The organism is Alkalilimnicola sp. S0819, assembly GCF_009295635.1.
GTDB lineage: Bacteria > Pseudomonadota > Gammaproteobacteria > Nitrococcales > WHIW01 > S0819.
This window is the reverse complement of the sequence record NZ_WHIW01000010.1, coordinates 55,515-111,289: the sequence shown is the minus strand read 5'-3', so window position 1 is coordinate 111,289 and position 55,775 is coordinate 55,515. Positions and strand designations below refer to the sequence as shown.

General features: G+C 68.4%; 52 protein-coding genes, 3 tRNA genes and 2 riboswitches (2 of these 57 cut by a window edge). Of the genes, 28 read left to right on the top strand and 27 right to left on the bottom strand.

The window, feature by feature from the left end; genetic code table 11:
- Positions 1-58: the end of a diguanylate cyclase gene (locus GBG68_RS09995; RefSeq protein WP_152146847.1), read on the top strand. It extends 1,454 nt beyond the left edge of the window; only the last 58 of its 1,512 coding nucleotides appear in the window; the start codon falls outside the window, past its left edge; it ends in the stop codon at positions 56-58.
- Positions 59-84: 26 nt separating this feature from the next.
- Here GBG68_RS09995 and dsbG read toward each other — a convergent pair whose 3' ends face one another.
- Genes dsbG through dsbD form a run of 3 tightly spaced genes read right to left on the bottom strand, consistent with a single transcriptional unit; the run spans position 85 to position 3,497 of the window.
- On the bottom strand, positions 85-840 hold the full coding sequence (gene dsbG / locus GBG68_RS09990) for a thiol:disulfide interchange protein DsbG (RefSeq protein WP_152146845.1): 756 nt from the start codon (positions 838-840) through the stop codon (positions 85-87).
- A 3-nt stretch (positions 841-843) separates the two neighbouring features.
- A complete protein-coding gene (locus tag GBG68_RS09985; protein WP_152146843.1) occupies positions 844-1,647 on the bottom strand; it encodes a TlpA disulfide reductase family protein in 804 nt (267 codons plus the stop codon).
- Positions 1,647-3,497 carry a protein-disulfide reductase DsbD gene (gene dsbD, locus GBG68_RS09980; RefSeq protein WP_152146841.1) on the bottom strand — a complete coding sequence of 617 codons (1,851 nt, stop codon included), beginning with the start codon at positions 3,495-3,497 and terminating at the stop codon, positions 1,647-1,649. The genes GBG68_RS09985 and dsbD overlap by 1 nt, the downstream gene beginning before the upstream one ends.
- A 77-nt stretch (positions 3,498-3,574) precedes the next feature.
- Here dsbD and GBG68_RS09975 point away from each other — a divergent pair, with 77 nt between their 5' ends.
- From GBG68_RS09975 to GBG68_RS09965, 3 genes are all read left to right on the top strand, one after another.
- Positions 3,575-4,240, top strand: coding sequence for a response regulator (locus tag GBG68_RS09975; RefSeq protein ID WP_152146839.1), 666 nt, complete (start codon positions 3,575-3,577; stop codon positions 4,238-4,240).
- A complete protein-coding gene (locus tag GBG68_RS09970; RefSeq protein WP_152146837.1) occupies positions 4,237-5,664 on the top strand; it encodes an ATP-binding protein in 1,428 nt (475 codons plus the stop codon). Before GBG68_RS09975 ends, GBG68_RS09970 begins: the two co-directional genes overlap by 4 nt.
- Before the next feature lie 193 nt (positions 5,665-5,857).
- Positions 5,858-8,311 carry a diguanylate cyclase gene (locus GBG68_RS09965; protein WP_152146835.1) on the top strand — a complete coding sequence of 818 codons (2,454 nt, stop codon included), beginning with the start codon at positions 5,858-5,860 and terminating at the stop codon, positions 8,309-8,311.
- 1 nt (position 8,312) lies between these two features.
- On the opposite strand, the gene GBG68_RS09960 is transcribed toward GBG68_RS09965, so the two are convergent.
- The 5 genes from GBG68_RS09960 to GBG68_RS09945 all read right to left on the bottom strand — a co-directional run bounded on the left by GBG68_RS09960 (position 8,313) and on the right by GBG68_RS09945 (position 13,978).
- On the bottom strand, positions 8,313-9,803 hold the full coding sequence (locus tag GBG68_RS09960; protein ID WP_193222296.1) for a PepSY domain-containing protein: 1,491 nt from the start codon (positions 9,801-9,803) through the stop codon (positions 8,313-8,315).
- A 29-nt stretch (positions 9,804-9,832) separates the two neighbouring features.
- Complete coding sequence (locus GBG68_RS14180) at positions 9,833-10,318, bottom strand: hypothetical protein (protein WP_193222295.1); 486 nt, start codon at positions 10,316-10,318, stop codon at positions 9,833-9,835.
- Between the two features lie 14 nt (positions 10,319-10,332).
- Positions 10,333-12,348 carry a TonB-dependent receptor plug domain-containing protein gene (locus GBG68_RS09955; protein ID WP_193222294.1) on the bottom strand — a complete coding sequence of 672 codons (2,016 nt, stop codon included), beginning with the start codon at positions 12,346-12,348 and terminating at the stop codon, positions 10,333-10,335.
- Positions 12,349-12,503: 155 nt separating this feature from the next.
- Positions 12,504-12,648: riboswitch (cobalamin riboswitch) on the bottom strand.
- Between the two features lie 225 nt (positions 12,649-12,873).
- Positions 12,874-13,665 (bottom strand): hypothetical protein, encoded by a 792-nt coding sequence (locus GBG68_RS09950; protein WP_152146830.1) that lies wholly within the window; start codon positions 13,663-13,665, stop codon positions 12,874-12,876.
- Positions 13,666-13,855: 190 nt separating this feature from the next.
- Positions 13,856-13,978, bottom strand: a tRNA-OTHER gene (locus tag GBG68_RS09945).
- Positions 13,979-14,367: 389 nt separating this feature from the next.
- On the opposite strand from GBG68_RS09945, the gene GBG68_RS09940 reads away from it, so the two are divergent.
- From GBG68_RS09940 to GBG68_RS09925, 4 genes are all read left to right on the top strand, one after another.
- Positions 14,368-14,664 (top strand): hypothetical protein, encoded by a 297-nt coding sequence (locus tag GBG68_RS09940; RefSeq protein WP_152146828.1) that lies wholly within the window; start codon positions 14,368-14,370, stop codon positions 14,662-14,664.
- A gap of 319 nt (positions 14,665-14,983) precedes the next feature.
- Complete coding sequence (locus tag GBG68_RS09935; RefSeq protein WP_152146826.1) at positions 14,984-15,442, top strand: hypothetical protein; 459 nt, start codon at positions 14,984-14,986, stop codon at positions 15,440-15,442.
- A gap of 142 nt (positions 15,443-15,584) precedes the next feature.
- The gene (locus GBG68_RS09930) at positions 15,585-17,129 is read left to right on the top strand and encodes a primase-helicase family protein (protein WP_152146824.1); all 1,545 of its coding nucleotides are present in this window, start codon (positions 15,585-15,587) and stop codon (positions 17,127-17,129) included.
- A 403-nt stretch (positions 17,130-17,532) separates the two neighbouring features.
- Positions 17,533-17,862 (top strand): hypothetical protein, encoded by a 330-nt coding sequence (locus tag GBG68_RS09925; RefSeq protein WP_152146822.1) that lies wholly within the window; start codon positions 17,533-17,535, stop codon positions 17,860-17,862.
- Between the two features lie 80 nt (positions 17,863-17,942).
- Here the strand turns inward: GBG68_RS09925 and GBG68_RS09920 are convergent, their stop codons facing one another.
- The 7 genes from GBG68_RS09920 to GBG68_RS09890 all read right to left on the bottom strand — a co-directional run bounded on the left by GBG68_RS09920 (position 17,943) and on the right by GBG68_RS09890 (position 22,593).
- A complete protein-coding gene (locus GBG68_RS09920) occupies positions 17,943-19,142 on the bottom strand; it encodes a tyrosine-type recombinase/integrase (protein WP_152146820.1) in 1,200 nt (399 codons plus the stop codon).
- A 375-nt stretch (positions 19,143-19,517) separates the two neighbouring features.
- Complete coding sequence (locus GBG68_RS09915) at positions 19,518-19,712, bottom strand: hypothetical protein (RefSeq protein WP_152146818.1); 195 nt, start codon at positions 19,710-19,712, stop codon at positions 19,518-19,520.
- Positions 19,713-19,715: 3 nt separating this feature from the next.
- Positions 19,716-19,994, bottom strand: a complete 279-nt coding sequence (locus GBG68_RS09910) for a hypothetical protein (RefSeq protein ID WP_152146816.1) — start codon at positions 19,992-19,994, stop codon at positions 19,716-19,718.
- A gap of 90 nt (positions 19,995-20,084) precedes the next feature.
- Complete coding sequence (locus tag GBG68_RS09905; protein ID WP_152146814.1) at positions 20,085-20,480, bottom strand: hypothetical protein; 396 nt, start codon at positions 20,478-20,480, stop codon at positions 20,085-20,087.
- Positions 20,464-21,069, bottom strand: coding sequence for a hypothetical protein (locus GBG68_RS09900; protein ID WP_152146811.1), 606 nt, complete (start codon positions 21,067-21,069; stop codon positions 20,464-20,466). The genes GBG68_RS09905 and GBG68_RS09900 overlap by 17 nt, the downstream gene beginning before the upstream one ends.
- A 400-nt stretch (positions 21,070-21,469) precedes the next feature.
- Positions 21,470-21,811 carry a DUF3703 domain-containing protein gene (locus GBG68_RS09895; protein ID WP_152146809.1) on the bottom strand — a complete coding sequence of 114 codons (342 nt, stop codon included), beginning with the start codon at positions 21,809-21,811 and terminating at the stop codon, positions 21,470-21,472.
- Positions 21,796-22,593 (bottom strand): cation transporter, encoded by a 798-nt coding sequence (locus GBG68_RS09890; protein WP_152146807.1) that lies wholly within the window; start codon positions 22,591-22,593, stop codon positions 21,796-21,798. The genes GBG68_RS09895 and GBG68_RS09890 overlap by 16 nt, the downstream gene beginning before the upstream one ends.
- A 78-nt stretch (positions 22,594-22,671) precedes the next feature.
- Between GBG68_RS09890 and GBG68_RS09885 the strand changes: the two genes are divergently transcribed.
- Positions 22,672-23,094 (top strand): MerR family transcriptional regulator, encoded by a 423-nt coding sequence (locus GBG68_RS09885; RefSeq protein WP_226801763.1) that lies wholly within the window; start codon positions 22,672-22,674, stop codon positions 23,092-23,094.
- A 24-nt stretch (positions 23,095-23,118) separates the two neighbouring features.
- Here GBG68_RS09885 and GBG68_RS09880 read toward each other — a convergent pair whose 3' ends face one another.
- The 6 genes from GBG68_RS09880 to GBG68_RS09855 form a co-directional block, all read right to left on the bottom strand.
- Positions 23,119-23,460 carry a P-II family nitrogen regulator gene (locus GBG68_RS09880; protein ID WP_152146803.1) on the bottom strand — a complete coding sequence of 114 codons (342 nt, stop codon included), beginning with the start codon at positions 23,458-23,460 and terminating at the stop codon, positions 23,119-23,121.
- Between the two features lie 127 nt (positions 23,461-23,587).
- The gene (locus GBG68_RS09875) at positions 23,588-26,728 is read right to left on the bottom strand and encodes an efflux RND transporter permease subunit (RefSeq protein ID WP_152765673.1); all 3,141 of its coding nucleotides are present in this window, start codon (positions 26,726-26,728) and stop codon (positions 23,588-23,590) included.
- Positions 26,729-26,816: 88 nt separating this feature from the next.
- Positions 26,817-28,049 (bottom strand): efflux RND transporter periplasmic adaptor subunit, encoded by a 1,233-nt coding sequence (locus GBG68_RS09870; protein WP_319593360.1) that lies wholly within the window; start codon positions 28,047-28,049, stop codon positions 26,817-26,819.
- A gap of 191 nt (positions 28,050-28,240) precedes the next feature.
- Positions 28,241-29,527: a TolC family protein gene (locus GBG68_RS09865; protein ID WP_152146799.1), complete on the bottom strand. Its 1,287-nt coding sequence runs from the start codon at positions 29,525-29,527 to the stop codon at positions 28,241-28,243.
- Between the two features lie 86 nt (positions 29,528-29,613).
- Positions 29,614-29,988, bottom strand: a complete 375-nt coding sequence (locus tag GBG68_RS09860) for a hypothetical protein (RefSeq protein ID WP_152146797.1) — start codon at positions 29,986-29,988, stop codon at positions 29,614-29,616.
- 261 nt (positions 29,989-30,249) lie between these two features.
- Positions 30,250-30,972 carry a ZIP family metal transporter gene (locus tag GBG68_RS09855; protein ID WP_226801764.1) on the bottom strand — a complete coding sequence of 241 codons (723 nt, stop codon included), beginning with the start codon at positions 30,970-30,972 and terminating at the stop codon, positions 30,250-30,252.
- A 398-nt stretch (positions 30,973-31,370) separates the two neighbouring features.
- On the opposite strand from GBG68_RS09855, the gene GBG68_RS09850 reads away from it, so the two are divergent.
- Positions 31,371-31,637, top strand: a complete 267-nt coding sequence (locus GBG68_RS09850) for a response regulator (RefSeq protein ID WP_193222293.1) — start codon at positions 31,371-31,373, stop codon at positions 31,635-31,637.
- A gap of 112 nt (positions 31,638-31,749) precedes the next feature.
- On the opposite strand, the gene GBG68_RS09845 is transcribed toward GBG68_RS09850, so the two are convergent.
- The 4 genes from GBG68_RS09845 to GBG68_RS09830 all read right to left on the bottom strand — a co-directional run bounded on the left by GBG68_RS09845 (position 31,750) and on the right by GBG68_RS09830 (position 35,389).
- Positions 31,750-31,825 (bottom strand) — tRNA-Phe (locus tag GBG68_RS09845).
- Between the two features lie 54 nt (positions 31,826-31,879).
- Entirely contained in the window at positions 31,880-32,146 is a 267-nt protein-coding gene (locus GBG68_RS09840; RefSeq protein ID WP_152146792.1) for an oxidative damage protection protein, read from the bottom strand.
- A gap of 4 nt (positions 32,147-32,150) precedes the next feature.
- Positions 32,151-33,236: an A/G-specific adenine glycosylase gene (gene mutY, locus GBG68_RS09835; RefSeq protein WP_193222292.1), complete on the bottom strand. Its 1,086-nt coding sequence runs from the start codon at positions 33,234-33,236 to the stop codon at positions 32,151-32,153.
- Between the two features lie 2 nt (positions 33,237-33,238).
- Positions 33,239-35,389 (bottom strand): AsmA family protein, encoded by a 2,151-nt coding sequence (locus GBG68_RS09830; protein ID WP_152146790.1) that lies wholly within the window; start codon positions 35,387-35,389, stop codon positions 33,239-33,241.
- Positions 35,390-35,536: 147 nt separating this feature from the next.
- On the opposite strand from GBG68_RS09830, the gene GBG68_RS09825 reads away from it, so the two are divergent.
- A complete protein-coding gene (locus tag GBG68_RS09825) occupies positions 35,537-36,076 on the top strand; it encodes a host attachment protein (protein WP_152146788.1) in 540 nt (179 codons plus the stop codon).
- 40 nt (positions 36,077-36,116) lie between these two features.
- Here GBG68_RS09825 and GBG68_RS09820 read toward each other — a convergent pair.
- Positions 36,117-36,190: transfer RNA gene (locus GBG68_RS09820), tRNA-Gly, on the bottom strand.
- 114 nt (positions 36,191-36,304) lie between these two features.
- On the opposite strand from GBG68_RS09820, the gene thiS reads away from it, so the two are divergent.
- The 17 genes from thiS (at position 36,305) to GBG68_RS09735 (ending at position 54,810) form a co-directional block, all read left to right on the top strand.
- Complete coding sequence (thiS, locus tag GBG68_RS09815; protein ID WP_152146786.1) at positions 36,305-36,505, top strand: sulfur carrier protein ThiS; 201 nt, start codon at positions 36,305-36,307, stop codon at positions 36,503-36,505.
- Positions 36,506-36,551: 46 nt separating this feature from the next.
- Complete coding sequence (locus GBG68_RS09810) at positions 36,552-37,328, top strand: thiazole synthase (RefSeq protein ID WP_152146783.1); 777 nt, start codon at positions 36,552-36,554, stop codon at positions 37,326-37,328.
- An 11-nt stretch (positions 37,329-37,339) separates the two neighbouring features.
- Positions 37,340-38,032, top strand: coding sequence for a tRNA (guanosine(46)-N7)-methyltransferase TrmB (trmB, locus tag GBG68_RS09805; RefSeq protein ID WP_152146781.1), 693 nt, complete (start codon positions 37,340-37,342; stop codon positions 38,030-38,032).
- Between the two features lie 10 nt (positions 38,033-38,042).
- Entirely contained in the window at positions 38,043-39,071 is a 1,029-nt protein-coding gene (locus GBG68_RS09800) for an iron ABC transporter permease (protein ID WP_193222291.1), read from the top strand.
- Positions 39,068-39,841 (top strand): ABC transporter ATP-binding protein, encoded by a 774-nt coding sequence (locus GBG68_RS09795; protein WP_152146779.1) that lies wholly within the window; start codon positions 39,068-39,070, stop codon positions 39,839-39,841. Before GBG68_RS09800 ends, GBG68_RS09795 begins: the two co-directional genes overlap by 4 nt.
- Before the next feature lie 80 nt (positions 39,842-39,921).
- The gene (locus GBG68_RS09790; RefSeq protein ID WP_152146777.1) at positions 39,922-40,728 is read left to right on the top strand and encodes a 2-keto-4-pentenoate hydratase; all 807 of its coding nucleotides are present in this window, start codon (positions 39,922-39,924) and stop codon (positions 40,726-40,728) included.
- 71 nt (positions 40,729-40,799) lie between these two features.
- A riboswitch (cobalamin riboswitch) is annotated at positions 40,800-41,003 on the top strand.
- A gap of 132 nt (positions 41,004-41,135) precedes the next feature.
- The gene (locus GBG68_RS09785) at positions 41,136-42,938 is read left to right on the top strand and encodes a TonB-dependent receptor domain-containing protein (RefSeq protein ID WP_152146774.1); all 1,803 of its coding nucleotides are present in this window, start codon (positions 41,136-41,138) and stop codon (positions 42,936-42,938) included.
- A gap of 3 nt (positions 42,939-42,941) precedes the next feature.
- Positions 42,942-44,267, top strand: a complete 1,326-nt coding sequence (locus GBG68_RS09780; protein ID WP_152146771.1) for a cobyrinate a,c-diamide synthase — start codon at positions 42,942-42,944, stop codon at positions 44,265-44,267.
- Positions 44,268-44,276: 9 nt separating this feature from the next.
- Complete coding sequence (locus tag GBG68_RS09775; protein ID WP_152146769.1) at positions 44,277-48,578, top strand: cobaltochelatase subunit CobN; 4,302 nt, start codon at positions 44,277-44,279, stop codon at positions 48,576-48,578.
- On the top strand, positions 48,568-49,026 hold the full coding sequence (locus GBG68_RS09770) for a MotA/TolQ/ExbB proton channel family protein (RefSeq protein WP_152146767.1): 459 nt from the start codon (positions 48,568-48,570) through the stop codon (positions 49,024-49,026). The genes GBG68_RS09775 and GBG68_RS09770 overlap by 11 nt, the downstream gene beginning before the upstream one ends.
- Positions 49,023-49,340: a DUF2149 domain-containing protein gene (locus GBG68_RS09765; RefSeq protein WP_152146766.1), complete on the top strand. Its 318-nt coding sequence runs from the start codon at positions 49,023-49,025 to the stop codon at positions 49,338-49,340. The genes GBG68_RS09770 and GBG68_RS09765 overlap by 4 nt, the downstream gene beginning before the upstream one ends.
- A complete protein-coding gene (gene cobO / locus GBG68_RS09760) occupies positions 49,327-49,929 on the top strand; it encodes a cob(I)yrinic acid a,c-diamide adenosyltransferase (protein ID WP_152146765.1) in 603 nt (200 codons plus the stop codon). The genes GBG68_RS09765 and cobO overlap by 14 nt, the downstream gene beginning before the upstream one ends.
- Positions 49,926-50,588, top strand: a complete 663-nt coding sequence (gene bluB / locus GBG68_RS09755) for a 5,6-dimethylbenzimidazole synthase (protein ID WP_226801762.1) — start codon at positions 49,926-49,928, stop codon at positions 50,586-50,588. The genes cobO and bluB overlap by 4 nt, the downstream gene beginning before the upstream one ends.
- A complete protein-coding gene (gene cbiB, locus GBG68_RS09750) occupies positions 50,585-51,511 on the top strand; it encodes an adenosylcobinamide-phosphate synthase CbiB (RefSeq protein WP_152146762.1) in 927 nt (308 codons plus the stop codon). The genes bluB and cbiB overlap by 4 nt, the downstream gene beginning before the upstream one ends.
- Complete coding sequence (gene cobD / locus GBG68_RS09745; RefSeq protein WP_152146760.1) at positions 51,504-52,481, top strand: threonine-phosphate decarboxylase CobD; 978 nt, start codon at positions 51,504-51,506, stop codon at positions 52,479-52,481. Before cbiB ends, cobD begins: the two co-directional genes overlap by 8 nt.
- Positions 52,481-53,359 carry a cobalamin-binding protein gene (locus GBG68_RS09740; RefSeq protein WP_152146861.1) on the top strand — a complete coding sequence of 293 codons (879 nt, stop codon included), beginning with the start codon at positions 52,481-52,483 and terminating at the stop codon, positions 53,357-53,359. Before cobD ends, GBG68_RS09740 begins: the two co-directional genes overlap by 1 nt.
- Entirely contained in the window at positions 53,356-54,810 is a 1,455-nt protein-coding gene (locus GBG68_RS09735; protein ID WP_152146759.1) for a cobyric acid synthase, read from the top strand. Before GBG68_RS09740 ends, GBG68_RS09735 begins: the two co-directional genes overlap by 4 nt.
- Before the next feature lie 363 nt (positions 54,811-55,173).
- On the opposite strand, the gene GBG68_RS09730 is transcribed toward GBG68_RS09735, so the two are convergent.
- Positions 55,174-55,775: the 3' portion of an NAD(P)H-dependent flavin oxidoreductase gene (locus GBG68_RS09730; protein WP_152146757.1), read on the bottom strand. 379 nt of this gene lie beyond the right edge of the window; only the last 602 of its 981 coding nucleotides appear in the window; the start codon falls outside the window, past its right edge — the gene reads right to left on this strand; it ends in the stop codon at positions 55,174-55,176.

The following is a 55,775-nucleotide window of genomic DNA, read 5'->3' as shown; positions in this document are numbered from 1 at the left end:
GGGCATCGTCGCGGATCCGCCTCCCATGGCGCCCGCCCCCGTGCCGAATCACGCCTGAGCGCGGCCGCCGGCTGGCGCCGACCCCTAGCGAGCCGGCGCGGTCTGGAACACCTGCGTCTCCATCACGGCATCGTCGGGCAGGCCGAGAATCTGCCGCACATGGCCTTCCGTGTCCTTGTAGAAGATGGCCGGCGTGGCGTGGGCACCCAGCTCGCGCATGAGCTGGTTATTGGCCTCGACCTGACGGCGGATGTCCGCCGGCACCCGCGCCAGCGGTTCCGAGCCGCTCTCCTGGTGGTCGATGAAGGCCTGGGTCGGGTCATCGGCGGCGAGAATTCGCGCGGCCTTGCCCATGCTGCTGGGGTGCAGGATGGCGATGGGCAGGCTGCGCACCTGCACATCCGGGCCGATGTAGGCCTGGGAGGCCTCCCAGAAGGCCTTGCAGTACGGGCAGTTGGGGTCGCTGAAGACATAGACGACCCGCTCCGCGTCCGCCGCCCCCTCGCGCAGCCAGGCGGCGTCCTCCAACCGCGGCCAGGCGTCGTTGTATTCCGGCTCCGGCAGGTGGGCCTCCAGGTGCTCCGGGGTGAGGTTGGCGCCCTGGGCATCGAGCATGCTGCCCACCACCACGTGCTCGCCATCCGCCGTCACGTAGAAGGCCAGCGGCCGGCCCTGCACCCGGGCGGCATAACCGGTCATGCCGGAAGGCGCATCGAAGCGCGCCTCTATGCGCACACCCTGCTCCACCAGCGCCTCGATGGCCGCCGGGTAGTCCTCGGCGAGGGCCGGCGTGGCGGGAAGGGCAAGCAGCATCAGACTGATCAAGGTTCGGTTGCGCATGGTCTACTCCGTGGCGATCTTTTGCAGGTAGTCGTTGAGCAGGGGGCGGCTGATCTCACCCAGATGGGTGGCCACCAAAAGGCCCTCGGCGTTAAAGAACAGGGTGGTGGGCAGGCCCGGCGCATGGAAGTCCCGGGGCATCTGCCCGGAAATATCCAGCAGCACATTGCGCAGCTGCAGCTGCTCGGCGGCCAGATACCGGCGTATGGTATCCGGCGATTCCGCCTGGTTGAGGAACACGAACGCCGTACCCGGCTCCGCCTGCTGCGCCGCCTGCAGCACCGGCATCTCCCGGCGGCAGGGCGGGCACCAGGTGGCCCAGAGGTTGACCACCAAGGGTTTGCCCGCGAAATCCGCCAGGTTTTGCGGGCGGCCGGCGAGATCTTGCAGCTGCATGTCCGGCAGGGGCTTTTCCGTGGCGCTGTTCAGGGCACCGGCGACATGGCTGAGCCCACCCCAGACCAACAGCGCCACCAGCACCGGCGGAAACAGACGCTGGGGCGGATGGCGGCGCGCCATCACGAACAGCGCCGCGGTCACCAGCGCCGCCATGGCGCCGGGCAGAGGCTCGTAGCCCGCCTGCCAGAAGTACAGCGCCTCCCAGGGGCGCAGGCTGTATTCCGCGAGATGCTGCACCACGAAGCCCAGCCGGGCGATGATCACCCCCACCAGCAGGCTGCACCACAGGGGCTTTTCCAGGTTGGCGCCGGTGCGCCTTTGCAGTACCCAGGCGGTCAGCCAGGCCGCCAGCAGCCCGAGCAGCAAAAACAGGCGCGGCAGGGAAAGCGCGAAGGGGCCGAGAGCCATCAGCTGTTACCTTTTGCGGCGTCGAGTTTCTGAAGGAAGGTGTCGGCGCCGATCTCGCCGACCACCCGCAGCGCCCGGCGCTCCTCGCCATCGGCGCCGAAGAACATCAGCGTGGGCGGCCCGGGCACCTGGTAGTGTGCCTGCAACGCCCGGTCATCGGCATTATTGGCCGTGACATCGGGCCGCAGCCGCAACACGCCTTCCATGGCCCGGGCGACCCGGGGGTCACCGAACACGGTCTTTTCCATGATCTTGCAGGACACGCACCAGTCGGCGTAGAAATCCACCACCACGGGCTGGCCGACGGCGCGCGCCCGGGCAAGCTGCGAGCTCACCGCCGCCAGGCCTTCCAGCGGGACGTGATCCACCGCCACCGCCTCGCTGGCCGCGCCGCCGCGCTCCGCCAGGAAGGCCAGCGGGCGCAGCGGGTCCTGGGCGCCGGCCGCGGCGCCCACCAGCAGGGTCGCGCTCCAGATCCCGGCCGCCAGACCCAGCACCTTGCCAAAGCGCCGGGTGGGGCCGGCCGCCTCGGGTAGCGGTTCCAGCGCGCCCAGCACCACGGCCAGGGCCACCAGCAACAGCCCCCAGAGCGCCACAGTCACCGCCGGCGGAATCACCCGCTCCAGCATCCATATGGCCACGCCCAGCAGCACGAAGCCGAAGAAGGCCTGCAGGCCGCGCATCCAGGGGCCGGCCTTGGGCAGCACTCGGCCACCCACGGTGCCCATGACGATCAACGGCAGCCCCATGCCCAGCCCCAGGCTGAACAACGCCAGGCCGCCCACCATGGCATGGCCACTCTGGCCGATGTAAAGCAGCGCGCCGGCCAGCGGCGCGGTCATGCACGGCCCGACGATCAGCGCCGAGAGCAGCCCCATGGCCGCCACGCCCAGCAATTGCCCGCCGGGCAGCCGGTTGCTGGCCTCGCTCAGACGGCTCTGCAGGCCCGCCGGCAGGCGCAGTTCGTAGAAACCGAACATGGCCATGGCGAGCAGTACGAACAATCCCGCGAAGGGCACCAGCAGCCAGGGAGATTGCAACGAGGCCTGCAGGTTCGCCCCCGCCAGCCCCGCCAGGGTGCCAAGGCCCGCGTAGGCCAGCGCCATGGGCAGCACATAGGCCAGCGAGAGCATCAGGCCGCGATGGCGGCTGCCGCCCGCCTTGCCGCCGGTGCCGACGATGATGCCGGAGAGTATCGGCAGCATGGGCAGCATGCACGGCGAGAAGGACAGCAGCAGACCGGCGCCGAAGAACGCCAGCAGCACCCAGTACAGGTGCTCGCCGGCCAGCATGGCGGCCAGCCGATCCTGCTCGGGCATCTCCGCCGTGCTTACCGCATTGCTCGCGGAGCCTTCGCCGCTGGAACCCCCACTGGCGCCGCCGGGGCCACCATTGACGACGCCGCCGGCCAGGCCCGCGGCGGCCAGGTCCACGCTCAGGGTGGTGGTCTGTGGCGGGTAGCAGATGCCGTCCTCGGCGCAGCCCTGATGCCTCACCGCCAGATCCAGTCGCTCGGGCAGGCCGTCCGGGGCGCTCAGGGGCACCGTGGCGGTCAGGCTGTCATAGTAGAGCTCGGTGCGGCCGAAATAGGGGTCTTCCTTGACCACCCCGCCGGGCAGTTTCGGTGCACCCAGCTGCACGGCGGAGCTTCCGGGCGCCGCCACAGCGATCTGCTCGCGGTACAGGTAGTAGCCCGGCGCCACCTCCCAGTGCAGGGTCACCGACTCCGCGCTCACTGCGTCCACCTCCAGGCGGAAAGCCTGATCGGGGGGCAGAAAATCCTGGGCCGTAGCGATGGCGGGCACGGCCAGCAACACCAGCAGGCACAGTTTTGTCAGAATGTGCTTCATGTCCTCTCCTGTGCCGATCCACGGCGGCAGCGGCACACGGTAGAGAGCGCTCATTAGCTCAACATTAAGGCCAGGCCATGCACGTATTGCTGATCGAGGACGACCCGCTGGTGGGCGAAGGCATACAGGTGGGGCTGCGCCTGCAGGGCGTGACCGTGGACTGGCTGGATGACGGCCGGCAGGCCGCCGCCATACTGCCCCGCAGCGAGCATGACGTGGTCATCCTGGATCTGGCCCTGCCGGGCCGCTCGGGCCTGCAGCTGCTGCAGGATCTGCGCGATGCCGGGCGCACCACCCCGGTGCTGATCCTCACCGCCTTCGACGCCGTGGAGGAGCGGGTGGCCGGGCTGGACGCCGGCGCCGACGACTACCTGGCCAAACCCTTCGACCTGAAGGAGCTCGCCGCCCGCCTGCGCGCCCTCTCCCGTCGCCGGCAGGGCCGCGCCAGCGCCCGCCTGCAGCACGGCCGGCTGAGCTTCGACCCGGCCACGCTGGAGGCGCGACTGGACGACGAGGCCGTGCCCCTGCCCCGGCGCGAGGCGGTGCTGTTGCAACTGCTGCTGGAGAATCGGGGCCAGATCGTCAGCCTGGAGCGCATCCACGACCAGCTCTATGGCTGGAACGAGGGCGTGGAGAGCAACGCCCCCGCCGTGCACATTCACAACCTGCGCCGCAAGCTGGGCAAGGACCTCATCGAGACCGTGCGCGGCGTGGGCTACCGCATTCCCCGGAGCGCCTCATGAAATCACTGCGCTGGCGCCTGATCGGCGGCATCGTGCTGGTGATCAGCACCCTGTGGGCGGCCACCGCCGCCTGGTTCTTCGTGGATGTGCGCGCCGAGCTCTCCGCCGTGCTGGATGCCCGCATGATCGCCTCGGCGCAGATGGTCCAGGGCCTGCTGGACCGTCAGGAGCTCCGCCTGCCCAACGCCTCGCGCCTCCCCCTGAACCCGCCCCCCCGCCCGGCGGGCCGGCCCACGGGACTGGTCTGCCAGCTCTGGACCCTGGACGGGCGGCTGGTGAGCACCGCCGACGGCGGCCCGCCCCTGCCCGCCACCGCCATTCCCGACGGCATCAGCAACCAGCGGGTGAACGGCCGTGACTGGCGGGTATTCGCGCTTACCGACCCGGAGCACGGCTTACGCATCCTCACCGCCGAACCCCGGCAACTGCGCCGCAACCTGATGCTGGACATGGCGCTCAAGCTCTCCGCCCCCCTGGCCCTCGCCCTGCCCGCCATGTTGCTGCTGGTGTGGCTGGCGGTGCGCCGCGCGCTGGTGCCGCTGGAACGGCTGCGCCGCAGCCTCCAGGCCCGTGGGCCGGATGCCCTGGAGCCACTGGCGGTGGAAGGCCTGCCGGCGGAACTGAGCCCCATGGTCAATGCCCTCAACGGCCTGCTGCGACGGCTCTCCGAGGCCTTCGCGCGGGAGCGCCGCTTCACCGGCGACGCGGCTCATGAACTGCGCACACCGCTGGCGGGCATCAAGACCCAGTTGCAGATCGCCCAGGGCGCCGGGGGCGACGTGCGGGCCCGGGCTCTCGCCCAGGCAGAAGCGGGCCTGGACCGCATGAGCCGGCTGGTGACCCAGATGCTGATGCTGGCCCGGGTCGAGGCGCGCCAAGCGATCAGCGACGGGCAGGAGCGCGCGCCCGTGCAGGCCACGCTCACCGCCGTGCTGGAAGAACTGCGGCCGCTGGCCGAGCAACAGGGGGTTAACCTGCAATTGCGGGGCGAGACGAGCGATGCCGTGGCGCCCCTTCCCCCGCTCATGTTGCACACGGCACTGCGCAACCTGCTGGAGAACGCCCTGCGCCACGGCGGCGAAGGCGGTCGAGTCGATGTGCGGGTGAACGCGGGCGCCACGCAGACCGTGCTGCAGGTACTGGATACCGGCCCGGGCATCGCCGATGAGGAACTCAACCGGGTACAGGCCCGCTTTTACCGCACCGCTGCCGGCAAGGCCACCGGCACCGGGCTGGGGCTGAGCATCGTTGCCGCCATCGCCCGGCGCTACGATCTGGGCTTTCGACTGAGGAATCGGGACGACGGCCCGGGGCTGTGCGCCAGCCTGACCCTGACGCGCCAGCGCGGCGTGACCGGCAGCGACCACCCCCGGCCTGTCCCGCTAGAGTGTGGGGAAAATAGCGGACCCGGCCCCCGTCCATGAGGCCGTTGCGCGCCAGGCCTGCCGCGCCTGTCCGGGGAACGGACGAAACCGTCTGGCGGCTGGGGGATGCCCGCACCCTTCGGCAAGGGTATGACCGGGAAGGTCGGACCCGGGTGGTCACTTGTTGCACAGTGCGCGATTGTGCTATCGCTACGCGGGTACACTCGACGCCGCTGGACCCATGAATCCGCCGATGCACACCTCTCCCAACCGCTTTCAGCAGCTCGCCCTGTCGGCCGCCGTGGTCCTGGCGCTGGTGACGGCGCTGGGCGGCCTCCTCGCCCTGCTCAGCTGGTGGCTACCGTCCCCGGCCCTGCGCCTGCCCGCGCCGGGGGCGATGGCAACGGGCGTCAGCGGCGGGCTGGGCCTGGCGCTGACCGGCATCGCCGTGGCGCTCGGCTGGCGGCGCGGCGCCTGGCAGAGGCTGTCGCGGATCGGTGCCGCCCTGGTTCTGCTGCTGGCCCTGTGGAGCTTGTGCACGGCCTACGCCGACTGGCCCTCGATCGACTGGCTGCGCCCCTTGCCGCTGCCCACCGCCTTCGCGTTCCTGTTCCTGGCGGTGAGTGCCCTGAGCCTGGCGACCCACAGCCGCCTGCGCATGGCGGTGACCGGTGTCGCCGCCATGGTGGCGCTGCTCATCAGCGCCTACAAGCTCGCCGCCTACGGCTCCTGGCTGTACCAGCCCGAGGTGCGGATGCTGCTGCTGGCGCTGCCGCCACAAACGGCGGCGCTCCAGGGGCTGCTGGCGCTGTCGCTGCTGGGCCACTTCGTTCACGCCTACCGCCGCCCCCCGGGGCGTACACCGACCCTGGTGATGGCCTCCTACGCCCTGATGGCCGCCCTCTGCGCTCTGGCCTGGGCGCATTTCATCCAGGTGGAAAGCCGTGTGGCCCGCGCGGAGCCCGAGCAGCTGGCGGCCAACGTCTCCCGGGTGCTCGAAGAGCACGTCTATCGCAGCCTGGACCCCATCGAACTGATCTTCGGCGAAGTGGCCCGCCAGGTGGCCAGCGACGGCCTGGACACGCTCACCCGCTCGGCGCGGCAATGGCGCGCGCTCTCGGCGATGACCGACGCCCTCCCCCAGGTCAGCGCCCTGCTGATGCTGGACGAGCAGGGGGATATGCGCTGGTTCAGCCGGCAATTTCCGGCCCCCGGCGGCAACTACCGCCACCGGGCCTATTTCCGCGCCCACCAGGCCGGCCAGCGCCGCCACCTGGGGGAGCTGATCATCGCGGGCACCAACAAGAAGCGCATCTTCACCTACAGCCTCCGGCTGACCGACGAGGCCGGGCGCTTCGCCGGCGTGGTGCTGGCCTCGCTGGAGATCGGCTATTTCCAGTCCTTCTACCGCTCGCTGGACCTGGGCCCCGGGGCGGCGCTGGGACTTTGGCGCCGGGACGGCCGGCTGCTGATGCGCGAGCCCTTGCTGGACGACCTGGACGCCCAGCAGCTGGACCAGCACCCGATCTACACCAGCCTCATCCACCAGCGGGCGGCGGGCAGTTACGTCGGCCACGCGCCCACCGACGGCAAGCAGAAGCTGGCCTATTACCTGGCCTCCGACGAGCTGCCCTTCGTGGTCAACACCGTCATGCCGCTGGAGAACGTCATCGCGCCCTTCCAGCGACGCTTCCTGCAGGCCACCGCCATCCTCGCCCTGATCCTCGCCATGCTGGCGGTGATGATGCTGCTGCAGCTGCGCACCGTGGCCCGCACCGTCCGCCGCCATGAACAGACCCGCCAGCAGCAGCGCTTCACCCAGGCGGTACTGGATTCAGTGTCCTCGGCCATCGCCATCGTCTCCCCCGAGGGCCGCATCGTCGGCGTCAACGCCGCCTGGGAGCGGTTCAAGGCCGAGTCCGGCGACCACGGCCCGTTCATCGACCGGGATTATCTCGGCAGCTGCGAGAGCGGCCGGGACGAGCGCCCGGAAGTCGCCGTCCGTGTGGCCGAGGGCCTGGGCGCGGTGCTCGCGGGCGAAGCGGCCGAGTTCGAGCACATCTACCCCCGCACCGGAGCGGCGGGCGACGAGCAGTGGTACCGGATGAAAGTGCTGCCCATGCGTGACAGCAGCGGCCGTGCGGTGGTGAGCCACGAACCTGTCACTGCCTTGCAGGCGGCGGCCAATACCGACCCGCTCACCGGCCTGAGCAACCGCCGGGCGTTGGTGGAGCTGGCCGCGGCGCAGCTGGCCAATGCCCACCGTCACCAGCACCCCTTGTCGCTGATGATGATCGATTACGATCACTTCAAGCGGGTCAACGACAGCCACGGCCACGCCGCCGGCGACGCCGTGCTGCGGGAGTTGGCGCAGTTGATGCGCGCCACCTGCCGCAGCGGCGACTTGCCGGGGCGGCTCGGCGGCGAGGAGTTCGTCGCCGTGCTGCCCCACGCCAGCGCCGAGGGCGCGCTGGTACTGGCCGAGCGGCTGCGGGAGGCGGTGGAACGGAAGACGGTGGTGCACAACGGCGCCGAGATCCGGGCCACCGTCAGCATCGGCGTGGCCACCCTGCAGCCGGGCATGGACTTCGAGGATCTGCTGGCGCTGGCGGACGAGGCGCTGTACCGGGCCAAGGCCGGCGGCCGCAATCGGGTGGTCCACGGCGCGGCGGCCCCGGAGCCGCCGGCCGCCCGAGACGGGGGGTGACTCAGCTCGAGCCGCCCCGCAAGCTTGGGCGCCGGGGCGGCCGGGTCCGCCGCCGCAGCCAGCGCCAGCCGATCACCACCCCGGTGAGCGAGAGCAGCAGCCCGCCCAGGCTGAGGCCGATCATCCACAGATCCCACAGCGGCCGATGGCCCACCAGCGCCGGGAAATCCCAGGAATGCAGGCCGTTGAACAGCCAGCGATAAAGCCGGGAGCCCTGGTTGCGCTTGGCGGCGATGCGCCCGTCGGCGGGGTCCAGGTAATACCAGGTCTGTGGCGGGTCGGCTAGCCGCAGCCGCAGCACCGGCAGGCGGCGCTCGCCTCGGCGGGCGTAATAATGGTTGTCGTAGTCTTCCAGCCAAAGGGCATCAACCCGAGGGACTTCGGGCCGCAGCCCCGCCGCCAGGGCTTCCAGTTCCACCCGCCTCAAGCCCGGGCGGGTTCGACCCGTGTCGCCATGCACCAGCCGCGAGGAACCGTCGGCGGCCAACAACTGATAATAGGGCTCGCCGCCGATCCGCCGCCAGCGCACCTCCCGCAGCTCCGCCGGGCCTGCCGCCAGGGCGGCCCGGGCCGCCAGCCCAAAGCGCTCCGGACGCAGTTCGCCACCGGTCATGGCGGCCCGCTCCGCCGGGCCGATGGCGGGGTGGCCGATCAACCCCCAGGGGTTCATCGACAGCAGGCCGCTGAAGACCCAGCCCAGCGTGGCGATGCCGAACAGCAGGCCGGTCCAGTGGTGCCAGCCCATCATCCCCCGGTAGGGCGTGATCCGCCCGCCCCGGTAACGCCGTCGCGGGCGCAGCCGCATGATGCCGACGATCAGGCCGCTGAGCGCGGCAAGGCAGGCGAGCAGCGCCAGCCCGATGAGCAGCTGCCGCCAGAGGCCTCTGTGCTCCCGCAGGGGCTTGAAGTACAGCCAGTGCACCACCGCACCGACCCAGTTCAAGCCCCGCTCCAGCCGATCGGTATCCAGCAGCACCTCGGCGCTGGCCGCGGACAGATAGAGCACCTGGCCGTCAGGGCCCGGCGAGGCTATCCGGTGCAGCGGTCGATGGCGATCGAAGCGCCCGCTGACGGTCCACTGATCCGACTGCCGCGGGCCCAGATACCTTAGCTCCTCGACCGGCTCCGCCAGATGCGCCGCGGCCACCGACAACAGCCGCGCCGTGTCGGCGGCCGCGACAGGGCTCAGGTCATCGGCATAGCGGCTGACGCGCCGCTCACCGGCGGTGACGTGATACACCGGGCGATCCCCCGCCATGTTCAGCCGCAGGGCATCGATGGGCTCCCCGGTCACCGCCCGCAAGGCCTCCACCGGTGCGCAGCAATCCGCCGGGGAAAGGTCGGCCAGCCCCGCCAGACGTTCGTGCTCGTCGAGATGCGGAAAGGGCACGTACATCATCACCACGCCCGACACGAACCAGGCGGCGAACAGCAGACAGCCGAAGATGCCCAGCCAGCGGTGGGCCAGGAACAGCAGGCGCTTGGGGTTCATGACCGGTCGTCGCTCGCGGCTTGCGGGGCTCAGTCGCCCTGGGGCGGGACATCGCCGCCCTGGAAGCCACTGATCCGCAGGCTGATCGTCAGGGGTTGATCGCTGTCGTTGCGGAAATACCAGCCGTGTTGACCGGCAAAGGGTGCGACCAGCATACCGTGAGCCTGGTCCACGGTATCGTGGCGGTAGCTGATCACCTGCTGGTAGCCAATCGCCGCGCCCTCCTCGGGCTTGGCCGTATGGCCGTGGAAATCCATGTACACCGGCCCGGCGGAGCTTTGCCAGGTGTAGAGCAGCGGCGCGCCGGCGGCCAGCGTCACCGCATGCTCGGTCTGGTGACCCGGCTCGCCCTTGGCCGCCAGTTCGATCTCCACCACCTCGCTGGTATAAGGCTGGGCGTAATGCCGGGCGACGTCCGTGGCGGCGGTCTGCCCGGCCGTGGCGATGGCGGCGGGCAACAGGGTGGCGGCCAGCAGGGCCAGGGGCGCGGGGGAACGGGGGAACAAGCGAATCATTGGTGCACTCCTCATCAGAAATCGTAGGTGTAACGCAGCTGCAGATTGCGGGGCGTGCCCAGGTTGTCGTAGCGGTAGGGGGTGTTGCCGACGTCCCGCCGGCCGCGGGAAACGCTGGAGGCGTATTGCACATCGCCGGCATTCTCCAGCCGCAGCGACAAGCGATGCCGGCGCTGCGCGCCGAAGCGGTACCAGGCGCTCAGATCCACCAGGGTGTAGTCGCCATAGCGCTCCCGGCCCACCCCGCCCAACTGCTGATAGACCGGGCCGACGTGGAGCAGCGCCAACTGCGCGCCGTAGCGCTCCCCCGGGGCGTCGTAGCCGAAGGCGGCCTTGGCCTGGTATTCCGGGACCCGGTCGATCTGCCGGTCATCGCCCCGGGCCCGGGCGCGGGACCAGGTGGCGCTGAGGCGGCCGTACCAGCCGGGCACCGGCCGCACGGTGAACACCGCCTCGGCGCCGACCATGCGCACCGCCTCGTCGCTGTTGACGTAGGTGGAGCTGCCGCCGCTGCTGACCCGGGCGATGAGCTCGTCGATCTCCCGGGCGAAGGCGGTCAGTTCCCAGTCGAAGGCCGCCTGGCCCAGGCGGGCGGCACCGCCCCAGCCCAGATCGATGTTGAGGCTTTCCTCGCCGTCCAGGTCCTCGTTGCCGCGGGGGTGATCCGGGTCCCGCGCATACAGATGGTAGGCCGAGGGCAGCTTGAAGGCGGTGCCCAGACTGGCGCGCAGGTATTGATGGTCGGCGATCGGGTGACGGGCACTGAGGTTCCAGGTGAGGTTCTCGCCGCCGAGCTCCGCCTTGTTGGCGCGCACCCCCAGCGCCAGCATGGTGTCCGGGGAAAAGCTCAACCACGGGCGGTACTGGGCGAACAGGGCGCCCACGTGCTCGGTGCGGGTGTCGATCAGCAACACCGCATCGTTGCCCGAGTACGCCTGCCAGTCGAGCCCGAACACCAGCTCGCTGTGATCGGGCAGGAACCAGCGGCCCATGGCGTTGATGCCGTAGTCCTCGTAGCCCCAGGGGTCGGCGTCGTTGATCACCGCCAGGCCGCCGCCGGGCTGGTTGTGCAGCTCCGTGTAGTCGGTGCTCCAGTCGTGGTAATAGGCCTTGAGGTAATAGCCGAAACTGTCCGAGACCAGGTGATCCCACTTGGCGATGAGGATGTCCTCGTCGCGCTCGTTATAGGCGGTGTGACGATCGGTGGGGGCGGGGTGATCGACCCGGGCGTCGTTGTGGATGTACTGCAGCGTCAGCATCTGGCCCGGTGCGAACTCCCGTCGGTACTTGCCCCCCAGGGAGCCGACCCGATAGCCGCGCTTGGTGCCGCCGCCCCGCGCACTGGGCTCGATGTGCTCATCGCGATAGGGCGTATAGCCATCGGCCGAGGCATGGGAGCCGAACAGCACGTAACGATGACGGCCCCCGCCGCCGCGGACATAGCCGTTGACCTGTCGCTCGCCCAGGCTGCCCGCGCCCTGGCCGAACTGCCCTTCGGTCTGTTCGGCGAAGCCCCGGGTGATGATGTTGACCACCCCGCCCAACGCCTGGGTGCCGTAGAACAGGCTCTGCCCGCCCTTGAGCACCTCGATGCGCTCGATCATGTTGGCGGGCAGCGAATCCAATGGCGAAGTGCCGCCGAACAGGCGGTTGTTGATGCGCACCCCGTCCACCAGCCAGAGGATGTCCTCGGTACGCGAACCCTGCAGCGAGGCGTGAACGTAGTCGAAACGGCCGTGCTTGGGGGCGATGTAGAGCCCGGGGACCAGCATCTGCAGGGCCTGGGCGGTATCGGTGACGCCCAGCCGCTCGATCTGCGCGCGGCTGATCACCTCGACCCGGTTGCCGTAATGGCCGAGCTCGCCGGAGAGGCTCTCCTCGATGGGTTCGTCGGCGACCCGGATGGGCTCCAAGCGGTGGCCGTTCGCGCCCGCCGGTGACGCGGTCAGCACCAGCAGCGCGGCCAGTGCCGCCGCGGGCGCTCGGGCGCGGACCGCGCCGCTATCGGTTTCACGAAATGAATATTGCACGATGCACCCCTGCGTGTGGCCTGGCAGGCCGGAGGCACCGACGCACGGCACCGGGCAGGAGTGGGGCGTGCGGCTGACCGAGGAACGGAACAGGCAGCGCTGCCGTGCATCCCGCGCCGGGACCCCTGACGCGAAGGTGTCCAGCGCTGGATCGACATGGGTCGATCGGTCCCGGGAGGTTTTCGGGCTTGGTGCATGAACACCTTACCGTTGCGCGACAGCTCCGGATTTTCACCGGATTCCCCTCCCCACGCCGCGTACAGTCGCGGCGCATACAGGACTGGGGTAGAGGCTATCGGTATACCGAATACAAAGCAAGCCGCCCGGAGGCCGCCTCCGGCCCGGGCACGAGAATGCTTATACGTTTCGGCGGCAGGCCCTGTTGCCGGCAGGTCCGCCGGGGCCGTGCGCAACACCGGGACCCTCCATGGCGACAGACAAGCACCGTGGCGCGCCGCGTCTTGTGCCGCGCGCCCTGAGCAGCGCCGGCCGGGCCCCGGGACTGGGCAAGGGGGCGCTGCGCCGTTAGCGACGCGGTCGGGCGGAATCGGCGCCAGCCTTCCCTGGTTCAGGGCTCCCGACCTTCCCCGGCAGGGACAGATCCCCCGAGGCCACCTTGAACACATCGACCACACACAGCAACGGCGCGTGCACGCTCGCGTTAACCCGCAACGCCGCCGCGACGCCATCGAAGCTGCCGTCAGCGACCTCGCCGATGTCGTCGAAGGGCACCCGCACCTCCACCGTGGCGCCATCCATCACGGGACTCCAGCCAGGGCTGTCGATAAGAATAGGCAGGCCCGGCCAGGTTTTGGGCAGCCGCGGCTTGGCGCCTTCCGGAATATCCACCACCTTGAGCGCGTCCTTGCCACAGGCATCGTCCGGCGCAAGCACCACCCAGTGCGAGTGCCAGATGTTGCCGTCGTTGTTCAAGTCGCCGTCGCCGTTCTCATCGAACCAGGGCGTGTCGTCGAAGTCCGGATGGGCGGTCACGGCAAAGGCGAGGATGCCCGCCTCGGGCTCGAAGCCAACGACAGCCGGGTCGATGGAAGTGGGCCAGACGTAGGAGAAAACGTCGCTGCCGGCCAGTTTGCCGGACGGCGCCGGCCGGCTCTCCCCTGCCTGGCCCGAAACCTCCATGTGAAAGACCGCGACGTTACCCTCGGTCGTCATCCTCGAGCGCACGATGTCGAACGACGCGTGCACCGCCTTGTCCGGCGTTGTCTCGATGACGTGGGCCTGATCCTCGTCCGCAAACGAAGGGACGGCGCCGCACAGCAGCATCAGCGCAAGAGCGCATCGGGACGGGTATCGCATTGGCCTTTGCTCCTTGGCTTGAGAGATGTCACCTCACACTAAGGAGAAGAGGTATGGGCGCCGGCCGGTTAATGCATTCCCGCCAAGGGATGCGCGAGCGGGCCGGCCCGCGAGCCATGCGACACAGAGATTTTTGCCCCAGAAACGACGAAGGCCCAGCACATGGCTGGGCCTTCTGTCTGAAGCAATATGGTGGCCGGGGACGGAATCGAACCGCCGACACGGGGATTTTCAAGACGTCGACCGAGAGAATCGGCTGTGATGACAGTGACTTGCCGCCGTTAATCGCAGGCAGTCGTGGTGTTCCCCGGCCCCTGCCTGCATTCCAAGGATTTCCATGCCTATCCGAGCCGAGCCGGCAGAGGGCACGTTCTCCATACCTTGAGCGGCGAACACTGACACGGCTGCTCCGCGCCACCTACGCCAGATCCCGCGCAATAACCCGGCTGCGGACCGGAAGACTCCCGGACAGCCGCAGCCGAAACCGACTGGCACTGAGGCGGTCTCGGCCCGCGCATCCTGTGAGCACCCGCCGGCAGACGATCAGTTGTGCCGGCTGAGGCACGGATTTGCTCTGGGGGGTGGCGTAGCAGCACCCGGATGCTGCGCCAATCCTACCCACACCGGGCGCTGTTATGATCGCGCCGGAGACACCATCGTAGGCTGGTGATGACAGCCAGTACCATCTGCCGGAGGAGTAGCATGATCCTGAACCTGACTGAAAACCCCAGTCTCGACGATGTCCGAGAATTCATCCGCTCGGGCGATGACACGACTGACACGCAGGTGCGCGTCACGCGAGCTGGCAAGGCGGAGCTGGTTGATGCCACGGGTGCGCCTGAGAGCCATGGCGACATCCTCTTCCGCTTCCATACCTGGGATGCGGGAAACGGCTATGTCGGCGAGGCGGCAGCCCGAGACGATGTGTGGGTCCAGAAGGTCCAGCGCGCGCTCACGGAAAACTGGCCCAACCCAAAGCAATCCTCCCTGGAGGTCTGAGCGCGCCGCGGCCCCCGCACCAGGGCTTGACTTTTCCACCAAGACAGGAAAGACTTTCCGGCTGCGACACCAGCACATCGGTGGAGAAAGGCTCCGTGCTCGTGTCGTCTGGGTTGGCTCACCCAAACGATTTTGCTGGTACCCGCTGAGCGCTCATTGTGGCCTCAGAGGACCGATCAAATCCTCAGCAGAGCCCCCAGGCGACCGACCCGTATCAACTTTGCTCCTCGGCATATGCGCCGCCCCGTTGTGCGCGTGATCGCATCCCGACCAGCAATGCCGCTGGCCGGGCAGGGTTTATATGCTGAGGATTTCTATTATGTGCGAGTCACAGCCCTCTTTTGTCCCGTCCGTCCGCTCGCTGATGAAGCTGGAGGACCTCTCCGACACCTCCTCGCGCGAAGCAGCTCTGCTGCTCAAACACATCGTGCTGGCCACCTCCTGCGCCATCGTCGACGAAGACGAGGCCCACGCCACCGAGCTGCTCAGGCACCCCTACCCGATTCCCGACCTTGGGGAAGCGCGGGAGGAATCGTTCGACACCGCGAACGCGTTCCTCGCCGCCGCGGTCGCCAACCACGTGCTGCCGCGCTGGCTGGACAAGCCGGCCGATCCCGAGGACTTCGCTGAGGCGCTCTATGCCGCCGCCACTTCGCCGGAGGCCATGCGGGCGCTCGCTCATCTCGGCCTCCTGACGATCGAACCGCACCGTGCCACCGACGAGACCACCGTCGATCTCACGGCGCGCGCCGCCAATTCGCCCGACTGGGGAATCTGATCCCCCACGAGAGAAACCGGCTGACGGGTCTCCGCCTTCAGGGGCGGGACCGTCCGCCGGTGGCGACGCCGCGCAAACCCGGCGAACGATCAGTCACAGAGCAGGAGGAAGGCCAGCGGCCTTCCTCTCACGGAGAATAACGATGGCCATCACCCGACACTCCCCCTCCTCCACCCGTCTCACTTTGGACATGCTCCGAGAGAGGGCGGTCCAGCCCGACGCCGCGGCGGCGCCCGTCGACGTCGAGCTTCCGTCGGCGAACGAGGACGCCCACGACACGACGAGCGCGGCAGCTCCCCTGGCTGAGGCGACTGCGGTACCCGCCGACGAATCAACCCCGCATGAGCCCGCTCATGCTCGACAGGCCGGCCAGCCTGAGCCTCAGCGCCACGAAGCCGCCCGAGGGGAAATCCCTCGCCGGAGCAATCCGCCGCCGGAGGCGGACCCGCGGAACCCGGACCCGCTCGCGGACATCCTGAGCATGTTCGTCTACGTTGCGGCCGTCGATGGCATGGTGAACACCGAGACCGGCGAGATCATGCCGTTCCGCGCCTTCTGCCGCCTCTTCCAGGAGCATCTGGACGAGAACCTCGGCCTCTGCGAGAGAATCCTGTTCCGCGATCCGGGGCTGGCCCAAAAGTACGTCGGCTTCGTGCTCGACCCGGGAGCGCCGCACAAAGTGATGCGGCACGGGAAGCCGTACCTGAACACCTACCGACCGCCCGCCTTCGCCGCGGCCGAGGGCGACATCGCGCCGTTCCTCGACTTGGTGGCCCGCCTGTTCGACGGCGAGGAGGAGGCCACGCGCTTCTTTCTCGACTGGACCGCGTATCAACTCCAGCACCCCGGCCAGAAGCTCCCGTACGCGATCACGCTCGTCGGCGGCCCCGACATTGGCAAGAGCCTGCTCGGGCGCATGGTGGCCGAGCTCGTCGGCGCGCGGAACACGATTCATCTGCGCGCGAGCGATCTTGTCGCCAAGCACAACGACTGCTTTCTCGCCGCTCGGCTCGGCATCCTCGACGACATGGACCGGATGAGCGGGACCGTCGCTCGCGCCTTCAAGCGTCTGGTCACCAGCACTCAGATCTGGATCGAGCCCAAGCACGCGAAGGGCTTCTCGATCCCGAACGTCATAAGCTTCCTCGCCTTCGCCCGCAGGCGCGAGGACGTGACCGTGGAGGAAGCGGACAAGCACAACTGGGTCTTCGTGAGCGATGCCGCTCCCCTCGACTACCAAGACGCCGGAGAACTGCTCGCTTGGTTTTTCGGCGAGGGCCGGTGCTACGTGCTTCACGCCCTCCGGAGTCGGGATCTCACCGAGTTCAGCCCCTACGCACCGCCGCCCGCGCAGCCGGGGCACGCGGAGCTCGCGGCGATGAGTCGCTCCCCGACCGAGGACTACCTGCGCGAAGCGCTGGAGGGCGGCATGGCGCCGCTGGAGAAGGATATCGTCATCCTCAGCGAGGTGACCGATTTCCTGCGCACGGAGCGCAACATGATCACGACCATCACCGAGGTCCGCAAGGCGCTGGTCGCTATCGGTGGCTTACGCCTCGGCCAGAAGCGCCTGTTTGGCCCCGATGGTCCCAAGCCGAATGTTTGGGCGATCCGCCGGCACGCTCACTGGCAGAACGCCAGCGAGGATGCGATTGCCGCGCATCACCATGAGAGGCCGGACGAGTAGCCACCCGTCTCTGGGGCCGCCCGTCCGGGCGGCCTCACTCCGCCTCGCCTCGCCTCACACCCCCACTGGCTGCTCCCCAAGCAGAACTTAATAATTTTCAGTCACTTCGGCTTCTGCCGCCTCATTGCCTCAGCGCCTCAGCACAAATCGCACTTTTCCTTCTCCTGCCCCCCACCCGGAGAAGAGGAAAAGACAATGAATTGGGCGAGGCAGTGAGGCGAGCGCAATTTCCCCTTGGCCCGCAAGCGTTGTCGCCGCCTCACCGCGCCGGATTGCCCGAGGCGAGCTGAGGCCGGGCGAGGCTTATGGCCTCCGCTTTCGCCACGCGGCGAACAGACCAATGGGGATGGCTCCGGCTCCGCCGGAGGCCGTCCGCCTCACCCTCACATCTGGGAGTCCCGCCATGCTCATCGCCACCTCGCCTCGCGGCCGCCGGATTCTGCGCTCGCCGACTGTCACCCTGCCGCTGGCCTGGCTCATGACAGCCGCCGCGCTACCCGGGAAGAGCCTCGCTCTCGGCCTGGCGCTCCTGTGGCTCGTGCGCGTACGCCAAGCCCCGACCGTCACGCTCAGGCGCATAGCGCTCGCCCGCTTCAGCGTCTCCCGCGATGCCAGCTACGACGCGCTGCGCCGCCTGGAGCGCGAGAGCCTCGTCCACGTGCGCCGCCGGCCCGGCCGCCCTCCAGAGGTCACCCTCCTGGCCCCGGACGGCGAGCCGCTCAGCATCACGTAGGCCGCCACCCGACCCCAAAAGCAAAAAAGAGACCCGAACGGCCGAAGCCGTTCGGGTCACACTACATAGTCAGGATGCGTCTAGGCCGACTCGGCCGCCCGGATCGCACTACCTACCGACTGCGCTACCTGCCGCTGCTCGGCATCGCCCAGGTGCGCATACCTCGTCGTAATCGAAACGCTGGAATGACCGAGAAGGCGGGATACGGCGTAGAGGCTGGCCCCCGCGTTGATGGCGATCGTTGCTGCATTGTGCCTGGCATCGTGCAACCGCACTCGCCCCTCAATACCCGCCGCGTCGAGGATGCGCTTGAACGCCTTCGTCGGGTTCACCAGCGGCTTTTCAGGATCGCGGCCCGGAAACACCCACGGCGACTGCCCCAGGCTCGGCTGCTCGGAGAGCAAGGCCCTCGCCTCGTCGTTCAAGAGCGCGTGGCGCCCCTTGCCGTTCTTGGTGTTGGGCAGGAACAGCGTACCGGCCTCCAGGTCCACGTGCTCCCAGCGCGCCTCCAGCGCCTCCTGCCGCCTGACGCCGGTGAACAGCAGGAACTTGATCACGGTGGCGGCCACCCGCGTGGCGGCGCGCGCCGTCGTTCGGTTCAGCTCGGCCTCGATTGCCACCATCAGCCGCCCCAGCTCGTCCTTGGTCAGGATGCGCTGGACCTGGTTGTTCTCCTTGAACAGCCTCACCCGACGACAGGGGTTCTCGGCGATCAGGCCGTAGTCGACCGCCAAGCTGAACATCTTCGACAGGAGGGCACGGTGGCGGTTGGCGGTCGCCGCGCAATGACTCACCTTCACCTCGCCGTGGTAGATGTCGATGTCCTGGACGCCAATACCATCAATCCGGCGGTGGCCAAAGCGAGGCACCAAGTGCAGGCGCAGCTTCGACTCGTCGGCGCGGTAGCTGCGCTTGCGCTGCGCCCAAGGGAGGTAGGTCTGGCTGGCGAATTCGGCGAAGGTCGGCATCGCCCGGATGCGGTTGCGCTCGTCCTGCGGGTCCTTGTCCCGGTCGAGAAGCGCCAGCGCCTCCAGCGCCCGCGAGCGCGCCGCGGCAACATCGGTCGCCGGATAGACGCCGAGCTTATAGTTGCGCCGCGCGCCCCGGTACACATACCGCAGCCTGAACACCTTCCGGCCGGTCTTCGACACCTCCACCTTCAGGCCGGGAATTTCGGAGTCGGTGTACTCGGCAGCCTTGGCCGGGGCGTTGGCGGACTGGGCGGCCAGCTTGGCGATGGCGCGGTCGGTGAAACGGAATTTGGTGGTTTTGTTGACCATGGTTTGCCTCGTCGAGCATCAGAAAAACGAAGGCCGCGACCCGGCGTGGTACCGGACGCGGCCTAGTGGACGGGGAGCCGAATGGCGAAACCCCTATGGGTCTGTTCACGTTTCCCTAACGAAAAATGGAAACGGCACGGGGACTGCCGCTTTCCTCCGACGCATCAGATGCTTGGACTCAAAAGGCAGGACGGAGAAACGGCACGGGTCTGCTAAATCCCCGAGCCCTGGGAGACGATGGCCGCCAAGCCCTCGTCTACGCCCTCGCCGACGGTGGAGCAATGGAGAAGGGCAGGAAGACGTAGCGCCGCCGGCGGCGCTCGGTCCGGGACATTTCCGGGCGAGACGACACGCGGAGCAGGGGCATCAGGGAAATCAGGGAAGCGGCAGCCCGAACTCCTCACGGGTCTGCTCCAGGGCGTAGCGCTCGGCATCGATGCGGGGGATGCCGCCGTCGAACTCGATGAGCGCGGCACGCTCCTCGAAGAACTCGCGGGCATCCTCGCCCAGGAGATCGACGGCCTGCGCCACCGCCGGGTCGATAGGGACCGGAAATCGTGACTTGTCCATTCCTCAGTACTCCTCGGGTAGCAGCATCGTCGTGAGGCGCCGGTCCGCCTCGGTGATGATCCAGACGCGGCAGCCCTCCGCCGCCGGGTAGACGGACAGCAAGCGACCGCCCTCGGCCAATGCCTCCTCATTGGCCGCAGCATCGTCAGGAGGGATGTCGCCCCAGTCGCCAGCCTGGTGACGGGCGAAGAAGGGCGCAGGCGATACGCCCAGCTCATCGAGCCGGGCAAGGGCACGGGCCGTGATCAGCAACTGGCCCAGCGAGAAACGGGTATTGCTCATGAGCAGTCTCCAGAACGAAAGACGCCGAGAGCAGCTGGGCCCTCGGCGTCGTGTGGTGGGAAAGATCAGGGGAAGCAGGGTTGTCGCGGGTCAGGCCTCTTCCTCGGCCAGAACCTCGCAGATCGCGAGCAGGCTCGGATCGACGCCTTCGGCCTTGGGCACGATGACCGAGATGAACTCGCCACCGTCGGAGAGCAGGATCACCGCCTCGTACCAGTGCCCGTGGTCGCTCACCCACTCAAAGATCGGGATGTACTCGTCGAGGTCGTCGAAGGCGCTGGGGCGTCCGATGAGCGGCGGGCAGTCGTGGTAGTGCCGGGAGTCGCCAGGGTCGTCGCCCGGCTCGACCAGGAGGAACCAGCCGTAGGTCTCCGGATCGTAGGGCAAGCCGTCGATCAGCCATTCCTGGATGCGCCGACTCAGCAGCTCGCGCAGCGCCACGTCCTCGACCGCTGCGAGCTCAGCGGGGTCACGAATCGCCTTCATCCCCGGCACCCTCCTCTGTCGCGGCTTGGCGGCCACGCTTGCGAGGCCGCTTCCGAGTGCCCACTGATTCGGCCCCTTCCGCCTGCTCGGCGTCCGGCGCGTCCTCAGCGCTCGCCGTCTCGGCTATCCCTGCGGCCCCCGCCTTCCCTGCGGCAGCGGATGGAGGCGCACCCACGGTGCCGAGACTCGCGCCCTGGAGCATCTCGGCCGTCCACGCGGCCCAGTTGCCCAGGCGGACATACTCATGCGCCGCCTCCGGCGCCGGCCCCAGCAGTCCTTCAGCCCGGAGGATGGCGGCAAGGAAGCCGGCGTTGTTGGTGCTCTTGCCCACGAAGGCTTGGCGGAAGATACGGGTGCGAAACGCCAGCGCCTCGTCCTGATGGGCGAAACACGCCTCGACGGCCTGAAACGGGACGATCTCCCGGCTGAAGTAGCCACCGCTCTCATTGCCGGTGAGGGCGACAAAGAGCTGCTCGTGCTCGGGGTCGGCCAGCCAGCGGTAGGTGATCGTGCCCTGGGCGCGCTGGCCGAGCTTGGTCGCGGTGCCCTCTCTCAGCAGGTGGTAGTAGGGGATATTGTCGTCGGTCATGACGAAGACCTCTTTGCGGTAGACAGAAACGAAAAACCCCCATGGCCCGCGAAGGCCATGGGGGTTGCGGTAGGGTCGCTGGATGCCGGTCAGCGGCGCAGGGTCAGATTCACCGTCAAATCCACTTCGCTCGGCAGCCAGGACGAGCTGGAGCTGGGCAGATCGAGATGGGACAGCGCGGACGCGCAGGGGGAAATCAGGGACAGCATGGGTTCATCCTCATGAGTTGGTGTCGATCGCCGAACGGCCGGACGGCCACGGCATGGGCGGCAGAAACGCCACGAGGATGATATGCGGGTGAACCAGCAGGCATAGACAACCTCCGGCTCCACACCCGTCCGGCCGATTAGTCGCTAGCGCCATACCTCGAAACCCGTGTGCGCGCCTCATCCACGTGCGCTTAGGACTCGACCAGCACCCGCGCTAGATCTTCGGGCAGCGGCATCGGTCTGAAGGCACTGACATTCGCCCGCCCGGTATTGCCGACGGGCACCCAGATGCGCGAAAAGAGCAGCGCCGCCAGCGCGCGCGAGAGTTGGCCGCGTACCTCGCGCGCATCCCGCAACTGCCAGCCGAGCCTGAGCATGCGCAGGTGGGTCGCCGCATGTGCCAGCGCAAAGCGCTGACCCAGGATGTGAGCGCGCTCAAGGTGCGCGAAGGCCTGCGGGAGATTGCCCCGCGCCTCGGCCGCCTGCGCCGCGGCAAGCTCGTCCCGGTAGAGTGACTTCAGTGCGTTGTGCATTGCTCGCGCTCGCTCTTGGTTTTTGCGTCTACGGCACTCGCTCCACAACAGCTATCCGCCTGTGCCGCAGCATCGGTGCCGCAGCAGCTATCTGCCCTCGCTACGATGTCAGTGCCACAACATGCGCCGGACGGCTCCACAGTTGACACTGTCTCAACCGTCTGCGGGCTGTGTGCACGCCACTCTTGCCAAGCTTCCCTGAGCACCTGCCAAGCCGAGTGCAGAAAGAGCGCGGCGATGGCAAGACCGACCAGGACGTCCGGCCACAGCGTGCCCGTGAGGCCCACGAGTACCGCCGCGGCGATCACGCTGGTGTTGGCGATGAGATCATTCCTGGAGCACAGCCAGGTCGAGCGCATGTTGAGATCGTCACTGCGGTGGCGATAGAGCAGCATGAAGCACACCGTGTTGGCAGCGAGCGCGATTAGCCCAACGACACCCATCCACTCGGCCTCGGGCACCACGCCCAGCACGCTCTTGCGCAGGGCATCTCCGATGACGACGAGACCAAACAGCAGCATGAACGCGCCCTTGAATAGAGCCGCAGCCGCGCGCGTGCGGGCGCTACGCTGCAGGGCGTAGATCGTCAGCGCGTATACCGAGGCATCGCCGAACATATCGAGCGAGTCACCGAGCAGCGCCGTCGAGCGCGCCAACCAGCCGCTGATGAACTCGAAGAGAAACATCACGGCGTTGATGGCGAGCACGATGTAGAGCACGCGCCCTTGCTTGGCACGCAGCTGGGCGAGCTCGCCGGCCTTGTTCTCGCAGCAGCTATTCATTGTCCGATCCTCATCCAGGAATCATTGGCGGTAGAATGAGGGTTGTAGCGACTATAAGGTCAAGCGAGGAGGATGATGGTGAGTGTTGACAAGCACTACACGGTGGGGCAGCTGGCAAAGGCCACCGGCACCAAGGCTGTAACGATTCGCTATTACGAGCGTCTGGGGCTGCTGCCCTCCGCAGGCCGTACCGCCGCAGGCTATCGCCTCTATACCGAGGTCGAGCGCGACCGTCTGCTCTTTATCCGGCGCAGCCGCATATTGGGTTTTAGTCTGGACGATATTCGTGAGCTGCTTAGCCTTGCCGATGAGCGTGAAACCTCCTGTGCCGCGGTCGACGCCAAGGTTGTAGAACAGCTCGAGCAGGTGCGAATGCGCCTCCGTGACTTGCGCGCCCTGGAGGCCGAGCTCGAGCGCCTGAGCGTATGCTGCGCAGGAGGCACCATCGATGACTGCCGCATCATTGAGACACTCTCAGCGGAGTCTGCTGGCCGGGTATAGGGCCCGGCCGCCATGGAGGGACCGTCAAATCGCCCCCTCGCCGCGTTCGCCCGAGCTAACCCGTACTGCCTGCTCAACCGGTAGTACGTAGATCTTGCCATCGTGACGCAAGCCGGTGTGGGCTGCCTTCTCGATAGCGGCAACCACGGTTTCAGCCAGTGCATCCATACAGAAGACCTCGACTCGGGCCACTTGGCGGAAGTCGTGGATCATCTCCGGTGTCGGGGCCAGTTCGCTGCCTTCATGTCGTCGACCGAAGCCCTCCCCCCGGAGCACGGTCATGCCCGTCAGGCCTTCGATCGGACGAAGCGCACGCGTGACTTCCTCCACTTTCTCCTCCTTGATGAACGCCTCGATTTTCTTCATGACAATCTCCTCAGCATGCTTGGGTTACACCGTTCACTAGAAACCTGCGGGAGCGGCGCCTCCGATTAGGGACGCGCTCTCCTACAGGGACGCCATGCGCCGTCCTTGGCTCTTGCTCACAGCTTACTCAGGCGCCGGTTTCGGGCTCGACGCGGACGGCAAACCACTTATAGAGCGCCGGTATCACCAGCAGCGTGAGCACGGTGGAGGTGATTAGCCCACCGACCACCACCGCCGCCAGCGGCCGCTGCACTTCGCTACCGGTGCCGGTTGCGAACAACAGCGGCGCCAGCCCTAGCGCCGTCGTCACGGCGGTCATCAGCACCGGCCGTACGCGCAGGCTCGCGCCGCGGACCGAAGCCTCGTCCACCGGCACCCCGGACTTCACCAGCTGATTGAGATAGGTCACCAGCACCATGCCGTTCTCCAGCGCGATGCCGAGCAAGGCGATAAATCCCACGGAGGCCGGCACCGAGAGGTTCTGACCGCTCAACCACAGCGCGGCGACGCCGCCCACCAGCGCCAGCGGAATGTTGAGCAGGATCAAAGCGGTGCTCTTGATCGAGCCGAAGCTCATGTAGAGCATCAGGCAAATGAGCGCGAGGGTGACGGGGATGACCACCGCGAAACGCGCATTGGCCTCCTGCTGCAACTCGAACTGGCCGCCCCAGTCCAGGATGTAGCCGGCTGGAAGCTCGACCTCCCGGTCGATCGCCGCCTGAGCGTCTTGCACCAAGCTGCCGATGTCGCGCCCCTCCACGTTGGCCTGCACGGTGATGTAGCGCTGGGCATTCTCGCGGGTGATCTGCCGCGGGCCTTCGATGGCCTCGATGGTGGCGAGCTGACCTAGCGGTACATCCTGCCCGTCGGGCGCCTGGACCAGGAGATCGGCGATCGCCTCGGCGTCGTCGCGGAATCGCTCCTGGTAGCGGATGTAAATATCAAACCGGCGCGTCCCCTCGAAGATCTGACCAGCCTCGACGCCCCCGACGGCGGCGCTAATCGCATTCTGCACCGTCGCCAGATCGATCCCGTAGCGAGACAGCGCCTGGCGGTCCGGACGAATCCGCAGCTGCGGCGTGCCGGTGACCTGCTCGGTCTGCACATCCGCCGCACCCGGCACCTCGCGCACCACAGCGGCAATCTCGTCGGCTTTGCGCTTGAGCGTCGCCAGATCATCGCCGAAGAGCTTGATCGCCAGATCCGCTCTCACGCCGCCGACCAGCTCGTCAACCGAGAGCTGGATCGGCTGGGTGAGGTTTGCCATCACGCCGGGCATGCCATCGAGCGTCTGTCTTAGCGCTCGCTCGATATCGCCCTGCGAGTCGAAGCCGAGCTCGGCCCACTCGCTGCGCGGCGCGAGCACGACCAAGGCGTGCACCGAGTTGATCGGGTCGGCGTGGGCGCCCACTTCGCCGCGGCCGATGCGGCTGACCACCGCCTCCACAGCCGGGACGCTGAGCATCCGCTTCTCGGCGAGCAGCGTGAGCCGCGTGGCTTCGTCCAGGGAAATCGACGGAGCCAGAGTCAGGTTGACGATCAGATCGCCCTCGGCGAGGCGGGGCGAGAATTCGCTGCCGAGCCTTGGGAAGATGGCCGCGCCGGCGACCATTAGCCCGATCGCCAGGGCCACCGCGATCCAGCGCTGGCGGATAAAAAAGCGCACCAGCGGCCGGTAGGGCACCAGCAGCGCGCGAACGATCCACGACTCGCCTTGGGCGGTGCCCTCGCTCCTATCCGACGCCGCAGCCTTGCTCTTGCGCTGGGCCGGGCGGCGCATCAGCAGGTCGCTGAGCACGGGGGCCTGTAACAGGGCGTAGACCAGCGAGCCGAGCATCGCCAGGGCCACGGTGTAGGCGAGCGGGCGGAAGGTTTTGCCCTCGACGCCGGTGAGCGTGAACAGCGGCACGAACACGATGATGATGATGGCGATCGCAAACACCACCGGTTGGGCCACCTCACGGCAGGCGCGCCCGACGACATGGATGCGCGGCTCATCGGGTACGGCCTCGCGCAGATGACGGTCAACGTTCTCGACCATCACGATGGTGCCGTCCACCATCATGCCGATCGCGATGGCCAGCCCGCCAAGGCTCATCAGGTTCGCGGAAATGTCGAACCAGTGCATGGCGATGACCGCGAACAGCACCGAGAAGGGGATGGCGAGCGCCACCACCACGCTGGGGCGCAGGCCGCCCATGAAGACGAGCAGCACCAGCGCTACCAGCACGATGCCCTGGAGCAGTGCGTCCGTGACCGTGGCGACGCTGTTCTGCACCAGCGTGCCTTGCTCGTAATAGGGCACGATGGAGACGCCTTCGGGCAGGCTCTCGCCGATCTGTGCGAGCTTCGCCTCGACCCGCTCGATGACCTCGGACGTGTCGGCCTGGTAGAGCTGCACGACCATGCCGGAGACGACCTCGCGCTCACCGTTGAGGGTCTGCAGGCCCTGGCGCACCGCACCGCCGATCTCGATTTGCGCCACATCCTCAAGCCTGATCGGCGTGCCGTCCTCGGTCTTGACAGTGATGGCTCTGAGATCCTCCACGCCCTGTGCGAGGCCCTCCGAGCGCACCACGAACTGCTCGCCGCGCTGCTCGATGAACTGGGCGCCCACGTTGAGATTGTTGGCCTCGACGCGCTCGATCACCTCATCGAGCGTCAAGTCGTAGCGCAGCAAGGCGTCGGGGTCGACGTTGACCTGATACTGCTTCTCAAAGCCGCCGATGCCGAGCACCTCGGTGACTCCGGGCACCGTCTCCAGCTGCGGCTTGATCAGCCAGTCCTGTATGGCGCGCAGCTCGGTGAGGCTGTAGCGCTCCGGCGGCGCATCGAGGTAGTAGTAGAGGATGAGCCCCTGACCGGTGGAGATCGGACCCATCTCCGGCTCGCCGAAGCCCTCGGGAATCTGCTCGCGCGCCTCCTGCACGCGCTCGCCGACGAGCTGGCGCGCAAAGTACATGTCCGTGCCGTCTTCGAAATAGACGCTGACCACCGAGAGGCCGAAATTGGAGATACTCCTGACCTCCGCCACATTGGGAAGCCCGGTCATCGCCCGCTCGACGGGATAGGTGACGTAGGTTTCCACTTCCTCCGGCGCCAGGCCCTCAGTGACGGTGAACACCTGGACCAGCGTCGGCGACACATCGGGCTGCGCTTCTACAGCCAGCTGCCGCCAGCTGAAGAGGCCGCCGCCGATCACCGCAAGCGCCAGGACCAGCATGAGCAGCCGGCTGCGCAGCGCAAGGTCAATAATTCGTTCGATCATGCTTCAGACTCGTATGCAGTGCCTAAGAGGTGGCGTATTGGAGGGGGCGGAGCGGCGGGAGCCACCCCTGCGCTGGCTGGTCGGCGCGTCAGTGCGCATGACCGGCTCCCTCAAGCGCCTCACGCCCGTGCTCGGCCTTGAGCGTGAAGGTGTTAGTGGCGGCATAGCGTTCCCCCGGGCGCAGACCCGCTTCGATCTCCACCTTCTCTTCGGCACGACGGCCAAGTCGCACCGGGCGCGGCTCGAAGCCTTCATCGGTAAGAACGAACACAACCGATTCCTGTTCGACGGTTTGCAGGGCCGACTCCGGGATCACCACGTCCGCCTGGGCCTGGGCGACCTGAACCCGGGCCGTGATGAACTGCCCCGGGCGCCAACGGCCATCCGGGTTATCAAGCACCACACGCGCCGTAGCCGAGCGTGTCGCCTCCCGCATCTGCGGCGTGACGTAGTCAATGGTGCCCTCGGCAGTCAAGTCGCCGCCGTCGGCAATCACCGTGACCTTCTGACCCGCGTGCACTGCGCCGAAATCGCGCGGATAGACGGTGAGCTGCGCCCAGACGGTTTCCGTGTCGGCGATCACGAATGGCGGCTGATCCGCCTCGGCGGCGGTGGTCTCGCCGCGCGTCAGGTGCCGCTCGATAACGGTCCCAGCGATGGGCGCGGTGAGCTCATAGCGCGCCAGCGCAGCCTCACCCTGTCCGCCGAGCTCGCCAATCTGCTGGCGACTCAGCCCGAGTGCCTGCAACTTACGTTCGGCCAATTGCAGCGCAAGCTTCGCCTCGCGCAGGGCCTGCCGGCTCTCCAGCACCTCCGCCTCCGAGGTGATCTGCTGCTCGGCAAGGCGCTGCTTACGCTCAAAGGTTGCCTGGACCAGATCGAGGCGTGCCTGGGCGGAGAGATAATCGGACTTGATCTGTGCAAGCTCCCGACTGGCGAGCACCGCCAGCACGTCGCCTTGCTGCACTCGATCCCCCGTACGCTTAAGAATCTCCTGCACCACGCCCTGCACCCGCGGTGTGACGCGTGCGACGAGGTCCGGGTCGAAGACGATTTCCCCCGGTAACTGGCGCGTTACCGTGACCGCTCCACCTTCCGCCGTGCGCACCTCGATGCCGAACTCGGCAAGCTCCTTTTGGGTCAAACGCACGATCCGTTCTTCATCGCCGTGCTCGTCGTGGTCCTCGCCGCCTTCATGGTCGTCGTGGTCCTCGCCGTCCTCGTGGTCCGCATCGGCCTTCTGCGCCGCGACGTGTGTGTCCTGACCGGCGCCCTCAGCAGCGCTGCCTGGCGAACCATCACCACATCCTGCTACCAGCACTACGGCCAAAAGGACCGTCGTTAGCCGGTATCGCTTACTCAAGAAATCAACTATTAAAGCCATGGAAAAACTCTCTGGTGTATTCGTCAGCGCATCGTGAGACACGCGCGGTACGGGCCGCGCACGGCGGTCACGCCCGTCAGTGGCGTGGCACGTCGCATGAGCTCGCGCTATCGTGAGGTTCTGCTCGGTCACTCGGCGGCCTCCCGAGCCTGCGTAAGGCGTTCACCGGCAGCGAGGCGTAAATCCGCCTCCTGCGCCCGCGCTTCCAGCAGCAGATCCCGCTGCTGCTGGGCAGCACGCCACTCGGCCTGGGTGGCGTCGATCAATGCCGCCAAGCCCAGTTCACCGGCCGCATAGCCTTTCTCGGTCAACGCAAGCACACGCCGCGCAGGTTCAAGCACCTGCTGCTCGTGGCGCGCGAGGCGCTCCAACAGACGGGTCAGCTGAGCGTAGCTCTCCTCCAGTGCGCCCCGATGCTCGCGTAGCCGTAGCTGGTACTCCTGGATGGCGCGGATCGCCTCGCCCCGGCGAGCAGTGACATACCCGCTACCGGTACTCCACAGCGGAATCTCGACCTGAAGGCCAATGGAGTAGGCCGGCTCGCGCGCGCCATCGAAAATCTCCTCTTCGCGGGCGGCACGCAGTTCCAGGTCCGGAATACGCTCCGCGCGTGCCACGTCGACACGGGCGGAGGCCGCCTCGGCACTCTCGCGGGCGGCGCGCAATGCCGGGTGCTCTGCCAACTGAGCTTCCAGCCGTTCGAGCGGGGGTGGACTTCCAGGAGCGCGCAAGGGCGAGAGTGCGAAGGACAGGTCGTCCGGCAGCTTCAGCAGATTGAGGAGGCGCAGGCGCATTGCCGCCTCCTCGCGACGGGCGTCGTCGAGTGCGGCTTCAGCCTCCGCGGCCAAAACCTCGAGCCGCAGCGCCTCGCGCCCCGGAATGTCGCCGGCGGCAGCACGTCGCTTTGCGATCCGGCGGAACTCGCGCGCGCGCTCTAACTGCGCCTGTGCCAGCTCGACGCGTTCGCGTGCCCACTGTAGGCGGTGGAACGTCCTCGCCGTGATCCGCTCGATCTCAAGCGCGGTCGCGCCGGTGGCGGCCTGCGCCGCATCAAGCGCCTCCGAGGCAGCTCGGCGCTGCGCACCGAGGCGCCCCCCGATGGGGAGCGGCTGACTGAAGGCATACTCCTGCACGTCCCAGCCACCGTCTCCGGTTTCCTGACCGAGCCTGTCCCCGGCCGCGATCTCGAAGCTCGGATTCGGCCAGCGGCCCGCCTCATGAAGCTCGCCGCGCTGCACCATCACGTTCGCGCGGGCGCCGGCAAGTGATGGTGAGACTTCCAATGCGCGCGCGGCGCTACTCTCAAGCGTCCACTCGTCGGCCTTTGCCGCCAGCGGCACCAACAGTGACAGGCTAGTCGCGAAAACGATCGACCGCGCCAGGCGGACGCGAGGCAAAACAGATATCTTGCGCATGACAACACTCCGACTCTCCGGCTTAGGCCGGATGTGCGGTAACTGGCGAACAGCAGTGCTGCTGTCCGAGACTCAGAACGATGTCGTCAGGCGAAAGGAGGGGCACGCGTCAGGGGACGAGACGCGTACTGGGCGGGAAGTGGCGGACTGCTCTCATAGCGCGGGGAGATGCTCACCCGCGGGAGAATCCAGGCAAGCAGAAGTACCGCTACAAGGAAAATGGCGGGCAGATCACTACCGCCATCGAAGGCGTTGACAAGCCTGTCGGGCGTGACGTCGACCTGATCCGGATGCTGATCGAGCTGCTGATAGTCGGAATGGACGACGCTCGAGGCTTCGCAGTCTGCCGAGATATGCTGGTGCATCGCGAAGCCCAGCAGAAACTGGCAGACAAGCACCACCACCAGCGCCGGCACGCATCGCCGCAACAGTGATTGGTGTTGGCCAGTCTCTAAGGTCATCGGTAAAGAAGCCTCACGGTTTTCTCGTGACAGAGCTAAAAGCCATGGGCGCGTCACGCATCCGGATCATCCCATACTCTCATCTTGAGGGCCAGTTTCAGCACTGTGCGGTGGCTACACGGGCTGTGCAGTCGGCGCCGTACCAGCCGGTCTCGCGCGGTTGGATACCGGATCACGTGGGCTAGATGATCCAGCGCTGCCTCCGCGCTATGTTCATGAGATAGAGCCTATGAGCACGGATGGCCGTCTGTACCTTTGCGGTTAGGCCCCGAAGTAGGAGGAGATGAGGGTAAAAAGCGCAAATCCACCAATGACTGCGCCGGTAGCAAGCGGAAAGTCCTCGCTCTCGTGCGCCTCGGGCACGATATCCTCCACCGCCAATACCACCAGCATGCCGGTGGCAACCGAGAGAATGCCCATTTGCCAAGCGCTTGATGCATCGCGCAGCAGCCAATAGCTGCCGATAGCGGCCACCAGAATGGGAATGGCAAAGCCCAGCGACAGTAGAACGCGGGTGCGCCGCGGAATGCGCTGGCTGCGGAAGTTCGCGATACTGGCAAAGCCTTCGGGGATATCAGCCAGTACCTGCGCGACCGCGAGCAACAGGGCCAGCGAGAAGGAGACGGCCGAGCCGGTGCCGATCAAAAGGCCATCGGTGAAAAGATCGGTGGAGACGGCGATGTAGATCATCCAGGGGCCAGCCTTGCCGCCCCGCTGCGCCTGAACCCGCTTTACCACCTGCTTTAGCACGATGGAGAGAACGCCCCCGATGCAAAAGCCCAGCACCACGATCCAGGGCTTCGTGTTCTCCAACACCCGCGGCATCAGCTCCACCGCAATGACCGCAAAGACGATACCCGCCGCGCCATGCAGTGCGATGCTCACCCGGCGCTCGGTGGTCATAATCGCCTCTGCCAGCATGCCGCCACCAAAATTGCCCGCGAACGGCAGCAGCGCCAGCACGATGACTTGCCAAAGCTCCACGAGATACAACCCTTTAGTCTTGCCTTGGCTAACTCATTGGGGATCTAAGGGGCAACACAAAACCGGTAGTGGTAGAAGCCAGCTACTACTCTGGACACACCATGCCGGCATTTTGCGCTCGTTCCTACGAATGGCCCGGAGGGAACCGAGCCGCCAGCGCCACCGGGCGCGATGTTCCTCACGACGAGCCTGACCGGATGAGCGCGTGGGTGACACCGGCCCCGGGAGGGGAGAAAATGAGACCCCGGCATGATGCCGTGCGCGAGTCGCTGGAGTTTCTCCTGGCAGAGCGCCTGCGCGTGGACAGCACCCACGATACGACGAGCGCGCTCCGGTGAGTCCGCCGCCGTCGAGCCGTAGGATAGCCGCCCTACGCGGCGCTGCCGATCGATCTGCGCTTGGGCACGGGGCCGGACGGTTTCGAGTGCCTGCAGCGCCTGCGCGAGGGCGACGGCTACGATGCTTCGGCGGTGCCCGCGATCGCCTTCACCGGGCTGGTCACACAGGCGATCAGGCAGCGCTGCCAGGACGCCGGCTTTGCCCTCACGCTGACCAAGCCCTTTGCGGCCGAAACACTGGAAACAGCACTGACCGAGCTGATCGGGAAGGCACCGGACGCCGCCGTATTCCCCACCGTGGGCGGCGGCCAGCCTGTCTATCCCTGATCTCCCTGCCTTCCCTGCCGCCAATCTCCCGGAAATGCCCCGGCGCGGGGATTTTCGTCCCCAGAGACGGCGAAGGCCCAGCGCATGGCTGGGCCTTCTGCTTCAAGCAATTTGGTGGCCAGGGACGGAATCGAACCGCCGACACGGGGATTTTCAATCCCCTGCTCTACCGACTGAGCTACCCGGCCAGGAAGGGCGCCAATTCAACCGTATTCGGCGCCGCTCGTCAAGCGCGCCCGGTCTTACCGGGGCTGATAGTCCGGCGGGGCAGCCGAACCACCACCGAAGAAGAACTGCTCCATCTCCCCTTCCAGGAACTTGCGCGCCTTGGGGTCCATCGGGCTCAGACGGTATTCGTTGATCAACATGGTCTGCTGGCCCAGCCAGGCCTGCCAGGCTTCCTTGGACACGCTCTCATAGACGCGTTTCCCCAGTTCGCCGGGGTAGGGCACCCGGTCCAGGCCCTCGGCTTCGCGGCCCAGCTTCGCGCACTGCACGGTTCTCGTCATCGGCTCAGTCCTCCGTCAAACGGCTCAGCAGCCGCGCCACCGGCGCGGCCAGGCCCAGGGATTGCGGCGCGCGGCTGTTATACCAGAGCGCCCGCTCCCCTTCCATGACGCCACCCGGATGCGCCCGCACCCGTAGCCGCGTCGGCTGTATGTCCAGATGGAAATGGCTGAAGGTATGCCGCAGCACCGGCCAGTCCTCGGCCTGCCCGATCGCCAGCCCCTGCCGGGCGCACCAGTCCCGCCAGTCGTCTTCCGCGTCCAGTTCGGGCAGGCTCCACAGCCCGCCCCACAGGCCCGCGGGCGGGCGGCGCTGCAACAGCACCCCCTCTTCGCTTTCCAGCAGCAGCATGCGGGTGCGCCGCACCGGCAGGCGCTTGCGCGGCTTGCGCCCGGGGTAGTCCGCCTGGGTGCCGGCGGCGGCGGCCCGGCAGGCCTCATTCACGGGGCATTCGCCGCAGCGGGGTCTGGCGCGGGTACACAGGGTCGCCCCCAGATCCATCATCGCCTGATTATAGGCGCCGGTATCGCGCCCCGGGGTCAGCTGCTCGGACAGAGCCCAGAGCCTGCGCAGGGTCGCGGATTCTCCGGGCCAGCCGGGCACGGCGTGGAAGCGCGCCAGCACCCGTTTCACGTTGCCATCCAGAATGGGCTGGGGCTCGCCGCGGGAGAGCGACAGAATGGCCCCGGCGGTGGAGCGACCAATGCCGGGCAGGGCCTGCACGGCCTCCAGCGTGCCGGGCATCTCGCCACCATGCTGTTCGACGATCACCCCCGCGGCCCGGTGCAGATTGCGCGCCCGGGCGTAGTAGCCCAGGCCGGACCACAGATGCAGCACTTCATCCTGCTCGGCCCCGGCCAGCGCTCGCACATCGGGAAAGCGCTCCATGAAACGCTGGAAGTAGGGAATGACTGTCGCGACCTGGGTCTGCTGCAGCATGACCTCGGAGACCCACACCCGGTAGGGGCTGGCCGGATGCTGCCAGGGCAGATCGTGACGGCCGTGCACTCGAAACCAGGCCAGCACGCGCCGGGCGAACTCGCCCGGCCTCAGCGGCACCGGGGCCGACTCCTCGATCAGACGCGGCTGCATGCTCAGTCGCGGTTGCGCAGCAGCTTACGCAGGGCGTTGTCCAACTCTTCGGCGCCCTCTTCACCCAGCTCCTCGCGCAACTTCTCCTCCAGCTTCTTCTTCGCCTTGTCGGTTTCCTCGTCCAGCTCCTGCCGGACCCGGGCCTTGAGCACGCTCTCCAGGTCCACGCTGAGCCTGGGCGAGGTGATCGGGCCGGTGAGGCGCAGCGGAATGGGCTGGCCCTGCAGCTCTTCCAGGCCCTCGATGGGCTCTTGCAGGTTCACCGTCAGGCGGTAATCCAGTGTCTGGTCGGACAGCCGCAGGCTGCCGCCGCCGGCCAGGGCCGCGCCGGAGATCTCGGCGTTGAAGTCGTTGTTGCGCAGCACCCCGCCGTCGATGGTCATGCTGCCCTTGAGGTCTTCGTACACCGTGTTGTCGTCCGCGGCGGCCGGCGCCGGTTTGCCCTGCAAGCGGGCGGCGGCGGTGCGCAGGGCCTGGCGGACATTGATGCCCTGGATGGCGCCGTCGTTGAGGCTGAACGCGCCCCGACCATCCAGCTGCTCCAGCCACTGGGTCACGGATGCCCCCAGGGTGCTGGCAGCCAGGTTCAGGTTGGCGGTGCCGGTGAGCCAGGAGCGGCCGGTGAGATCCTGCAGCAGGCCGCCGATCTGCACGCCCCGGAGCTGCTCGTCGAGGCTCACCTTCAGCGCCTCGCCCCGGGCATCCAGGCGCACATCGCCTTCATAACGGCCTTCGTAAAGATCCGCACTCAACGGGTGCAGGCGGATCTGGCCATTGTTGCCGCGCAGTTGCACGACCATGTTGCGGGTGGTGAGCCCGGAGACGATCATCTCGCCGATGCTCACTCGCCCGTCGATGTTCAGCTCCCGCAGCAGCTCCAGCGGCAGCCCCTCGGCGGCGGCCGCACCCGCGGAGCCCGGGGTGGCGGCCTTGGGCGATTCACCCTCGGCCGGAGGCGGCAGGTAGCGGTCCACATTGATGCGGTCCACATCCAGACGCAGATTGGCCGCCAGCGGCGCGAAGCGGCGCACGGTGGCCTGGCCGGTGGCGCGGGTCTCGTCCAGTTGCAGGTTCAGATCCCGCAGGCTCAGGGTGTTGCCGGCCCAGCCGAGCTGCGCCTGCAGGCCCACCGCTCGCAGGGCCTGCTCGTCGCGGGTTTCCAGGGCGATCTGCAGACGCTGGAGCAGATCACGCAGATTGAAGGCCGGCACGTTCAGGGCCGCGCTGACCCGCGGGTCGCTTTGCAGCTGCTCGGCCTGCACCTGGGCGTGGAGCACCAGCTCGTCCATGACCACCCGCAGATCCGGCAGGCTGAGCCGCCCTTCCTCGATGAAATACAGAGGGTTGCCGCTTACCCGCAGCGGCAGCTCGCCGCCGGGGATCTGCTCGCCACTCAGGTTCAGATCCAGCTGCAGCTCCTGCACCCGCAGCTCGCTCAAGGCCTCGCTGAGGCTGAGCCCCGCGCTCAGCTCGCCGACCAGGCGCGGCAACTCGCTGCCGCTTACCACCCAATCGGCCTGCAGGGGAACGCGCTGCCCCAGCTTCAGCTCACCCAGGGTGAGGTTCATGGGCGCGGCTTCGATGCGCGTGCCGGCCTGCCGGTCCTCGAACAGCACCTGGGCATCCACGATCCGCACGCCGCCCAGCGCCAAGGCTTCAAGCGGCGGCTTGCCGCCAGTGTCCTCCGGTGGCCCCTCGGGGCCGGGCCGGGACTCTCCGTCCTTGGCCTCGCCGCGGGCCTGAAGCTGCTCGGCGAGCACTTCCCAGTTGGCGCGGCCGCGCTGGTCCCGGATCAGTCGAATGCGCGCGCCCTCCAGCACCAGGGTGTCCATGCGCACTTGTTGGCGCAGCAGCAAGGGCATGACCTGGATGGCCACACCGGCCTCGGCCACCTGCAGCATGGGCTGCTCGCCGAAGGCCGGGTCGTCGCTGAAGCTCACACCGGCGGTGCGCACGCCCAGCCAGGGGAAGAAACTCAGTTCCAGATCGCCTTCCAGGCGCAGCTCACGGCCGGTCCGCTCCTTTACCGCCCGGCTGATGTCGTCCCGGTAGTCGTTCGGGTCCACCAGCAGCAGCACGGCTACCACCCCGATGAGCACCAGGGCGATCAACCCCCCCAGTATGATGCCCAGCCATTTGAACAACCCCTTCATGGCATTACGCTCCTTCGTATTCACTGCAAGACACGGCTGTGTTGATCATACATAGCGCCGCCCTTCCCGCACACAGCATTGAGTTGGCGCGGCGCCTCCCCCATGGCTGGAGACAGGGCGCGGACCATGGCCAGGGAGGGCATGCCCATGAGCGATTATTGCGTACTGGTGGCGGCCGGCGGTGGCGCCCGGCTCTACACCCTGGAGCCGGCGGAGGTGCCCGAGATGGAATCGGGACCGAACCTGGTGGAACGACAAACCCTGGCGAACCCCACGCACCATGCCCACGAGGAGCATATCTGGACCGACCTGCGCCGCGGACGCAATCGCGCGGGCGGCGCGGAAGGCGGCCCACGGGGTGGCGGCTATGCGCCGGGCGAGGCCCACGCCTATGACGAGCACCGGGAGCAGCACGATCTGGAAGAAGAACGCCGCTTCGGGCGCGATATCAGCCGCGCACTCAGTGAGCTGATCGACCGACAGGGCGTGGAACACATTGTGCTCTGCGCGGAGCCGCGCTTTCTGGGCGTTCTGCGCCCACTGATCAAGGACAGCCTGCCCCGGGCCGCTGACCTTCAGGAGGTGGGCAAGGATTATCTGAAGTTCGCGCCCCGGGACCTGCACGAGAAACTGGCCGCCGAGGGTTACCTGCCGCACCGGCGCAAGCCCGGCGCAACTGCCCCCTAGGAGCGGCTGGCGGCTTGAGCCGGCGCGCGAGAAGGAATAATGGAGCGGGTGAAGGGAATCGAACCCTCGTCATCTGGTTGGGAACCAGAAGCTCTACCATTGAGCTACACCCGCTTGCTGGGCGCGGCCTATTATGCCGAAGTCCCCGCGCCGGCGCGAGCCCGCCGAACCCTCCCCCCACGGCCCATACGGTGTAGACTATCGGGCCTCGTGGCTGGAGGGTTTAGCATGCGAATCACTGTCAACGGCGAAACACGCGAAGTCGCCGATCAGCTCACCATCGCCGAACTGCTGGAACAGCTGCAGCTGGGCGGGCGCCGCGTGGCCCTGGAAGTAAACCAGGAGATCGTGCCCCGCAGCGAGCACGCCCACTTCCGACTGCCGCCCGACGCGCGGGTGGAAATCGTCAATGCCATCGGCGGCGGCTGAAACACGCGGCCCGAACAGACCAAACACCGGACACGCTGAACACACTATGGATACCTTCACCATCGCCGGGCGCGAGTTCCGCTCCCGCCTGCTCACCGGCACCGGCAAGTACAAGGACCTGGAAGAGACCCGCGCGGCCACCGAGGCCGCCGGCGCCGAGATCATCACCGTGGCTATCCGCCGCAGCAATATCGGCCAGGATCCCAACGAGCCGAACCTGCTCGATGTGCTGCCGCCCGACCGCTACACCATCCTGCCCAACACCGCCGGCTGCTACACCGTGGAAGACGCGGTGCGCACCTGCCGCCTGGCCCGCGAACTGCTCGACGGTCACAATCTGACCAAGCTCGAGGTGCTGGGCGACCAGCAGACCCTGTTCCCGGACATCCCCGCCACCCTGGAGGCGGCGAAGATTCTGGTGGCCGATGGCTTCGATGTGATGGTCTACACCAACGACGACCCCATCATGGCCAAGCGCTTCGAGGACCTGGGCTGTGTCGCGGTGATGCCGCTGGCCGCGCCCATCGGCTCGGGGCTGGGCATCCGCAACCCCTACAACATCCGCACCATCGTCGAGAACGCCTCGGTCCCCATCCTGGTGGATGCGGGCGTGGGCACCGCCTCCGATGCCGCCGTGGCCATGGAGCTCGGCTGCGCCGGCGTGCTGATGAACACCGCCATCGCCTGCGCCCAGAACCCCGTGCTCATGGCGTCCGCCATGCGCAAGGCGGTGGAAGCCGGCCGCGAGGCCTATCTTGCCGGCCGCATTCCGCGCAAGCGTTATGCCTCTGCCTCCTCGCCCTTGGACGGTCTGTTTTTCTGAGGTCCATGCCCATGAGCGAGCAAGCCGCGCCGGTCCCGCGCCGGATACGCAGTTTCGTGCGCCGCGAAGGCCGCCTCACGGAAGGCCAGGAACGGGCCCTGAAGGAGCTTTGGCCGGTGTACGGCCTGGAGCCAGGCACCGAGGCGCTGGATTTTCCGGCCCTGTTCGGCCGCGAAGCACCCGTGGTGCTGGAGATCGGCTTCGGCAACGGCGACTCCCTGGCCGAACAGGCGCGACTGTACCCGGAGCGGAATTATCTGGGCATAGAAGTGCACCGCCCGGGGGTGGGGCACCTGCTGATGCACATCGAGCGTCTGCAGCTGGAGAACCTGCGCTTGATGAGCTGTGACGCCGCCGAGGTGCTGCGCCGGCAGATCGCCGATGAAAGCCTGAGCGGGCTGCAGCTCTACTTCCCGGACCCGTGGCCGAAGAAGCGCCACCACAAGCGCCGGTTGGTGCAGCCGGAGTGGACGCAGCTGCTGCGCCGCAAGCTCGCCCCGGACGGCTTCGTGCACCTGGCCACCGACTGGGCGCCCTATGCCGAGCACATGATGGCAGTGTTCAGCGCGGCCGAAGGTTTTGCCAATACCGCCGGCGACGGGCAGTTCAGCGACCGGGGCGATCGCCCCCGGACCAAGTTCGAGCAACGGGGCCTGCGCAAGGGCCATGGCGTGTGGGACCTGATGTTCCGCCGTTGCGCCTGAGCCCGGCAGCATGAACGACACACTCGCGCAACACCGACCGCGACACCCCCTGCACCGCGCCTGGCTGGCCCTGCCGCTGCTCGCGCTGCTGGCCTTGCTGAGTCTGCTGATTGCCCTGACCGCCGGAAGTGTGAGCATCGCCGCCGGCGAGCTGTGGGCCGCGCTCAACGGCAGCGCCCAGGATCTGACAAGCCAGGTGCTGCTGGAACTGCGCCTGCCGCGCGCACTCACCGCCTTCGTCACCGGCGGCCTGCTCGCCCTGGCCGGGGCGCTGATGCAGGTTCTGCTGCGCAACCCCCTGGCCGACCCCTACATCCTGGGCGTCTCCGGGGGCGCCTCGGTGGCGGCCCTGCTGGTGTTGCTCCTCGGGCTGGGCGGCCTGTGGCTGCCGCTGGCGAGCTTCGGCGGCGCCATGGGGGCCATGCTGCTGGTGTTCGTCCTGTCCCACGGCCGGGGCGGCTGGACCAACAGCCGGCTGCTGCTCACCGGCGTGGTGCTGGCCGCGGGCTGGGGGGCGCTTATCAGCTTCCTGCTGGCCGTCAGCCCGGATACCAGCCTGCGCGGCATGCTGTTCTGGCTGATGGGGGATCTGGGCAATGCCACCGGCCCCGGCTGGGGCGCGTTGGCACTGGGGGCGGGGCTGGCTATCGCCCTGCCGCTGGCCCGGCCGCTGAACCTGCTGGCCCGGGGCGAGCTGCAGGCGCAACTGTTGGGCGTGCCGCTCAAGCAACTGCGCCTGCTGCTGTTCCTGCTGGCCTCCCTGCTCACCGCCGTGGCGGTCAGCCTGGCCGGCAGCATCGGCTTCATCGGCCTGGTGATACCGCACCTGCTGCGCCTGCTGGTGGGCTCGGATCATCGTTTGCTGCTGCCGGCCTGCGTGCTGGCCGGCGGCAGCCTGCTGGTGCTGGCCGATACCCTCGCCCGCACCCTGCTCGCCCCCGAACAACTGCCGGTGGGAGTGCTGTCGGCGATGATCGGCGTTCCTCTCTTTCTTTTCCTGCTGCGCCGGGGCAGCAGCAGTCTGGGGAGCCGGTCATGAGCGACGACGTCATCAGCACCCGCGGGCTGCACGTGGAGATTGGCGGGCGCACCATCTGCCGGGATCTGGCGCTGAACATGGAGCGCACCCAGTGCTGGGGCATCCTCGGGCGCAACGGTGCCGGCAAGAGCACGCTATTGCACACCCTGGCGGGGCTGCGCCCGGCCAGCGCCGGCGAGATCCGCCTGCTGGACCGGCCCCGGGACGACTGGAGTCGCCGCCAGCGGGCACAGCGACTGGGCCTGCTGCCCCAGGACAGCGAAGACGCCTTCCCCGCCACCGTGCTGGAAACCGTGTTGGTGGGCCGGCACCCGCATCTGGGGGCGCTGGCCTGGGAGCAGCCCGAGGACCTGGCCGTGGCCCATCAGGCGCTGGCGGATGTGGGCTTGGCCGATTTCGCCCAGCGTTCGGTGAACACCCTCTCCGGCGGCGAGCGTCGTCGCCTGGGCCTGGCGACCCTGCTGACCCAGAACCCCCGCGCCTGGCTGCTGGACGAACCCACCAACCATCTCGACCTGCAGCACCAGATTCAGATCCTGGAACTGCTGCAGCAACGCATCTGGCGCGATGACGGCCTGATCGTCATGACGCTGCACGACATCAACCTGGCCGCCCGCTTCTGCGACCACATCCTGCTGCTGTTCGACGACGGCAGCCACATGGCCAGCATCGCCCACGAGGCCCTGCGCCCGGAGTACCTGGAGCGGGTCTACGGCCATCCGATCCGGGTCATCAGCGGCTACAACGGCCGGGCGTATCTGCCGGCGTAAGGCTGGGCTTTCCGGCCGCGAACGGGTCGCGGCCGGCGCACAGCCAACGAGTCGCGCCGATCAACCCAGGGAGACCCCCCATGTCCCAGCACCCCGCCCACGACGCCTGGGCCCGGGAGATGAAACAGGCACAGGACCAGGCGCACTCGCTACAGCCCTTCAGTCGCCGCCCGCAGGGCCTGACCCTGGCCCAGGCCTACGCCCTGGCGGACGAGGTGCATCGCGCCCGGCTGGCCGAGGGCGCCGTGGCGGTGGGCCGCAAGATCGGCTTCACCAACCCGCGCATGTGGGCGCGCTACGGCGTGAACGCACCGATCTGGGCCCATGTCTACCGCCACAGCAGCATCCATCTGACCGATGACCAGGCCCGCTGCCCGCTGGCCGGCTTCGTCGAACCCAAGCTGGAGCCCGAACTGGTGCTGCACCTGGCCGACACCCCGGCCCCCGACGGCGGGCCGGAGCAGCTGTTGCGCTGCCTCGACTGGGTGGCCCAGGGCTTCGAAATCGTCCAGTCCCACGTGCCCGACTGGGACTTCAGCGCCGCGGACACCGTCGCCGACGCCGCCCTGCATGGTCGTCTGTACATCGGCACAGCGATACCCGCCGAGGATCTGACGCCCGCGCGACTGCGGGACTTCACCGTCGAGCTCTACCGGGGCGAGCAGCTGGAGGAGCGCGGCGGCGGCGTCGATGTGCTGGGCAGCCCCTTGCAGGCGCTGGCGCACTTGCAGAGCACCCTGCACCAAGCCGGGGCCGAGCCACTGCGGGCGGGGGAGATCATCACCACCGGCACCCTGACTCCGGCCCGGAGCATAAGGGCGGGGGAAACCTGGCACAGCCGGGTACAGGGACTGCCGCTGGCGGAGCTGACGGTGAGCTTCGCTTGAGGGGGCGCTCCCGCGGGAGGACGCCGTGCGTATACGGTATACAATACTTGACGTCAGCCGCCGCAGCCCCTAGCATCAACAGCACTTCAGGTTCCCTCGGCAGAGGGTGAAATGGGAAGCCGGTACAGTCCGCGGACGAATCCGGCGCTGCCCCCGCAACGGTAGGCGAGTAAGCGCTCGCAACAAGCCACTGTGCCTCGGCATGGGAAGGCGCAGGCGCTAACGGCACAAGCCACTCGCAAGCCCGGAGACCGGCCTGAAGTCCACGCCGCAAGGCGTTCCGGTACAGTGTCGCGGAGGGCGATAACATCCCGGGCAGCAGGCTCCCGCCTTCCGCCCCCTTTTCGCCCTTCACGCACTATCCACCCTAAGAAAACAGCGCGGGTGTGCGCGAAGGGACCCATTCCATGCATGACAGATTCATCTCCGCCCTCCTGCTGGCCGGTGCCGCCAGCGCCACCGCCGCCTCGGCCAGCGAACAGCGCCTGGACCCGGTGGTCGTCACCGCCAGCCGGGTTGCCCAGACCAGCGACGAGGCCATGGCCGCCGTCACCGTGGTGGACCGCCAAGCCATCGAACGCCTGCAGCCGCGCTCCCTGGTGGATCTGCTGCGCACCCAGCCGTCCATCGACATCAGCCGCAACGGCGGCCCGGGCGGCAACACCAGCGTGTTCCTGCGCGGCGCCCAGGGGGATCACACCCTGGTGCTGGTGGACGGCGTGCGCGCCAGCTCCGCCACCACCGGCCAGTTCAACTGGAACAGCCTGTCGCCGGATCAGGTGGAGCGCATCGAGATCGTCCGCGGCCCCCGGGCCGCGCTCTACGGCTCGGACGCCATCGGTGGCGTGATCCAGATCTTCACCCGTCGCGGCCAGGGCCTGAGCGCCGATGTGGAAGCCGGCTCCTACCAGACCCGCTCCGGCCGGGTGAGCTACGGCGGCGGCAGCGAGCGGCTGCACTTCGACATCAGCGCCGCCGCCTCGCAAAGCGATGGCTTCTCCGCCACCAACCCGGATGCATTCAGCTACCACCCGGACAACGACGGCTTCGAGCAGCAAAGCGTCAGCACGCAGCTGCGGGGCGAGTTCACCGACAATCTTTCCGCCAGCCTGCGCCTGTGGCACAGCGAGGGCGAGAGCGAGTTCGACCAGGGGCGTATCGATGACCGCAATCAGACGGTGGATGCGCGGCTGGACTGGGCCGTGACCGACGACTGGTCCCAGCGGCTGCAGCTGGGTCAGGCGCTGGATCGCTCCGAGACCGCGTCCACCAGCCCGTCCACCATCAAGACCCGCCGCCGCTCGCTGGACTGGCAGCACGACCTGGGCTTCGGTCAGCACCTGTTGGTGGCCGGCCTCAGTCACTGGCGGGACAGCGCCAGGAATACCGACGACCGGACCGGCGCCACCGTGTTCGACGAGGACACCCACAACAGCGCCGCCTACATGAACCTGCTGCTGGACTGGGGCCGCCATGACCTGGAGATCGGCCTGCGCCATGACGAGCACAGCGAGTTCGGCGGCCACACCACCGGCGCGCTGGCCTGGGGCCTGGACCTGAGCCCCAGACTGCGCCTGGTCAGCTCCTACGCCACCGCCTTCAAGGCCCCGACCCTCAACGAGCTCTACCACCCGGGCTTCGGTGGCTTCTTCGCCGGCAACCCCGACCTGGACCCGGAGCAATCGGAAACCGGCGAGATTTCCCTGCGCTACCGGCCCACCGACGAACAGCGTCTCGCCGCCACCGTGTTCTACACCGAGGTGGAGGACCTGATCGAGTACGACGGCCCCCTCAGGCAGGCCAGCAACATCGGCCTGGCTCGCCTGAAGGGCCTGGAGCTGGAGTATTCGGCGCAACTGGACGCCTGGTGGTGGCAGGCCAGCGCCACCCTGCAGCGGGCGGAAGACGCCCAGGCCAACGAACGCCTCCCTCGCCGTGCCGAGAAAAAGCTCGCCCTGGTGCTGGGCCGGAAAATCGGCCGCGGCGAAATCCAGGCCGATCTGCAGCTGGTGGGCGACCGAGTGGATCGCAACGACGACCTGGCCGGCTACGGCCTGCTCAACCTCAGCGCCAGTTACCCGCTCTATCGCGGCCTGGCCCTGACCGCGCGCATCGAGAACGCCGGCGACAAGGACTACACCCTCGCCCACGGCTACAACACCCCCGGCCGCAGCTATTTCCTCGGCCTGCGTTACAGCCCGGAGCAGTAGTTCATGAGCCACGCGCCCATAGACACCGCCGCACCCGATAACCGTCATTGCCCCGCGGTGCTGATCGCCGCCCCGGGCTCCGGCCAGGGCAAGACCATCCTCACCGCGGCGCTGGCCCGGCTGCACCGCCGCCAGGGTCGGCGGGTGCGGGTGTTCAAGATCGGCCCGGACTTCATCGACCCGATGATCCACCAGCGAGCCAGCGGCGAGCGGGTGGACAATCTGGACCTGTGGATGGTGGGCGCCGAGGAATCCCGCCGCCTGTTGCACCAGGCCGCCGGCGAAGCCGACCTGATCCTGCTGGAATCCGCCATGGGGCTGTATGACGGCAGCCCCTCGGGGGCGGATCTGGCGAGCCTGCTGGGGGTGCCGGTGCTGCTGGTGATCGATGCCGCCGGCATGGCCCAGACCTTCGGCGCGGTCGCCCAGGGGCTGGCGAGCCACCAGCCCGGGCTGCCCTTCGCCGGCGTGGTGGCCAACCGGGTGGGCAGCCCCTACCACGGCGAACTGCTGGGCGAGAGCCTGCCGACGGGCATGCGTTTCTTCGGCGCCGTGCCCCGGCATGAAACGCTTACCCTGCCCGAGCGCCACCTGGGCCTGGTGCAGGCCCAGGAACTGGACGCCCTGGACCAACGCCTGGACGAGGCCGCCGGCCTGCTACTGGAGGCCGGCCTGGACAGCCTGCCCGAGCCGGTGAGCTTCGCCCCGGCGGAGCAGCACGCGCCCGCCCCGCTGCTCGCCGGCGTGCGCATCGCCATCGCCCGGGATGCCGCCTTCAGCTTCATTTATGAAGCCAATCTGGACCTGCTGCGCGCCCTGGGCGCCGAGCTGAGCTTCTTCTCGCCGCTGCACGACCGCGCACTGCCCGAGGCCGATGCCCTGTGGCTGCCCGGCGGCTATCCCGAGCTGCATTTGCAGGCGCTGGCGGCCAACGCGCCCATGAAAGCGGCGCTACAGGCCCATCAGCAGGCGGGCAAGCCGCTTTATGCCGAATGCGGCGGCATGCTCTACCTGCTGGAGCGGCTCAGCGACCGGGAGGGCCACAGCGCGGAGATGGCGGGGCTGCTGCCCGGCAGCGCCAGCCTGCAGCCCAAGCTGGCGGCGCTGGGCCTGCAGGCGCTGGCACTACCCGAGGGCGAGCTGCGTGGCCATGCCTTCCACTACAGCCGCACCGAGACCTCGCTGGAGCCCTGGCGGCGCGGCCAGCGACAGCGCCGGGCGCAGCTGCCCGGCGAGGCGGTCTACCGTCGCGGCCGCACCATCGCCTCGTACCTGCATCTGTATTTCCCGTCCAGTCCGGCCGCCGCCGCCGCCCTGTTCCGGCCCTGAGGTATATCCATGCGTCAGTTATTGCTCCGCACCCTCGCCTGCCTGGCGCTGACCGCCCCCCTGCTCACCCCCCAGGGCGCCGCCGCCCAGACCCTGTTCGGTGTGGTCTCGGAACGCTCCGCGCCGGCCCTGGCCGCCGGCGCGGATCGCTACGTCGCGGCGCACCCCGCTGATCGCCTGATCCTGCGCACGCCCACCCAGCTGGCGGAGCTGAGCGATGACGAGCTGCTCAGCCTGTGGCGCCAAGCGGATAGCGTGCTGCTGGCCGCGGTGTTCGACGACGACGCCGTCGCCCGGCTGCTGCGACTGATGCAGCAGGCGCCGCGCCCGGACATGCTGGCGGTGCACTCGGATCGACGCCTGGTGCGCCACTCCCGGCTGAACGCACGGGCGGTCTTTGCCGGCCTGGACCAGGCCGCCGTGGAAGACCTGCACGACAAGCCGGAGGCGGATCAGGACCCTACCGAGCACCGCCAGGCTCTCGCCGAGCGCTACCCCGGGCAGGCCGAATGGCTGCGTGGCCAGGCCTATTGGCGCGGGCGGGACAGCGGCAACATGGCCCAGCTACTGGCCTGGCTCAATGGCCACCCGGCCGCCGCGCCGCAACCGCAGGCGGCGGTGCGTTATTACCAGCACGGCGAGGTGGTGGAGCGGCCGCAACTGAGCCCGGAGAAACCACTGGTGGCGGCGCTGGATCTGGACTCCGGCGACGAACCGGGCAACCGCGGGCTGCTGGACGAGCTATGCCGGCAGATCGAGCGCGACGGTGAGCAGCAGTGCCTGGTGGTGCTGGCAAGCTGGGGCGCGGCCAGCCACGCCGCCCTGCAGCGCCTGCGGGACTACCCCCAGCTCAGCGCCGTGGTAAGCCTGCAGGACTTCGTCATCGGCGGTGGCGAGCGGCGCAGCGCCGCCACCGACGCCCTGATAGCGCTGGACGTGCCGGTCTTCAAGGGCATCCGACTGGTGGATCGCAGCCTTTCCCAGTGGCGCATCGCCGAGGACGGCATGCCCTGGGACTCGGTGCACTACCAGCTGGCCATGCCGGAGCTGCAGGGCATATCCCAGCCGCTGCTGCTCTCCGCCGCCGGCCCGGCGCGCATCCACGCCGCCAGCGGACTGCGCCTGCGCATCGGCCAGCCGGTGGCCAGCGAAATCGCCCTGCTGGCCGAGCGCGCCCGCCGCTGGAGCGTGCTGCAACGCAAAGCCAACGCCGACAAGAAGCTCGCCCTGATCTACTACAACCACCCGCCGGGCCGGCACAACGTCGGCGCCGACAACCTGGACGTGCCCGCCTCCCTGTGGGACATCCTCCACCGGCTGCAGGCCGCCGGCTACCACACCGGCGAGCTGCCCGAATCCCCCGAGGCGCTGCTGGAGCTGATCCAGCAGCGGGGCATCAACCTGCCCGAGGACCATCAGGCCCTGCGGCAACTGCACGCCGAGGCACAAACGCTGAGCGGCGAGGCCTATCGCGCCTGGTTCGACACCCTGCCCAAGAGCATCCGCGCGGAAATGGTCCAGGGGCCGCTGGGTTATCTGCAGGCCCAGTTGCGCCGGGCCCATGACAGCGGCGAGCTGGAGCTGGCACAACGCCTGCTGGCGCGTACCTTTGGCGATCTGCACCACCTGCTGGAAGGCGTGCGGCATGAGGCCCGCGGGCGGGCGCTGGATCTGCTGGAACAGCTCCAGGCGCTGGACGAGCAGCTGCTGGCGGGCGAATCGGAGGACTGGGACCGGGCCGATACGCTGGTGGCCGCCCTCACCCGCACCGGCATCGAGGGGCTGCGGGGCTGGGGCGAACCGCCGGGTCGGGTGATGACCTACCAGGGCGATATGCTGCTGCCGGGCCTGCGCTTCGGCAATATCTTCATCGGTCCGCAGCCGCCCCGTGGCTGGGAGATCAACGAGGAGCTGTTGCACGCCAACACCACCATCCCCCCCACCCACCAGTACCTGGGCTTCTACCACTGGCTGCGGGATGCGTTCGGCGCCGATGCCCTGGTGCACCTGGGCCGCCACTCCACCTACGAGTTCCTGCCCCGACGACGGGCCGCCCTGGGCGAGGACGACTATCCGCGGCTGGTCGCCGGCGCCATTCCCGGCATCTACCCCTACATCGTCGACGGTGTTGGCGAGGGCCTGCAGGCCAAGCGCCGGGGGCTGGCGGTGATCATCAACCACCTGACGCCACCGCTGAAGGCCACCCCGCTCTACGACCGCCTGCTGGAATTGCGCCAGCTGGTGGAAAGCTGGGAAGCCGCCGACGCCGGTGGTGATTCCGCCCTGCGGGACCGGGCCATGCGCCGGATCCGCGCCCTGGTGGAAGAGCTGGAACTGAGCGAGGAGCTGGTGGGCACCATCGCCCGGGAGCACGGCATCGACGGGCTGACCTACGACAACGTCGACGAGGCCATGCTGGTCCACGAGATCGGCCACTACCTCACCGATCTGCAGGAAGCCTTCATGCCCCACGGCCTGCATGTCTTCGGTCGGGACTGGGAGGCCGAGCCGCTGGAACTGATGCTGGAATCCATCGACGACGAGGCCGCCCGGGAGCCATTGGCGAGCTCGCCGGCGGCCGAGCGCCGGGCGCTGCTCGCGGCACTGGAGGGGCGCTTCATCGAGCCCGGCAAGGGCAACGACCCGGTGCGCTCGCCGGAAACCCTGCCCACCGGGCGCAACTTCCATGCCCTGGATGGCGGCGTCATGCCCACCAAGCTGGCCTACGAACTGGGCCTGGATCTGGCCGCCACCGCCCGCGCCGACAGCGACGCCGAAGGCCGTTCGGCGGTGGTGCTGTGGGCCTCGGACACGGTGCGCGACGAAGGCGCCATGGTGGCCTTCGGCCTGGGGCTGCTGGGGATCAAGCCGGTGTGGAACAGCCGCGGCATCGTCACCGGACTGGAGCCGGTGGACATCCCGCGCCGGGACGTGCTGTTCACCACCTCGGGGCTGTTCCGCGATCTCTATCCCAATCTGCTGGTCTGGCTGGACCGAGCGGTGTTGCTGGCGCTGGACGGCGCCAGCCGGACCATCGTCCGGCAGCACCCGGAGCTGACCCTGGCCCTGGAAGCGACCCTCGCCCAACTGGGCGAGCTGCGCGCCCCGGGGGCGGAATCGCTGGAGGAGAACCGGGTGGCCGCCCATTGGGTCGCCGACACCCGGGCCCGCCTGGCCAGCGGCGAGAAAGCCGAACAAGCCGGCCCGGATGCGGCCCTGCGCATCTTCGGCGACGCGCCGGGGGCCTACGGCGCCGGGGTCAACCGGCTGGTGGAACGCTCCGGCGCCTGGCAGGACCGCTCCGAGGTGGCCGATGCCTATCTGCAGCGCATGGGCCATGCCTACGGCGTCTCCCACACCGGCAGCGCCGCCCACGACAGCTTCCGCCGGGGCCTGGCGCAGGTCCGCCACACCTATCTGGGCCGGGCCAGCAACCTCTACGGCCTGCTGGACAACAACGACGCCTTCGATTATCTCGGCGGCCTCAGCCTGGCCGTGGAGACCGTGGCCGGCAAGCCGCCCCAGGGCCGGGTGATCCAGCATGCCAACGCCGACGATGCCCATATCGAGCGGCTGGAAACCGCCCTGCTGCAGGAGCTGCGGGGCCGCTTCCTCAACCCCGCCTGGCTGGAGCCGCTGATGCACCACGGCTACGCCGGCGCTCGCACCATGGGCAGCGAGTTCCTGGAATATCTCTGGGGCTGGCAGGTGACCAACCCGGACATCATCAAGAGTTGGGCCTGGGACGAGGTCAAGCGGGTCTACCTGGACGACGGCCACGAGCTGGGCCTGGACGAGTTCCTCGCCGAAGGCCGCAACGTCCACGTCAAGGCCAATATGCAGGCCATCCTGCTGGTGGCCGCCCACAAGGGCTACTGGGAAGCGGACCCGGCGGACCTGGACCAGGTGGCCCAGGATTTCGCCGAACTGGTGGTGGCGCACGGCCTGCCGGGCAGCGGCCACACCCGCCCGGACCACCCGATGCTGGAGTGGATACAGCCGCGGCTGGACGAGGCCCTGCGAGCACGCTTCCAGGCCGAACTGGCGGCCGCCCGGGGCCCGAGCCAGGCCGAACCGCTCACCGACCCCAGCCGCATCACCGAGCTGCGGGCGGAAGCCGCTGCGGCCGAGCCAGCCGAGGAGGCCCGGGCGGCCCGGGCTGAACCGGCCGACAGCGACACCGACCGGCAGCAGCAGCAACAGCAACAGGCGTCGCTGCCCTGGCAGCTGTGGAGCTTGCTGGCCGGCGTCGTCGTGCTACTGATCGGCGGCATCATTCAGGGCATGCGGAGACCGAGCCATGTTCGATAATCTGCTCACCGGACTCACCCACCAGTTCGTCGGCTGGCTGCTGGTGCCCGTGCTGATCATGCTGATCGGCGTGGTCGCCGCCGCCATCTGGGAATGCGGCAATGCCCTGGCCGAGCGCTTCCACGCCCTGCCCCGGCTGCACCGGGGCACCCCGACGGAGGCAGTGGCCGCCCTGGGCCGGCGGCGCATCGAGCGGGCCGACCTGCTCGCCCGGGTCGGCCCCATGCTCGGGCTGATGGGCACGCTGATCCCCTTGGGGCCGGGGCTGGCGGCGCTGGGCCGCGGGGAGCTGGAAATACTCGCCCAGGCGGTGACCGTGGCCTTCGACACCACGGTGCTGGGCCTGCTGGTGGGCATCGTCGGCTTCGTCCTCGGCCGCCTGCGCCGGCGCTGGTACGACAACGTGCTGGACCGCCTGGAAAGCACCCCGGCGCAGGCGGCGTCATGAGCCGGCGACTCACCGCCAGCCGCTTCGACGCCCAGGCCGAGGAGCCCCTGGGGCCGCTGGCCAATCTGGTGGACATCATGCTGGTGTTCGCCTGCGGCCTGATCGCCGCGCTGTTCGCCAGCAGCGAGATGCTGGACCAGCACATGCAGCGCCGGGCTCAGGTGCTGGAGGAAGGCCGGGAGCTTCCCGAGCTGCCCGCGGGCATGGGCCGAGGCGGCGAAGGCTACGAATCCCTGGGCCGGGTCTATCGCGACCCGCGCACGGGCAAGCTGATCCTTATCGGAGAGAACGGAGGCGAGCATGAGCGAGACTGAGCAGGAAAAATACCGGCGGGCCGCCGCCCGCAAGAAGCGCATCGTCGACGCCCGCATCAGCAAGGCCACCCGCGAGCAGGGGGTACTGCTGGTGAACACCGGCAACGGCAAGGGCAAGAGCACCGCCGGCTTCGGCATGGTGGCCCGAGCCCTGGGTCACGGCATGCGGGTCGGCGTGGTGCAGTTCATCAAGGGTGCGTTCAGCACCGGCGAGGAGAGCTTCTTCCGCCAGTTCGACACGGTGGACTACCACGTCATGGGCGAAGGCTTCACCTGGGAGACCCAGGACCGGGAACGGGATGTGGCCGCGGCCCAGGCCGCCTGGGAACAGTCCGCGCGCATGCTCGCCGACGAGCGCTACGGGCTGGTGCTGCTGGATGAGCTGAACATCGCCCTGAAAAAGGAGTACGTAGCGCTGGACGCGGTGTTGGAGGCCCTGGCCGCGCGCCCGCCCATGCAACACGTGGTCATCACCGGCCGCCATGCCCCCGAGGGCCTGCTGGAGGCGGCCGACACCGTGACCTTCATGCGCATGGACAAGCATGCCTTCAAGGCGGGTATCAAGGCCCAGCGAGGCGTCGAGCTGTGAGCGCGCTGCCCCATGCTTTCGACCCAGCGGAGCAGCAGGCAGTGTACCGAGCGATCCGCGAGCGCCGCGACATGCGCCACTTCCTGCCCGACCCGGTGGATCCGGACCTGCTGGCCCGGGTGCTGGAGGCCGCCCACTGCGCCCCCAGCGTCGGGCTGATGCAGCCCTGGCGGCTGCTGCGGATCACCGATCCGGCCCTGCGCCAGGCCCTGCACCAGCAGGCCGAGGCTGAACGCCGACGCACCGCCGAGGCGTTGGGCGAGCGGGGCGCCGAGTTCATGCGGCTGAAGGTGGAGGGCATACGGGAGTGCGGTGAACTGCTGGTGGCGGCGCTGATGGACGGTCGCGAGCAGCACGTCTTCGGTCGGCGCACCCTGCCGGAGATGGACCTGGCTTCGGTGTCCTGCGCCATCCAGAACCTCTGGCTGGCGGCCCGGGCCGAGGGCCTGGGCATGGGCTGGGTGTCGCTGTTCGAACCCACCGAGGTGGCCCGCCTGCTGGCCATGCCAGCGGGGGCCAAACCCGTCGCCATCCTCTGCCTGGGGCATGTAGAAGCCTTCTACGCCCGCCCCATGCTGGAGCAGGAGAACTGGACGAAAGCCCGGCCCCTGTCGGAGTTCCTCTACCAGAACCGCTGGGGCGAGCAGGCCTGGCCATGAACGTCATCGCCCTGCTGCTCGCCGTGGTGCTGGACTACTGGCTGGGTGAACCCCGCCGGGGCCACCCGCTGGTGGCTTTCGGCCGACTGGCGCAGGCCCTGGAGCGGCTCTGCAATCGTGCGTCGGGGCGTTACACCGCCCGCCTGTTCGGCCTGCTGGCCTGGCTGCTGGCGGTGCTGCCGGCAACGGTGCTGGCGGCGACCCTGAGCCGCCTGGAGACCTGGGGCCCGCTGTGCTCGGTGCTGCTGCTTTATCTGTGCATCGGCGGCGCCAGCCTGGCCGAGCATGGCCGACGGGTGCGTGATGCGCTGCAGGCCGGCGACCTGCCGGCGGCGCGGGCGGCGGCGGGCCTGCTGGTCAGTCGCGACAGCGAGGCGCTGGACGCCACCGGCGCGGCGACGGCCACCACCGAATCCTTGCTGGAGAACGGCAGCGATGCGGTGTTCGGCGCGCTGTTCTGGTTCCTGGTCGCCGGCGCCCCCGGTGTCGTGGCCTACCGGCTGGCCAACACCCTGGATGCCATGTGGGGCTACCGCACGGCCCGCTACCGCCACTTCGGCTGGGCCGCCGCCCGACTGGATGATCTGCTCAATCTGTTGCCGGCGCGCCTCACCGCGTTGAGCTACGCCCTGGTGGGACACACCGCCACCGCCCTGCGCTGCTGGCGCACCCAGGCCGCCCACTGGGACAGTCCCAATGCCGGCCCGGTAATGGCCGCCGGCGCCGGCGCCCTGGGCGTGAGCCTGGGCGGCCCGACCCGTTACCATGGCGTCGAGCGGGAGCGCCCCCGGCTGGGCGCGGGGCCGACCGCCGATGCGGACACCATCACCGCCGCCCTGGGCCTGCTGCAACGTAGCCTCTGGCTATGGCTGGCGCTGGCGCTGGTGTTTCTGCTGGTGCAACTGGGGGTGGCGCATGCTTGAGCACGGAGGCCGCGTTCGGGCCGCCGCCCGGCACTACGGCATTCCCTATGAGGACTGGCTGGATCTGTCCACCGGACTCAACCCGCTGGCCTACCCGGTGCCGCCCATCACCGCCGCCAGCTGGCAGCGCCTGCCGGAACTGGAAGATGGCCTGGAGGAGGCGGCCCGGGACTATTACGGTGCCCGCTCGCTGCTGACCGTCGCCGGCAGCCAGGCGGCCATCCAGGCCCTGCCCCGGCTGCGAAAGCCCGGCGCGGTGGCCATCGCCGCGGGCAGCTATGCCGAGCACGAGGCGGCCTGGCGGGCCGCCGGGCATCGCATCGTCCGCCCGGACGGCGACGAGGAACTGCCGCCCTGGCTGGACGTGCTGGTATTGGTCAACCCGGACAACCCCACCGCCCGTCAGTACCCGCGCGAGAAGCTGCTGAGCTGGCAGCGGCAACTGGCCGCCCGGGGCGGCTGGCTGGTGGTGGACGAGGCCTTCGCCGATGTCCGGCCCGAGCACAGCCTGGCGGCGGATAGCCACCACGAAGGGCTGATCGTGCTGCGCTCCCTGGGCAAGTTCTTCGGCCTGGCGGGCGCCCGGGTGGGTTTCGTGCTCGCCGCCCCGCCCTTGCTGAGCGCACTGCAGCGCCTGCTGGGGCCCTGGCCGGTGAGCGGCCCCGCCCGGGTCGCGGCGCGGGCCGCACTGGCGGACCGGGACTGGCAACACGCCACCCGCCAGCGCCTGCTCGCTGACAGCCAACGCCTGCGCACCCTGCTGGAAGAGGCCGGCCTGGCCTGCGCCGGCAGCACGCCGCTGTTCGCCTACGTACCCCACGAGGACGCCGCCCGGCTGGCCGAGCACCACGCCCGCGCCGGCATACTGCTGCGCTGTTTTACCCAACCCGCCGCGCTGCGCTTCGGCCTGCCCGGCACCGGGGCGGACTGGCAACGCCTGACCCGGCACCTGAGGACGATCACACCATGATGCGCACCCTGCTCGCCATCCTGTTGCTGAGCACGCTCGGCGTATCGGCCGCGGCCGATACGCCGCTGCGAGTGGAGGACGATCGCGGTCGCACCGTGAGCCTGCAGTCTCCTGCTCGGCGCATCGTCAGCCTCGCCCCCCACGCCACCGAAATCCTCTATACCGCCGGGGCCGGGGAGTATCTGGTGGGCACGGTGAGCCACAGCGACTACCCCGCCGAGGCCGAGCAGATACCCCGGGTCGGCAGCTACAAGCGGGTGGATTACGAACGCCTGGCGGCGCTGCAGCCGGATCTGGTGGTGGGCTGGCACAGCGGCAACGGCGCCAGCACCATCGAGCGGCTGCAGGCCCTGGGCTACACGGTGTACATCAGCGAACCGAAGAACCTGAACGATATCGCCCGCTCGGTGGAGCGCCTGGGCACGCTGGCCGGCACCGAGGAGCAGGCCCGAACCGCCGCCGCCGAGTTCCGCGCCCGCCACCAGAGACTGCGGGAGCGCTATTCCCGGCGCCCGCCCCTGAGCGTGTTCTACCAGGTCTGGTACCAGCCGCTGATGACCGTCAACGATGCGCACCTGATCAGCCAGGTGATCCACCTGTGCGGCGGGCGCAACGTGTTCGCCGACGCCGCCAGTCTGACACCGCGCATCAGCGTCGAGGCGGTGCTGGCCCGGGACCCGGAGGTCATCATCGCCAGCGGCATGGGCGATGAGCGTCCGGAGTGGCTGGACAACTGGGCACGCTGGAAGGACCTGCAGGCGGTACGCCTGGCGCATCTGTACTTCGTACCGCCGGCCCTGCTGCAGCGCCACAGCCCGCGCATCCTGGAAGGCGCCGAACGCGTCTGCGCCCATCTGGAACAGGCCCGCCAGCCATGAGCCGCACCCTGATGGTCCAAGGCACCACCTCGGATGCCGGCAAGAGCGCCCTGGTCACCGCCCTGTGCCGGGCCATACGCCGACGGGGCGTCTCGGTGGCGCCGTTCAAGCCCCAGAACATGGCGCTGAACAGCGCGGTGACCGTGGATGGCGGTGAAATCGGCCGCTCCCAGGCGGTGCAGGCCCAGGCCTGCGGGCTGGAGCCCCACAGCGACATGAACCCGGTGCTGCTCAAGCCCAACACCGACCAGGGCGCCCAGGTAATCCTGCAGGGGCGCAGCGTGGGCAATATGGCGGCCACCGATTACCACGCCTACAAGCGCCGCGCCCGGGCGGTGGTACTGGAATCCCACGGCCGGCTGGCGGCGGCCCACCGGGTGCTGGTGGTCGAGGGCGCGGGCAGCCCGGCGGAGATCAATCTGCGGGAGAACGACATCGCCAATATGGGCTTCGCCGAGGCGGTGGACTGTCCGGTGATCCTGGTGGCGGACATCGACCGGGGCGGTGTCTTCGCCACCCTGGTGGGCACGGTGGAGCTGTTGAGCGCCAGCGAGCGGGCGCGCCTGGCGGGCTTTGTCATCAATCGCTTCCGCGGCGACCCGGAGCTGCTGCGCCCGGGCCTGGAATGGCTCAGCGAGCGCACCGGGATTCCGGTGCTGGGGGTGCTGCCCTATCTGCAGGGGCTGCACCTGGAAGCCGAGGACAGTCTGAGCAATGCGGTGCAGTCGAGGGCGGGGGAGTTGCGGGTGATCTGCCCGGCGCTGCCCCGGATCAGCAATCACACGGATCTGGACGCGCTGCGCCTGCACCCGCAGGTGGATTGCCGCCTGATCGGCCCGGGCCAGGCCATTCCGCCGGCGGACCTGATGGTGCTGCCCGGCTCCAAGAGTGTGCGGGCCGATCTGGCCTGGCTGCGCGAGCAGGGCTGGGAGGCGGCGATACAGCGCCACCTGCGCTACGGCGGCAAGCTGCTGGGGATCTGCGGCGGCTATCAGATGTTGGGCCGTGAATTGCACGACCCGCTGGGCGTGGAGGGGCCGGCGGGTAGCAGCCCGGGGCTGGGGCTGCTGGATATGGAGACTCGGCTCGCGCCGGACAAGCAACTGCGCCGGGTGGAGGGTGAGCTGCTGCCGGAGCGGGTCCGCGCCGAAGGCTACGAGATCCACTGCGGCGTCAGCGAGGGCCCGGCGCTTGGCCGGCCGCTGCTGGAGCTGGCGGGGCAACCGGAAGGGGCTCGCTCGGCCGACGAGCAGATCCGCGGCAGCTATCTGCACGGCCTGTTCGACGCCGCGCCGGCCCGCGAGGCGCTGCTGCGCTGGGCGGGGCTGGCGCGGGTGGAGGAGCTGGATTATCAGGCGTTGCGGGAAGCCAATATCGACCGGCTGGCGGATTGCGTGGAACAGCACCTGGACTGGACGCGGTTGGATGCCTTGCTGGGTCTGGAGCGGTAGACGGGGCCGGTGCCGGTGAATCGTTCGTTCGGGGTGTAGAGGGGAAAGACGAGAGGCCACTGGAAGGGGCTGGAACGTCGGTGCCGGTTCCGGGGTGGGTGTGGTCTCGGGCGGCCCACGATTTGGCCCGGCTGCGCCGGGCTACCCTGCGCCTCTCGCCGGAAAGGGGCGAGCAGCAAACTCGCTACGCTCAAACAAGCTGCTCGCTGATCCCTTTCCGGCTGCGATGCTCGGCTGCATCGACGGCCGCCCGAGACCACACCCACCCCGGAACCCCATCTGTCGGTGCCAAGTCCGTCCAACGCTTGAGCGGAGCCGCCGTTTGAAAGCCGCCGCGCGGCTTTCAAACGGTCGGGCTCTAGCTCATTGTTGGGCTGCTCCCCGGACGTTTATACCCGGTGGCCCTTGCCGGAGAAGAGCGGCAGCCTCATGTGCAATATCCTCCACAACCTTATGCGCTCTGGGCACAGTCGTAATCAGGTCCACCGCCTCGCCGACTATAAGCGGGGCGAGCCGGAACTCTCCCTCTTGTACCGCGGCCTGGAAACGTGGGCGCTCAGTGGCCAAGGAATCTTCTAGGTCTTCCATATCCGCGTGCCAGCGTTCTGTCATCTCGTTCCTGACGCTGCGCAGGGTGTACGGCTGCGGCCAGTCGAACCCCCGCAGCACATCGAAGACTGAGCTCCGAACGGTGTCATCACCAGATGCCTCTACAGCTCCAGCTTTGGCTGCTGGATGAGCAAGAGATTCCTCTGTAGCGTAGAAGCGGCTGCCCATCAACACGCCACTGGCGCCGAGCATCAGGACGGCTGCCACGCCGCGCCCGTCGGCGATCCCTCCAGCGGCGACAACTGGAACCGATCCGACCGCATCAACGATGGCAGGGACGAGAGGAAGAGTTGCCCGATTTGCACCGTGCCCGCCGGCTTCGGTGCCCTGCGCGATGATGACATCCGCGCCTTCGG

What these genes read in the sequence shown, in the direction of transcription:
- GBG68_RS09975 (WP_152146839.1), top strand. Translation starts at nt 3,575, where the DNA reads ATGCACGTATTGCTGATCGAGGACGACCCGCTGGTGGGCGAAGGCATA.
- GBG68_RS09875 (WP_152765673.1), bottom strand. Translation starts at nt 26,728, where the DNA reads ATGATCGAACGAATTATTGACCTTGCGCTGCGCAGCCGGCTGCTCATG.
- GBG68_RS09920 (WP_152146820.1), bottom strand. Translation starts at nt 19,142, where the DNA reads ATGGTCAACAAAACCACCAAATTCCGTTTCACCGACCGCGCCATCGCC.
- trmB (WP_152146781.1), top strand. Translation starts at nt 37,340, where the DNA reads ATGAGCGAGCAAGCCGCGCCGGTCCCGCGCCGGATACGCAGTTTCGTG.
- GBG68_RS09895 (WP_152146809.1), bottom strand. Translation starts at nt 21,811, where the DNA reads ATGCACAACGCACTGAAGTCACTCTACCGGGACGAGCTTGCCGCGGCG.
- GBG68_RS09965 (WP_152146835.1), top strand. Translation starts at nt 5,858, where the DNA reads ATGCACACCTCTCCCAACCGCTTTCAGCAGCTCGCCCTGTCGGCCGCC.
- cobO (WP_152146765.1), top strand. Translation starts at nt 49,327, where the DNA reads ATGAGCGAGACTGAGCAGGAAAAATACCGGCGGGCCGCCGCCCGCAAG.
- GBG68_RS09970 (WP_152146837.1), top strand. Translation starts at nt 4,237, where the DNA reads ATGAAATCACTGCGCTGGCGCCTGATCGGCGGCATCGTGCTGGTGATC.
- GBG68_RS09985 (WP_152146843.1), bottom strand. Translation starts at nt 1,647, where the DNA reads ATGGCTCTCGGCCCCTTCGCGCTTTCCCTGCCGCGCCTGTTTTTGCTG.
- GBG68_RS09880 (WP_152146803.1), bottom strand. Translation starts at nt 23,460, where the DNA reads ATGAAGAAAATCGAGGCGTTCATCAAGGAGGAGAAAGTGGAGGAAGTC.
- mutY (WP_193222292.1), bottom strand. Translation starts at nt 33,236, where the DNA reads ATGCAGCCGCGTCTGATCGAGGAGTCGGCCCCGGTGCCGCTGAGGCCG.
- GBG68_RS09890 (WP_152146807.1), bottom strand. Translation starts at nt 22,593, where the DNA reads ATGAATAGCTGCTGCGAGAACAAGGCCGGCGAGCTCGCCCAGCTGCGT.
- GBG68_RS09735 (WP_152146759.1), top strand. Translation starts at nt 53,356, where the DNA reads ATGAGCCGCACCCTGATGGTCCAAGGCACCACCTCGGATGCCGGCAAG.
- GBG68_RS09795 (WP_152146779.1), top strand. Translation starts at nt 39,068, where the DNA reads ATGAGCGACGACGTCATCAGCACCCGCGGGCTGCACGTGGAGATTGGC.
- GBG68_RS09860 (WP_152146797.1), bottom strand. Translation starts at nt 29,988, where the DNA reads ATGACCTTAGAGACTGGCCAACACCAATCACTGTTGCGGCGATGCGTG.
- GBG68_RS09840 (WP_152146792.1), bottom strand. Translation starts at nt 32,146, where the DNA reads ATGACGAGAACCGTGCAGTGCGCGAAGCTGGGCCGCGAAGCCGAGGGC.
- cbiB (WP_152146762.1), top strand. Translation starts at nt 50,585, where the DNA reads ATGAACGTCATCGCCCTGCTGCTCGCCGTGGTGCTGGACTACTGGCTG.
- GBG68_RS09905 (WP_152146814.1), bottom strand. Translation starts at nt 20,480, where the DNA reads ATGAAGGCGATTCGTGACCCCGCTGAGCTCGCAGCGGTCGAGGACGTG.
- thiS (WP_152146786.1), top strand. Translation starts at nt 36,305, where the DNA reads ATGCGAATCACTGTCAACGGCGAAACACGCGAAGTCGCCGATCAGCTC.
- GBG68_RS09935 (WP_152146826.1), top strand. Translation starts at nt 14,984, where the DNA reads ATGTGCGAGTCACAGCCCTCTTTTGTCCCGTCCGTCCGCTCGCTGATG.
- dsbD (WP_152146841.1), bottom strand. Translation starts at nt 3,497, where the DNA reads ATGAAGCACATTCTGACAAAACTGTGCCTGCTGGTGTTGCTGGCCGTG.
- GBG68_RS09915 (WP_152146818.1), bottom strand. Translation starts at nt 19,712, where the DNA reads ATGGACAAGTCACGATTTCCGGTCCCTATCGACCCGGCGGTGGCGCAG.
- GBG68_RS09940 (WP_152146828.1), top strand. Translation starts at nt 14,368, where the DNA reads ATGATCCTGAACCTGACTGAAAACCCCAGTCTCGACGATGTCCGAGAA.
- GBG68_RS14180 (WP_193222295.1), bottom strand. Translation starts at nt 10,318, where the DNA reads ATGATTCGCTTGTTCCCCCGTTCCCCCGCGCCCCTGGCCCTGCTGGCC.
- GBG68_RS09910 (WP_152146816.1), bottom strand. Translation starts at nt 19,994, where the DNA reads ATGAGCAATACCCGTTTCTCGCTGGGCCAGTTGCTGATCACGGCCCGT.
- GBG68_RS09765 (WP_152146766.1), top strand. Translation starts at nt 49,023, where the DNA reads ATGAGCCGGCGACTCACCGCCAGCCGCTTCGACGCCCAGGCCGAGGAG.
- GBG68_RS09900 (WP_152146811.1), bottom strand. Translation starts at nt 21,069, where the DNA reads ATGACCGACGACAATATCCCCTACTACCACCTGCTGAGAGAGGGCACC.
- GBG68_RS09960 (WP_193222296.1), bottom strand. Translation starts at nt 9,803, where the DNA reads ATGAACCCCAAGCGCCTGCTGTTCCTGGCCCACCGCTGGCTGGGCATC.
- GBG68_RS09925 (WP_152146822.1), top strand. Translation starts at nt 17,533, where the DNA reads ATGCTCATCGCCACCTCGCCTCGCGGCCGCCGGATTCTGCGCTCGCCG.
- GBG68_RS09770 (WP_152146767.1), top strand. Translation starts at nt 48,568, where the DNA reads ATGTTCGATAATCTGCTCACCGGACTCACCCACCAGTTCGTCGGCTGG.
- cobD (WP_152146760.1), top strand. Translation starts at nt 51,504, where the DNA reads ATGCTTGAGCACGGAGGCCGCGTTCGGGCCGCCGCCCGGCACTACGGC.
- dsbG (WP_152146845.1), bottom strand. Translation starts at nt 840, where the DNA reads ATGCGCAACCGAACCTTGATCAGTCTGATGCTGCTTGCCCTTCCCGCC.
- GBG68_RS09740 (WP_152146861.1), top strand. Translation starts at nt 52,481, where the DNA reads ATGCGCACCCTGCTCGCCATCCTGTTGCTGAGCACGCTCGGCGTATCG.
- GBG68_RS09950 (WP_152146830.1), bottom strand. Translation starts at nt 13,665, where the DNA reads ATGCGATACCCGTCCCGATGCGCTCTTGCGCTGATGCTGCTGTGCGGC.
- GBG68_RS09785 (WP_152146774.1), top strand. Translation starts at nt 41,136, where the DNA reads ATGCATGACAGATTCATCTCCGCCCTCCTGCTGGCCGGTGCCGCCAGC.
- GBG68_RS09780 (WP_152146771.1), top strand. Translation starts at nt 42,942, where the DNA reads ATGAGCCACGCGCCCATAGACACCGCCGCACCCGATAACCGTCATTGC.
- GBG68_RS09830 (WP_152146790.1), bottom strand. Translation starts at nt 35,389, where the DNA reads ATGAAGGGGTTGTTCAAATGGCTGGGCATCATACTGGGGGGGTTGATC.
- GBG68_RS09810 (WP_152146783.1), top strand. Translation starts at nt 36,552, where the DNA reads ATGGATACCTTCACCATCGCCGGGCGCGAGTTCCGCTCCCGCCTGCTC.
- GBG68_RS09825 (WP_152146788.1), top strand. Translation starts at nt 35,537, where the DNA reads ATGAGCGATTATTGCGTACTGGTGGCGGCCGGCGGTGGCGCCCGGCTC.
- GBG68_RS09775 (WP_152146769.1), top strand. Translation starts at nt 44,277, where the DNA reads ATGCGTCAGTTATTGCTCCGCACCCTCGCCTGCCTGGCGCTGACCGCC.
- GBG68_RS09800 (WP_193222291.1), top strand. Translation starts at nt 38,043, where the DNA reads ATGAACGACACACTCGCGCAACACCGACCGCGACACCCCCTGCACCGC.
- GBG68_RS09865 (WP_152146799.1), bottom strand. Translation starts at nt 29,527, where the DNA reads ATGCGCAAGATATCTGTTTTGCCTCGCGTCCGCCTGGCGCGGTCGATC.
- GBG68_RS09930 (WP_152146824.1), top strand. Translation starts at nt 15,585, where the DNA reads ATGGCCATCACCCGACACTCCCCCTCCTCCACCCGTCTCACTTTGGAC.
- GBG68_RS09790 (WP_152146777.1), top strand. Translation starts at nt 39,922, where the DNA reads ATGTCCCAGCACCCCGCCCACGACGCCTGGGCCCGGGAGATGAAACAG.